Annotated in this window: 52 protein-coding genes and 2 other annotated features (2 of these 54 running past the window's edge); of the genes, 18 read left to right on the top strand and 34 right to left on the bottom strand. The window is 48.4% G+C overall.

Translation table 11 applies throughout. The annotated features are described in order from the left end of the window. Nucleotides 1-3,261: the 3' portion of a GGDEF domain-containing protein gene (locus tag AC58VC_RS22815; protein WP_497371646.1), read on the top strand. 975 nt of this gene lie to the left of the window's left edge; only the last 3,261 of its 4,236 coding nucleotides appear in the window; its start codon lies off the left edge, out of view; the stop codon is at nt 3,259-3,261. Nucleotides 3,262-3,713: 452 nt separating this feature from the next. On the opposite strand, the gene groL is transcribed toward AC58VC_RS22815, so the two are convergent. From groL to AC58VC_RS22770, 9 genes are all read right to left on the bottom strand, one after another. Continuing rightward, nucleotides 3,714-5,342 (bottom strand): chaperonin GroEL, encoded by a 1,629-nt coding sequence (gene groL / locus AC58VC_RS22810; protein ID WP_497371644.1) that lies wholly within the window; start codon nt 5,340-5,342, stop codon nt 3,714-3,716. A 93-nt stretch (nt 5,343-5,435) separates the two neighbouring features. Continuing rightward, nucleotides 5,436-5,717: a co-chaperone GroES gene (gene groES, locus AC58VC_RS22805; protein WP_028553854.1), complete on the bottom strand. Its 282-nt coding sequence runs from the start codon at nt 5,715-5,717 to the stop codon at nt 5,436-5,438. A 231-nt stretch (nt 5,718-5,948) separates the two neighbouring features. Continuing rightward, nucleotides 5,949-6,707, bottom strand: a complete 759-nt coding sequence (gene tatC / locus AC58VC_RS22800; RefSeq protein ID WP_497371642.1) for a twin-arginine translocase subunit TatC — start codon at nt 6,705-6,707, stop codon at nt 5,949-5,951. Nucleotides 6,708-6,779: 72 nt separating this feature from the next. Continuing rightward, nucleotides 6,780-7,274 carry a twin-arginine translocase TatA/TatE family subunit gene (locus AC58VC_RS22795; RefSeq protein WP_497371640.1) on the bottom strand — a complete coding sequence of 165 codons (495 nt, stop codon included), beginning with the start codon at nt 7,272-7,274 and terminating at the stop codon, nt 6,780-6,782. A gap of 85 nt (nt 7,275-7,359) precedes the next feature. After that, entirely contained in the window at nt 7,360-8,364 is a 1,005-nt protein-coding gene (locus AC58VC_RS22790) for a molybdopterin-binding protein (RefSeq protein ID WP_497372130.1), read from the bottom strand. Between the two features lie 49 nt (nt 8,365-8,413). Further along, on the bottom strand, nt 8,414-8,905 hold the full coding sequence (locus tag AC58VC_RS22785; RefSeq protein WP_056608535.1) for a MogA/MoaB family molybdenum cofactor biosynthesis protein: 492 nt from the start codon (nt 8,903-8,905) through the stop codon (nt 8,414-8,416). Nucleotides 8,906-9,009: 104 nt separating this feature from the next. Then, complete coding sequence (moaC, locus tag AC58VC_RS22780; RefSeq protein WP_497371638.1) at nt 9,010-9,498, bottom strand: cyclic pyranopterin monophosphate synthase MoaC; 489 nt, start codon at nt 9,496-9,498, stop codon at nt 9,010-9,012. A 17-nt stretch (nt 9,499-9,515) separates the two neighbouring features. After that, nucleotides 9,516-10,145, bottom strand: coding sequence for a 5-formyltetrahydrofolate cyclo-ligase (locus AC58VC_RS22775; protein WP_497371636.1), 630 nt, complete (start codon nt 10,143-10,145; stop codon nt 9,516-9,518). A 64-nt stretch (nt 10,146-10,209) separates the two neighbouring features. Continuing rightward, nucleotides 10,210-11,043: an endonuclease/exonuclease/phosphatase family protein gene (locus AC58VC_RS22770; RefSeq protein WP_497371634.1), complete on the bottom strand. Its 834-nt coding sequence runs from the start codon at nt 11,041-11,043 to the stop codon at nt 10,210-10,212. A gap of 144 nt (nt 11,044-11,187) precedes the next feature. Between AC58VC_RS22770 and AC58VC_RS22765 the strand changes: the two genes are divergently transcribed. After that, nucleotides 11,188-13,131, top strand: coding sequence for an ABC-F family ATP-binding cassette domain-containing protein (locus AC58VC_RS22765; RefSeq protein ID WP_497371632.1), 1,944 nt, complete (start codon nt 11,188-11,190; stop codon nt 13,129-13,131). 445 nt (nt 13,132-13,576) lie between these two features. On the opposite strand, the gene AC58VC_RS22760 is transcribed toward AC58VC_RS22765, so the two are convergent. The 9 genes from AC58VC_RS22760 to AC58VC_RS22720 all read right to left on the bottom strand — a co-directional run bounded on the left by AC58VC_RS22760 (nt 13,577) and on the right by AC58VC_RS22720 (nt 22,121). Further along, nucleotides 13,577-13,741 (bottom strand): hypothetical protein, encoded by a 165-nt coding sequence (locus tag AC58VC_RS22760; RefSeq protein WP_497371630.1) that lies wholly within the window; start codon nt 13,739-13,741, stop codon nt 13,577-13,579. After that, the gene (locus tag AC58VC_RS22755) at nt 13,734-16,130 is read right to left on the bottom strand and encodes a hypothetical protein (protein WP_497371628.1); all 2,397 of its coding nucleotides are present in this window, start codon (nt 16,128-16,130) and stop codon (nt 13,734-13,736) included. Before AC58VC_RS22755 ends, AC58VC_RS22760 begins: the two co-directional genes overlap by 8 nt. Before the next feature lie 364 nt (nt 16,131-16,494). Further along, nucleotides 16,495-18,060, bottom strand: coding sequence for a 2-isopropylmalate synthase (locus AC58VC_RS22750; protein ID WP_497371626.1), 1,566 nt, complete (start codon nt 18,058-18,060; stop codon nt 16,495-16,497). 89 nt (nt 18,061-18,149) lie between these two features. After that, nucleotides 18,150-18,404: a binding site (T-box leader), on the bottom strand. 37 nt (nt 18,405-18,441) lie between these two features. Continuing rightward, nucleotides 18,442-18,692 (bottom strand) — a binding site (T-box leader). A gap of 74 nt (nt 18,693-18,766) precedes the next feature. After that, a complete protein-coding gene (tsaD, locus tag AC58VC_RS22745) occupies nt 18,767-19,801 on the bottom strand; it encodes a tRNA (adenosine(37)-N6)-threonylcarbamoyltransferase complex transferase subunit TsaD (protein WP_497371624.1) in 1,035 nt (344 codons plus the stop codon). A 21-nt stretch (nt 19,802-19,822) separates the two neighbouring features. Further along, a complete protein-coding gene (rimI, locus tag AC58VC_RS22740; RefSeq protein WP_497371622.1) occupies nt 19,823-20,326 on the bottom strand; it encodes a ribosomal protein S18-alanine N-acetyltransferase in 504 nt (167 codons plus the stop codon). Nucleotides 20,327-20,328: 2 nt separating this feature from the next. Next, complete coding sequence (gene tsaB / locus AC58VC_RS22735; protein ID WP_497371620.1) at nt 20,329-21,153, bottom strand: tRNA (adenosine(37)-N6)-threonylcarbamoyltransferase complex dimerization subunit type 1 TsaB; 825 nt, start codon at nt 21,151-21,153, stop codon at nt 20,329-20,331. After that, nucleotides 21,150-21,641, bottom strand: coding sequence for a tRNA (adenosine(37)-N6)-threonylcarbamoyltransferase complex ATPase subunit type 1 TsaE (gene tsaE, locus AC58VC_RS22730; RefSeq protein ID WP_497371618.1), 492 nt, complete (start codon nt 21,639-21,641; stop codon nt 21,150-21,152). Before tsaE ends, tsaB begins: the two co-directional genes overlap by 4 nt. A gap of 115 nt (nt 21,642-21,756) precedes the next feature. Further along, on the bottom strand, nt 21,757-21,939 hold the full coding sequence (locus AC58VC_RS22725) for an H-type small acid-soluble spore protein (RefSeq protein ID WP_497371616.1): 183 nt from the start codon (nt 21,937-21,939) through the stop codon (nt 21,757-21,759). Further along, nucleotides 21,936-22,121, bottom strand: coding sequence for a hypothetical protein (locus tag AC58VC_RS22720; RefSeq protein WP_477504484.1), 186 nt, complete (start codon nt 22,119-22,121; stop codon nt 21,936-21,938). The genes AC58VC_RS22725 and AC58VC_RS22720 overlap by 4 nt, the downstream gene beginning before the upstream one ends. 174 nt (nt 22,122-22,295) lie before the next feature. On the opposite strand from AC58VC_RS22720, the gene ku reads away from it, so the two are divergent. After that, nucleotides 22,296-23,171: a non-homologous end joining protein Ku gene (gene ku, locus AC58VC_RS22715; protein ID WP_497371614.1), complete on the top strand. Its 876-nt coding sequence runs from the start codon at nt 22,296-22,298 to the stop codon at nt 23,169-23,171. A gap of 71 nt (nt 23,172-23,242) precedes the next feature. Here ku and AC58VC_RS22710 read toward each other — a convergent pair whose 3' ends face one another. After that, a complete protein-coding gene (locus tag AC58VC_RS22710) occupies nt 23,243-24,187 on the bottom strand; it encodes an ATP-dependent DNA ligase (protein WP_497371612.1) in 945 nt (314 codons plus the stop codon). Nucleotides 24,188-24,550: 363 nt separating this feature from the next. Next, nucleotides 24,551-25,732, bottom strand: coding sequence for a YhgE/Pip domain-containing protein (locus tag AC58VC_RS22705; RefSeq protein WP_497371610.1), 1,182 nt, complete (start codon nt 25,730-25,732; stop codon nt 24,551-24,553). Between the two features lie 180 nt (nt 25,733-25,912). Here AC58VC_RS22705 and AC58VC_RS22700 point away from each other — a divergent pair, with 180 nt between their 5' ends. Next, a complete protein-coding gene (locus AC58VC_RS22700; protein ID WP_497371608.1) occupies nt 25,913-26,527 on the top strand; it encodes a TetR/AcrR family transcriptional regulator in 615 nt (204 codons plus the stop codon). A 67-nt stretch (nt 26,528-26,594) separates the two neighbouring features. Here the strand turns inward: AC58VC_RS22700 and modB are convergent, their stop codons facing one another. Together modB and modA are read right to left on the bottom strand one after the other, a co-directional pair. After that, nucleotides 26,595-27,266 carry a molybdate ABC transporter permease subunit gene (modB, locus tag AC58VC_RS22695; protein ID WP_497372128.1) on the bottom strand — a complete coding sequence of 224 codons (672 nt, stop codon included), beginning with the start codon at nt 27,264-27,266 and terminating at the stop codon, nt 26,595-26,597. Continuing rightward, a complete protein-coding gene (gene modA / locus AC58VC_RS22690) occupies nt 27,266-28,129 on the bottom strand; it encodes a molybdate ABC transporter substrate-binding protein (RefSeq protein WP_497371606.1) in 864 nt (287 codons plus the stop codon). The genes modB and modA overlap by 1 nt, the downstream gene beginning before the upstream one ends. 169 nt (nt 28,130-28,298) lie before the next feature. On the opposite strand from modA, the gene AC58VC_RS22685 reads away from it, so the two are divergent. Next, complete coding sequence (locus AC58VC_RS22685; RefSeq protein ID WP_497371604.1) at nt 28,299-29,255, top strand: substrate-binding domain-containing protein; 957 nt, start codon at nt 28,299-28,301, stop codon at nt 29,253-29,255. Here the strand turns inward: AC58VC_RS22685 and AC58VC_RS22680 are convergent. Both AC58VC_RS22680 and AC58VC_RS22675 read right to left on the bottom strand, forming a co-directional pair. Then, on the bottom strand, nt 29,252-33,325 hold the full coding sequence (locus AC58VC_RS22680) for a sulfite reductase subunit alpha (protein ID WP_497371602.1): 4,074 nt from the start codon (nt 33,323-33,325) through the stop codon (nt 29,252-29,254). The two genes, AC58VC_RS22685 and AC58VC_RS22680, sit on opposite strands and share 4 nt — an antisense overlap. A gap of 215 nt (nt 33,326-33,540) precedes the next feature. Beyond that, nucleotides 33,541-33,945 (bottom strand): MarR family winged helix-turn-helix transcriptional regulator, encoded by a 405-nt coding sequence (locus AC58VC_RS22675; RefSeq protein ID WP_497371601.1) that lies wholly within the window; start codon nt 33,943-33,945, stop codon nt 33,541-33,543. A gap of 153 nt (nt 33,946-34,098) precedes the next feature. On the opposite strand from AC58VC_RS22675, the gene AC58VC_RS22670 reads away from it, so the two are divergent. Both AC58VC_RS22670 and AC58VC_RS22665 read left to right on the top strand, forming a co-directional pair. After that, the gene (locus AC58VC_RS22670) at nt 34,099-35,391 is read left to right on the top strand and encodes an arsenic transporter (RefSeq protein WP_497371599.1); all 1,293 of its coding nucleotides are present in this window, start codon (nt 34,099-34,101) and stop codon (nt 35,389-35,391) included. A gap of 86 nt (nt 35,392-35,477) precedes the next feature. Beyond that, nucleotides 35,478-36,089, top strand: a complete 612-nt coding sequence (locus tag AC58VC_RS22665; protein WP_497371597.1) for a DUF2238 domain-containing protein — start codon at nt 35,478-35,480, stop codon at nt 36,087-36,089. 18 nt (nt 36,090-36,107) lie between these two features. Here AC58VC_RS22665 and AC58VC_RS22660 read toward each other — a convergent pair whose 3' ends face one another. From AC58VC_RS22660 to AC58VC_RS22640, 5 genes are all read right to left on the bottom strand, one after another. Beyond that, nucleotides 36,108-36,434: a YnfA family protein gene (locus AC58VC_RS22660; RefSeq protein ID WP_497371595.1), complete on the bottom strand. Its 327-nt coding sequence runs from the start codon at nt 36,432-36,434 to the stop codon at nt 36,108-36,110. Between the two features lie 421 nt (nt 36,435-36,855). Further along, a complete protein-coding gene (locus AC58VC_RS22655) occupies nt 36,856-37,581 on the bottom strand; it encodes an anti-sigma factor domain-containing protein (RefSeq protein ID WP_497371593.1) in 726 nt (241 codons plus the stop codon). Between the two features lie 4 nt (nt 37,582-37,585). Next, nucleotides 37,586-38,152, bottom strand: coding sequence for a sigma-70 family RNA polymerase sigma factor (locus AC58VC_RS22650; RefSeq protein ID WP_497371591.1), 567 nt, complete (start codon nt 38,150-38,152; stop codon nt 37,586-37,588). A 150-nt stretch (nt 38,153-38,302) separates the two neighbouring features. Beyond that, the gene (locus AC58VC_RS22645) at nt 38,303-39,985 is read right to left on the bottom strand and encodes a hypothetical protein (protein ID WP_497371589.1); all 1,683 of its coding nucleotides are present in this window, start codon (nt 39,983-39,985) and stop codon (nt 38,303-38,305) included. Nucleotides 39,986-40,122: 137 nt separating this feature from the next. Next, nucleotides 40,123-40,740, bottom strand: a complete 618-nt coding sequence (locus AC58VC_RS22640) for a nitroreductase family protein (protein ID WP_497371587.1) — start codon at nt 40,738-40,740, stop codon at nt 40,123-40,125. 233 nt (nt 40,741-40,973) lie between these two features. Between AC58VC_RS22640 and ligD the strand changes: the two genes are divergently transcribed. Then, on the top strand, nt 40,974-41,858 hold the full coding sequence (ligD, locus tag AC58VC_RS22635) for a non-homologous end-joining DNA ligase (protein ID WP_497371585.1): 885 nt from the start codon (nt 40,974-40,976) through the stop codon (nt 41,856-41,858). A 21-nt stretch (nt 41,859-41,879) separates the two neighbouring features. On the opposite strand, the gene cls is transcribed toward ligD, so the two are convergent. Next, nucleotides 41,880-43,310, bottom strand: coding sequence for a cardiolipin synthase (cls, locus tag AC58VC_RS22630; RefSeq protein ID WP_497371583.1), 1,431 nt, complete (start codon nt 43,308-43,310; stop codon nt 41,880-41,882). A gap of 204 nt (nt 43,311-43,514) precedes the next feature. On the opposite strand from cls, the gene AC58VC_RS22625 reads away from it, so the two are divergent. Genes AC58VC_RS22625 through AC58VC_RS22610 form a run of 4 tightly spaced genes read left to right on the top strand, consistent with a single transcriptional unit; the run spans nt 43,515 to nt 48,005 of the window. Then, on the top strand, nt 43,515-45,194 hold the full coding sequence (locus tag AC58VC_RS22625; RefSeq protein WP_497371581.1) for a spore germination protein: 1,680 nt from the start codon (nt 43,515-43,517) through the stop codon (nt 45,192-45,194). After that, nucleotides 45,181-46,356 (top strand): Ger(x)C family spore germination protein, encoded by a 1,176-nt coding sequence (locus AC58VC_RS22620; RefSeq protein WP_497371579.1) that lies wholly within the window; start codon nt 45,181-45,183, stop codon nt 46,354-46,356. Before AC58VC_RS22625 ends, AC58VC_RS22620 begins: the two co-directional genes overlap by 14 nt. Nucleotides 46,357-46,359: 3 nt before the next feature. Then, complete coding sequence (locus AC58VC_RS22615; protein ID WP_497371577.1) at nt 46,360-46,590, top strand: hypothetical protein; 231 nt, start codon at nt 46,360-46,362, stop codon at nt 46,588-46,590. Between the two features lie 35 nt (nt 46,591-46,625). Next, entirely contained in the window at nt 46,626-48,005 is a 1,380-nt protein-coding gene (locus tag AC58VC_RS22610) for a GerAB/ArcD/ProY family transporter (RefSeq protein ID WP_497371575.1), read from the top strand. A gap of 45 nt (nt 48,006-48,050) precedes the next feature. Here AC58VC_RS22610 and AC58VC_RS22605 read toward each other — a convergent pair whose 3' ends face one another. After that, on the bottom strand, nt 48,051-49,142 hold the full coding sequence (locus AC58VC_RS22605) for a ParM/StbA family protein (RefSeq protein ID WP_497371573.1): 1,092 nt from the start codon (nt 49,140-49,142) through the stop codon (nt 48,051-48,053). Nucleotides 49,143-49,343: 201 nt separating this feature from the next. On the opposite strand from AC58VC_RS22605, the gene AC58VC_RS22600 reads away from it, so the two are divergent. The 3 genes from AC58VC_RS22600 (at nt 49,344) to AC58VC_RS22590 (ending at nt 51,659) form a co-directional block, all read left to right on the top strand. Continuing rightward, entirely contained in the window at nt 49,344-50,372 is a 1,029-nt protein-coding gene (locus AC58VC_RS22600) for a M23 family metallopeptidase (RefSeq protein WP_497371571.1), read from the top strand. A gap of 5 nt (nt 50,373-50,377) precedes the next feature. Then, nucleotides 50,378-50,830, top strand: coding sequence for a bactofilin family protein (locus tag AC58VC_RS22595; RefSeq protein ID WP_497371569.1), 453 nt, complete (start codon nt 50,378-50,380; stop codon nt 50,828-50,830). 94 nt (nt 50,831-50,924) lie between these two features. Beyond that, a complete protein-coding gene (locus AC58VC_RS22590) occupies nt 50,925-51,659 on the top strand; it encodes an HAD family hydrolase (protein WP_497371567.1) in 735 nt (244 codons plus the stop codon). Nucleotides 51,660-51,732: 73 nt separating this feature from the next. On the opposite strand, the gene AC58VC_RS22585 is transcribed toward AC58VC_RS22590, so the two are convergent. Beyond that, nucleotides 51,733-52,644 carry an ABC transporter permease gene (locus tag AC58VC_RS22585; protein ID WP_497371565.1) on the bottom strand — a complete coding sequence of 304 codons (912 nt, stop codon included), beginning with the start codon at nt 52,642-52,644 and terminating at the stop codon, nt 51,733-51,735. A 19-nt stretch (nt 52,645-52,663) separates the two neighbouring features. Continuing rightward, nucleotides 52,664-53,599 carry an ABC transporter ATP-binding protein gene (locus AC58VC_RS22580; protein WP_497371563.1) on the bottom strand — a complete coding sequence of 312 codons (936 nt, stop codon included), beginning with the start codon at nt 53,597-53,599 and terminating at the stop codon, nt 52,664-52,666. Between the two features lie 137 nt (nt 53,600-53,736). On the opposite strand from AC58VC_RS22580, the gene AC58VC_RS22575 reads away from it, so the two are divergent. Both AC58VC_RS22575 and AC58VC_RS22570 read left to right on the top strand, forming a co-directional pair. Next, nucleotides 53,737-54,945, top strand: coding sequence for a sensor histidine kinase (locus AC58VC_RS22575; protein WP_497371561.1), 1,209 nt, complete (start codon nt 53,737-53,739; stop codon nt 54,943-54,945). Between the two features lie 82 nt (nt 54,946-55,027). Then, nucleotides 55,028-55,720 carry a response regulator gene (locus tag AC58VC_RS22570; RefSeq protein ID WP_497371559.1) on the top strand — a complete coding sequence of 231 codons (693 nt, stop codon included), beginning with the start codon at nt 55,028-55,030 and terminating at the stop codon, nt 55,718-55,720. Nucleotides 55,721-56,113: 393 nt separating this feature from the next. Here the strand turns inward: AC58VC_RS22570 and AC58VC_RS22565 are convergent, their stop codons facing one another. Next, nucleotides 56,114-56,584: a hypothetical protein gene (locus tag AC58VC_RS22565; RefSeq protein WP_497371557.1), complete on the bottom strand. Its 471-nt coding sequence runs from the start codon at nt 56,582-56,584 to the stop codon at nt 56,114-56,116. Nucleotides 56,585-56,764: 180 nt separating this feature from the next. Here AC58VC_RS22565 and AC58VC_RS22560 point away from each other — a divergent pair, with 180 nt between their 5' ends. Beyond that, a protein-coding gene (locus AC58VC_RS22560; RefSeq protein ID WP_497371555.1) for an MFS transporter crosses the window boundary here: on the top strand, nt 56,765-57,671 show its 5' portion. It continues 371 nt past the right edge of the window; only the first 907 of its 1,278 coding nucleotides appear in the window; it begins with the start codon at nt 56,765-56,767; its stop codon lies beyond the right edge, outside the window.

Genomic DNA, 57,671 nt, shown 5'->3' with positions numbered 1-57,671 from the left:
GAATCCATTACCATGCTGCGAAATCTGGCCCGAAAATTTGACCAACTGCTTAAAAAACACTACGAAGGCGACGACATCCTTTACCTGCTGACAGAGTGGCTGCATCAATTTCTCATGTCGGTTATTCCGCTGTTTCCCGTTCAAAACTTTGTGTTCACGTTTGAAAACTGCGAGCACTTTGATGAAGATTCCCAGCTCATTCTTCTGAACTTCTGGAGAGAACATGGACATGAGATGAAGTGCCTTCATTTCATTTTCAGCGGAAGCCGTGTCCCCACTCAATTTGCTGAGGTACCTTTCCAAGTACTTAACATTCATCACTCGGACCCTGCCATTTATGAGCAGTTACTGGCTTCGCAATTTGGACGAGCAGACGAAACTTTAATCAACCAGTTAAAAAGCTGGCTATACGAACATCAAATTAACGCAAGCCATTGTCGCATCATTTTGGAGGAACTCACCCAGTCCCACTGTATGGAGGTCACCCCTAGCGGTTGGAAACAAACAGCCGGATTTCGACTAGATTACGAGAATTTAAACCCCCTTCGCTTGATTGCGAAGCGTATCGCTCTTCTGAATAAGAAGGACCTAGAGCTTATGAGGTTGCTGTGCTGTCTGCCTATGCCAGTCCATGCAACATCTCTATTTACCGCAAATCGACTGGATGCAGGCAATATTCTGCTTTCGGTGACTAGGCTTGCAGAGCTTGGCCTTATGCATGTTAGCCGCAATGACAGTCTCTTTATTTCGAATGAGATTAGCGGGCTTGTCCTGCAGCAGCTATCTGAGGACAAGCTTGCGTCCTATTACCAAACAGCACTGAAATATCTGTATAAATACCGTCCATTTGCATTGCCTCAGCTGATCACACTGTCATGTCAAGCAGGGGAATACAAGGTCGAATACTATTTGCTTTTAAAATACTACAGACAGATTCGCACGCTGCTCTCCTACAGCCAAAAGGCCGAAATATTAGAGCGCATCAAATATTTATATGAAAAACTAGGAAGGCCTTACCTCGTTTTCCTGGATAGGCTGCTTAGCCGCATGTACCATCTGCTCAACCAGTTCGCGCTATCTGAACAATTGGCTTTAACCGTCTACGAACGAACAGGAACCATTTCAGATCGCTTTGGTTGGTTATCTATTCGGATCATTCAAAATAATGTAGACGTTTATCAGCTGCGCGAGGAGCTCTTCCCTTTTATTTTTGATGAGAATCAGCCGCTTACGGATCGGGTTCGAGCAGCATTTCTACTCAATACGAGCAATCTTTGTTTTCCACTGCAGGATGAAGAAATGCATACCTTGCATCATTTCTATACCGAAGTTGTTTATCCAAATCGCCATAGGCTTGCACTGCGCCATTTTGCTGAAATCACGAATTACTATACGATTAATATGTTGATCCATTTTCCAGAAGCAGAAGAATGGGCCATGTCGATTGCAGCAAAGCTTGAACCGTTACTTGATTCCTCACCGCATACCGATCTGATGCTGCGCCTTTATGATGTTTATTCCTATCAAAGCAACAATAAGATTATCAATACGTATGTCTATCGTGGAATTGAAGGCGCCAAGCGTTCCGGATACACAATTAAGGAACAAGTTGGCCATCTGAATGCGATGGAACTCTCCTTGAATCAAGGCGATATCGCCAGTTATTTGTACCATAAGGAACGCGTTCTGCAGATCGACAAGCTGCGTCGCAAGGATTTAGCTGAAAACTATTTGACCAATCAGCTCTTATTCGCCTTGGAGTGGGAGGAATGGGCGTTATTCCAGCAAATAGAGACCAGCCTAGTTGAGCAGCAAATTACGGATTGGGGCCAGTCCTTGCTGTCCGTTTATCAAGGCTATGCTGCCTTTCGACAGCATCAACCGGTTCATGTTCCGGGCACGCTTGAGAATGAAAATCACGCTGTTTTCCTTGAGGCGCTGCGCCAAGCGAGTTTAGGCAACATCTTATGTGCTTGCCAGTTCTTTGAGCAGTTTATTACAAAAAACAACTCTGGCCTTTACGCTGGATGGGCTTATCGGGAAATGCTTACTCTCCTGCTCAAGCTGCATTCAGAGAGAGTAGACCAATGGTTTGACCAATTTGAAGCTTACTTGAAACGATACGCTTATGATGTCTTTTGGCCAGATTATTACAGGCTTTCAGCGGAGAGGTCTATGGCCGAGGGAGATATTCAGCATACCATGCTGTATTTGCGGCGAGCCTTAAACGGCTATCATATGATTCAAAAGAAAACGTGGCGCCCCTATCTGACCGCCTGCATGGAAGAGGCGATTGCACCTGCGTATGCGCCAGCGACTCCGGCCATTTTGCAGGATGATTATGTTCAGAAAATGATGGCCGACCGCGAACAATGGCTCCTTCTTTCCTTGGACTTACAAATTATTATCGAGCTGAGCGAGCAAGTGACTGAAACGCTGGATCTGTCCACGACCATGCAAAGGCTGACCAAGGCCCTGTTCGACTACTTCCCGGTCATTCAACTTTCAATCACCTATAAGCTTCTGCATTATAAGCAAAAGGTTTTCGTTACCGCCTCGGGATTGCGTGATCATGATGAATTGATTGCCTACCAAACGCGAAGCGAAGATCACAGCGTGCTCGTCTTCACCTTGTTTCAGCGTGGTGATCAGGCGATCACCTTGCAGGTTCATGTCGATGGCATGACCAAAACCAAGCAGCAGCATATGGAACATTTCCTGTCCTTCATCAAACCGCATATCATCAACGTACTTCTGCATCGGGAAATGGTTATTGATAATCTGACCGGCTTCTACCTGCGGGGTTATTTCATGGAGAAGCTGAGAGAAGAGTTCGAGCTTGCCAGCCGCTATCATCTGGACCTCTCCGTCATCATGATCGATGTCGATAATTTCCGGAGAGTCAACGAATTCGGACATCCCGAAGGAGACAGAGTACTGCGGGAAATCGCTGATATTTTCCGCTTTAATTTAAGGAAGAGTGACATTGCCGGCCGATATGGCGGCGAGGAGCTTATTCTTATTTTACCGAAGACGGACGGCAAAGAGGCCCTTAAGATTGCCCATCAGCTGCGGGGCGAGATTGAGAAAGAGTTCGCCTATGGGCGCCCGTATACGATTACCGTCAGTGTGGGGGTATCCTCTTTGGAGCTATGCCAACCTAGCTCCATTGAGCAGCTTATTGAGCAGGCGGATACTGCCGAGATTACGGCGAAGCGGACGGGGAAGAACAAGGTGATTGCGGCTTGGGAGTTGGTGTGAGCGGGTGGTGAGTAACGGTGCGGAGCAGTTACTAAGATGCGATTCTGCGTCTGCGTGCGATGCGATTCCAGCGCTGCGGTGAGCCTAACAGACTGAGACGCCGCTATTCGCCACTTTTGGCATCACTTTAGAATTTAACGGACTCAGATGCCGCTATTGGACTTGAAATGCCCAATTCCGCCCCAATAATTGACGAATAACGGCTTCCATGTCCGTTAACTTCTGAAATGCCACCGAAATGCCAAAATTGCGGCCTGTGTGTCCGTTAAAAGGCATGTGGGGTTTGACCGCCGACATGCGCCGACTATAACGCGCGCCCAGGATTCGCACGCGTTTGGATACGCAGCGCTAATCAGTGTCGCTCATAAAAAAAAGAACGCAAAAAGAGGCCCCTCAGATCCATCTGAGGAGCCTCTTCGAGCTAGCTATGAAGCAATTGGCTTTTCAGCCAATTACATCATGCCGCCCATTCCACCCATGCCGCCCATATCAGGCATGCCTGGTTTGTCTTTTTCTGGTTTATCAGCGATAACCGCTTCAGTTGTCAAGAACATAGCTGCTACGGAAGCTGCGTTTTGAAGAGCGGAACGCGTTACTTTCGCAGGGTCAACGATACCAGCTTCGAACATGTTTACCCATTGTCCAGTTGCTGCGTTGTAGCCGATGCCTACTTTTTCGTTTTTCAAGCGCTCAACGATAACGGAGCCTTCTTGACCAGCGTTAGCTGCGATTGTGCGAACTGGCTCTTCTAGGGAGCGCAGGATGATGTTAACACCAGTTTGCTCGTCACCAGTTGCTACTACTTTAGCTACTGCGTTGTATACGTTCACGAGAGCTGTACCACCACCGGAAACGATACCTTCTTCAACAGCTGCACGAGTCGCGTTCAAAGCATCTTCGATGCGAAGTTTACGCTCTTTCAGTTCTGTTTCAGTCGCTGCGCCAACTTTGATAACAGCTACGCCGCCAGAAAGTTTAGCCAAACGCTCTTGCAGTTTTTCTTTATCGAAATCGGAAGTTGTTTCTTCCAATTGTGAGCGAATTTGAGTTACACGTGCAGCGATGTCTTTGCTGTCGCCAGCACCGTCAACGATGATTGTGTTCTCTTTGGTTACACGGATTTGACGCGCGCTACCCAATTGCTCAGGACGCGTGGATTTCAGATCCAAACCAAGTTCTTCTGTAATCACTTGTCCACCAGTCAAAGCAGCGATATCGCCAAGCATAGCTTTACGACGGTCACCGAAACCAGGAGCTTTAACAGCTACGCAAGTAAATGTTCCACGAAGTCTGTTCACAACAAGCGTTGCTTGTGCTTCACCTTCAACATCTTCAGCGATGATTAGAAGTTGTTTACCGGATTGAACAACTTTTTCAAGAACTGGCAAGATTTCTTGGATGTTCGAGATTTTTTTGTCAGTGATCAGGATGTATGGGTTGTCAAGGACAGCTTCCATTTTATCCGTGTCAGTGATCATGTAAGGGGATGTGTAGCCACGGTCGAATTGCATACCTTCTACAACTTCAAGCTCAGTCAAGAAACCTTTGGATTCTTCAACTGTGATAACGCCGTCTTTACCTACTTTTTCCATTGCTTCAGCGATTAGTTCGCCTACTTCTTCGTCAGCAGCAGAGATAGCCGCAACTTGTGCGATGGATTGTTTGCCTTCGATAGGCTTAGCGATGTTTTGAAGCTCTTCCACAGCTGCTCTAACAGCTTTCTCGATACCTTTGCGGATAACCATTGGGTTAGCGCCTGCAGTAACGTTTTTCAGACCTTCACGGATCATAGCTTGTGCAAGAACGGTTGCTGTTGTTGTTCCGTCACCGGCAACATCATTAGTTTTGGTAGCAACTTCTTTAACAAGTTGAGCTCCCATGTTTTCGAAAGCATCTTCAAGCTCGATTTCTTTCGCGATCGTTACACCGTCATTTGTGATCAACGGGCTACCGAATTTTTTCTCAAGTACAACGTTACGGCCTTTTGGACCTAGAGTTACTTTTACAGCGTTAGCCAAAGCATCTACCCCACGAAGCATCGCGCGGCGTGCGTCTTCACTGAACTTAATATCTTTTGCCATGAATAGGAAACCTCCTCTTATTTAAACGATACATAGTAAGTAATAAAACGGAAAACCTAAGTAAAACGTAGTGCCGATCTATATCCTGCTAAATTAGGCTAATACAGCGAGAATGTCGCTTTCGCGCAAGATCAACAGTTCGCGGCCTTCGTATTTCACTTCAGTTCCTGCGTATTTGGAGAAAATGATACGGTCGCCTTCGCTTACTTCAAGCGGAACACGAACGCCATCTTTCAACGCGCCTGCGCCTACGGCTACAACTTTACCTTCTTGTGGTTTTTCTTTCGCTGTATCTGGCAGCACGATACCACTTGCTGTAGTCTCCTCTTTCGCAACGGCTTCAATGATTACTCGATCACCTAACGGTCTGATCATGGAAAAATAGCCTCCTTTAGAAAATTGGTAATAGTGTTTTTCAAGGTTATTAGCACTCGAATGTGTTTAGTGCTAACAACAACTCTTATGATACTCATTCTGGGAGTAATTTGCAAGTCCTTTTACACATTTTTCGTACTTTCGAACACCCCCCTCATTCTACCCAAATGAAAAACAAATATTCCCACTCTCAAAGAAAAACAGCCTGCACAAAAGTGACAGACTGTTTTCTTATTTGGCACCGAATTCCCGTTCCCATTCTGCATCCCTCAGGAGCTGTTTACGGTAAATAAAGCCCGACATAAATACGCTAAATTCATATAAGACAATAAGCGGCAAAGCCACAAGGATAGCCGAAATGGCATCCGGAGGCGTAATCACAGTTGCTAAAATAACGAGCAGCATGTACGCATACCTTCTGAACTTATGCAGCCGTTTCGGGTTAAGAAGCCTAATTTTCGTCAAAAACATGACAACAATCGGCATCTCAAACACAAGCGCTAATGGCAGAATGATATTGAACATGAATGTAAAATATTCCGCCGCACCATACATCTCGGTGATATCGAGACTTTTGCTAATGGAAGAAGTAAAGTAGAAAGCCATCGGAAAAACAACCCAATAACCGAACGAAAGACCTGCAAGAAAAAGCACAAACGCATAAGGAATATAAATAATCGAAGCTTTCTGCTCCGTCTCGCGCAGTCCTGGCTTAACAAAAGCCCATATATGATAAAGCGTAACCGGCAAGGTAATAAGGATCCCCACGGCTAAGCCAAAATTCATATACAGTCGCAATGCGTCCCACGGGGAAAAAACATTCCAGCTAATCGAATCTGCCGGCGGAATATTTTTGAGGTATCGGATGATTGGCTTTGCGGAAATTAAACCAGCCACCATGCCAATGACCAAAACAAGCAATATCCACATGATCCGTTTACGCAGCTCACCAAGGTGCTCCACGAGTGACATTTCTTCGTTCGTTGACATATTTCACCAACCTGATCTAGTGAATCTAGCCTAAAAGACTGAACCACTTGTTATGCTAATAAGAAAAATGGACTAGTCCGGTAGACGCCGCGGATGACTTGGTTGAACAGCCGCCGGTGCTGGTTTAGAGATCGCAGGCTGTACGTCGGAATCCGCCGCCAAGTCGGGCCCAGGCGCGCTTGATACAAACGCCACAGCCGACTTCTCAGTAGGCTGCACGACTGCTGGCTCCTCTGAAGACGCAAGCGGTGCGTCAGCCTTGTCCAATGCTGGACCGCTCGCTGCGAACGCGACAGCTGGCGCTTGTTCCTCAACCGCAGGACTAGCCTCCGGAGCTTGCGGAACTGCCACAGGCGCAGGCGCAGGTGCCGCTTTCGGCTCATCGTTCATGAGCTCATAGGCGCCCTTCTTGAAATCCCTGAGCGTGCGCCCCAGCACACGGCCAATCTCGGGCAGCTTGTTAGGCCCGAATAATACTAACGCAACGACCGCGATCAATAATAGCTCGGTAAAACCGATGTTTTGAAACATGTCTTTCATCTCCATCATGTATTGCTTTACGAACATTTAACATGAAAATGTCCCGCTAATTTATTCTCAGACACCCGAATGACGCCATTAACAGGAATTTCTCCCGTTAATTTCAGGCGTACTAACACTGATAAAACCCGCCATACCCCATCTCCGTAATGTCGCTGCGCACAATCGTCTCGCCTGCGCAAATACGCGGCAGCAGCACATCAAAGGACGTGTACGGGTCATGCATGACGCAACCCGGCAAGCCCATGATCGGCACATCGCCTAGATAGGCGATCATCAGCATCGAGCCCGGCAGCATCGGCGTGCCGTAGCTGACCACGCGGGCGCCGGCTTGCTTGATCGCGCCTGGCGTGCGGTCGTCCGGGTCCACGGACATGCCGCCCGTGACCAATACCAGATCCACGTTCTGCGCAAGCAGCGCGTGGATCTCACCCACAATCGCTTCGCTATCGTCGAGCGCGAAGCGTTGGTCCACCACCTCGGAGCCGAGCTGCGCGATCTTCTCCTTCACCACCGGGCCGAATTTATCCTTGATTCGGCCCTTGTACACCTCGCTGCCCGTCGTCACGACGCCAACGCGCAGCTTACGAAACGGCTTCACCTCAAGCAAGGTGAAGCCCTCCGCACGGCGAGCTGCGGCTATACGCTCGACCTCTACGACCTTCGCTTCGTCAACAATCAGCGGGATCACCCGCGTGCCAACAAGCGAAGCGCCTGCCTCCACGACCACGCCGCTGCGAATGGTCGACATCACGACCTCATCGATCGCGTTCACGCTATCGACGAAGGTTTTATCGATTCGGACTAAGCCGCGAATCGGCGATTTCACGTTCACTTTGCCCTCATGCGGCTCTGTGAGTATGAGCTCACCGCCCTCGTCGCATGCTATCGCTCTCGCCATCCGCTGCGCGGCTTCATCCTCATGGAGATAGCCTGGCTGCAGCTCCATCACGTAAATATGCTCTTTGCCAATGCTGAGCAGTGCAGGAATATCAGCCTCTGTCACCTGGTGGCCTTTGCGAAATAAGCGGCCTTTGAACTCGCCTGGCAAAATCTGCGTAAGATCATGAGGCAGAATCATCCCAATGGCGTCCTCAACCTTCACTTCACGCAGCATGGCATCATTTTTACTCACGCCCCATCACCTTCTTGCTTGACCCGAATATTCACCCGTGGTCACCTTCTTTGCCTGTCAGAATGCCCAGCGCATGCGGAAGCTGATCGATGATCGCCATCAGATTCTCCTGCACGCCCTTGGGACTGCCTGGCAAATTAATAATCAATGTACGGCCGCGAATACCCGATACGGCTCTTGAGAGCATCGCTTTCTTCGTTTTTTGCATGGAAATCATCCGCATCGCTTCAGCAAAGCCCGGGGCAACCCGGTCAATGACATTCAGCGTTGCTTCCGGCGTCACATCTCGCGGAGCCAGACCTGTCCCGCCTGTCGTTAGAATCAGATCAGCCTGATAATAGTCCGTCATTTCTATTAATGAAGCCATAATTTCGTCCATCTCGTCCGGAACAACACGGTACTCGATGATCTCACCTTGAATTTCCTCTTCAATGAGCTCGCGGATTACCTGAGCGCTGGTGTCTTCTCGTTCTCCTCGGTAACCGCGGTCACTGGCTGTCAAAATCGCAACTTTCCAGTGCATCCTTCGTCACCTCTCCCTTGTTAACTGAATGAGATAACCCCTACTACTGAATGATCGTCGACTTCATCTATGCGCAAACCCCAGTGGTCTAAGTCGCGTCTCAATCAACTATCTTGTCTGTGAAAATCCCCATTTTTACCGCCTGTTTTCGTGACTAGCATCGTGGAGCTAATGATCATATCCTTCTCTGCGGCTTTGCACATGTCATAGACGGTTAACGCGGCGGCAGATACGGCCGTTAAAGCCTCCATCTCCACGCCTGTTGGTCCCGTCGTCCGGACAGTTGCTTCTATGTAGAGTTCGTTGTTGCCATTATCAGCAAATTGAATGTCTATGCCCGATAAAGCGATCGGGTGGCACATAGGAATCCAATCTGACGTTTTTTTTGCGGCCATGATGCCAGCCACCTGCGCGACAGCGAGGACGTCGCCTTTTTTCATTTTACCCTGTTTAATTAAGGCAAGTGTCTCACTTTTCATAAGTAAAGTCGAACGGGCTGTTGCTGTTCGCTTCGTTTCCGGTTTGTCCGAAATATCAACCATGCGAGCTCGTCCCTGTTCGTTGAAATGGGTTAGTGGAGAGGAATCAGGCAAGTCACTCGCCTCCCTTATTATGTTTCTGATCTAAAAACCATTTTGCTTTCGGTGACAATACCATCAACCCGGAAATCATGCCAGGAGGAGGGAACCGCAGGAATCAATTGCTTATCAAAAGCAGCAGCAACCGCAAAAGGTCTCTTCAAACCTCGAGCAGCAAATAGCTGCATGAACCTATCATAAAAACCGCCGCCATACCCAAGTCTTCCGAAATCCATGTCGAAGGCAAGCCCTGGCACCAAGATCATCGAAATTGTGGATAAATCGTGCTCGACTGGCACGTTGCTATGAGGCTCTCTAATGCCCCATGCCCCACTCTCCAAATCGTCGTAGGCATGTATGATATGCAAATTCATTGTTTTCGTATCTGCTACAACCTTCGGCACAAGCACACGAATTCCCTGCTGCCAACACCATTCCATCAGAGGAGCAACGTCCAGCTCAGACCGAAATGGCATATAAGTCATTATCGTAGGGGAAACGGTCGCTTCCTGCTGCTCCGTGCCAAGAAGTCTATCTGAACAGAGCTTCGTCATTCGCTCATGAATGCGCTGCTGCTTATCTTCCCGTTCTTCTGCTGTAATAGACGAGCGTAGTTCTTCCATTTCCTTACGTAGTTCAATTTTCCGTTCACGAATGTTCATACTGGCTCAGCCCTTCCCTAACAAGGAGTGGTTTCCCCCATTTTAACATAAACAAGGAAAAAAACTATACTCGTGCTGCAGACCCTATCCTAAACCGCACTATGACTGGAAAATGGTCCGAGAATATCGTCGGAACCGTCCAGGCTGAACCGGTGTTTTGCACATTGGCGAAAACATAATCGATCCTTTGACCTCCCGCAAAAGTGCCCTGCGAGTCTTTGCTTAACGGTACTTCCATGAGAGACATCTTGTCCATTTTGACTGGGAATGCATCCTCTTCCATATTAAAATCGCCGAGGGCGACGAGCGGTCCTCTCTTATCTGCCAAAAGCTCCGAGACACGCGTGAGCTGAAGCCGCCGATCCTCCACTGAAAGCCCCAAATGTGTCGTAGCAATATGGACTGGTTCAGAACCAATCAACACTGTCGTCATTAGAAGGCTCCTAGTTTCCAGATTTCCCGGAAGAAGCGCCCAGCTGCTGTCTGTGATCGGATAACGACTCAAAACGGCCATGCCATATTGACCTACCTTATAGGTTAGACTAGGACTATAAACCATATGCATGCCGAGCATCTCAGAAAGTTCTCGGGCTTGATCCACGAATCCGCTGCGCAGGCGATAACGGTCCACTTCTTGAAGGGCAATAATGTCGGCTTTCTCCTGCTGCAGGAGCTCAGCAATCCTAAGGATATCGACTTTACCATCCATCCCTTCCCCGTGGTGCATATTAAAAGTCATGACTGTGAAGGAAGCAGGCGCTTCGAAATTAGCGGCAGGCATAACGGGAACATTGGCTAATAAGCCTTTATCCCAGCTCTGGATTGGCAGCACAAGCACAATAAAAAGCAGCGCAAATATACCTAAATACCTGGCAAGCCGCAAAGGCAAATTCGCCATCCCCCTATCCCCCTTCAGCTCCATGCAAAATTAAGCATACGACGTACTCACGCATGGTGTATACTAGTGAATTGATGGGATTATAGGTCGTTCGGATAAGGACTTCCACAAGTTCTTTCATTAATAAGCAGGAGGCAGCAGAAGATGTTATTACAGGTTTCTAACATTTCCAAAAGCTACGGGGTACGTTCTGTACTCTCCAATATAACGCTTCAAATCGAAGACAAGGAACGTATTGGTCTAGTCGGCGTGAACGGTGCCGGGAAGTCAACATTGCTCCAAATTATTGCCGGCGAAATGTCTTATGACAGCGGCGATCTCTTCAAAGCGAAAGAAACGAAAATCGGTTATTTAAAACAAAATAGCGGTCTGCAAACGGACAAGTCCATATGGAACGAGCTGCTTAGTGTATTTAGCTCCTTGCTGGAAACAGAGAGAGAGCTGCGTGAGCTAGAAGCACTGATGGCTGACCCTTCACTTATCGAGGATGAAAAGAAATACGAATCTACAATGAATCGTTACGCGGGGCGCTCCGAATATTTCCGTGAGCAAGGCGGGTACGAAATTGAGGCCAAAATTCGCGGGATTCTTCACGGAATGGGCTTCGGCCAATTTCCCCCTGACACTCTCGTTCACACGCTAAGCGGTGGTCAGAAAACAAGATTGGCTTTGGCGAAAATGCTGCTCGAAGAGCCTGATCTGCTCATGCTTGATGAGCCTACGAACCATTTGGACATCCAGACGCTGACTTGGCTGGAAGGATACTTGAGGGGTTATCCGGGTGCTATTCTGGTCGTATCCCATGACCGCTTTTTCCTAGATGCCTTAGCCACGTCCATTTACGAAATTGAACGCCATGCTTCCAAGCGGTACACGGGCAACTACTCCCGATTTATCGAAATCAAGGAAGCCAACTATGAGATTGAAATGAAGCAGTTCGAGAAGCAGCAGGGAGAAATCGCGAAGCTTGAGGATTTTGTACAGCGCAACATCGTGCGTGCTTCTACGACCAAAAGAGCGCAGAGCCGCCGCAAGCAGCTCGAGAAAATGGATCGTCTGGATAAGCCGATGGGTGATTTGAAGCGTGCTTCGTTTTCATTTGAGATTGAGCAATCTTCTGGTAAAGAAGTCCTTCAGGTTGATCATTTGTCGCTTTCCTATGATGGGAAAAACCGTCTGCTCGACGGTGTCTCCTTCCAGCTGCGCCGCTCGGAAACGGCTGCTCTTATCGGCCCCAACGGGGTCGGTAAATCGACGCTTCTGAAAACATTAATTGGTCAGCACAAACAAGACGCCGGCACCTTTAAATGGGGAACAGGCGTCACAATTGGCTATTACGATCAAGAACAGACAGGCCTAACCCCATCCAACAGCGTTCTGGAGGAAGTGTGGAACACGTATCCGCATCTGGAAGAAGCCCGAATTCGCACCGTGCTCGGGAACTTCTTGTTCAGCGGCGAAGAAGTGTTCAAGAAAGTCTCTGCCTTGAGCGGCGGCGAAAAAGCACGCGTGGCCTTGGCCAAACTTATGCTGCAAAAAGCGAATGTGCTCATCCTGGATGAGCCTACCAACCATTTGGATCTGTACAGTAAAGAAGTGCTGGAATCAGCGTTGATGGATTACGAGGGTACTCTCCTCTTCATTTCCCATGACCGTTACTTCCTGAATAAAATGGCCGAAAGCATGCTCGATCTGCAAAAAGACGGGCTCACGAGCTACCTTGGCAACTACGACGATTACCTGGAGAAAAAAGCGGAGCTTGCCGAAATGGAAGCAAAGCGTCTAGCCAAAGAAGCGGAGAAAAAATCCGCTAACAGCGTTGGTAAAAATGAACCCGTCATCAGCGGTGGCGGGTATGAAGCGGACAAGCTGGCTAAACGCGAAGAACGCAGCCGCCAGCGCAAGCTGGAGCAGCTTGAGCTCGACATTGCGCGCTTGGAGGACGAAGTCTCTGCCTTGGAGGCGGAACTCGCCGATCCTGATGTGTACAACAACTACGTCCTCGTTCAAGAGAAGACGGCTGAGGTTGATAAGCGGAAGAGTTCGCTTGCGGCTTGTTATGAAGAGTGGGAGATTTTGCTCGCTTGATGAGTTGAATGATGACTCTCTAGCGGATTGATAGACGAGGATAAGTTTCATAGCTCTGATCTGAGAAAGTCATTAAGGCCTTCTCGCGATCCGCTTCCGTTTGGAAGCTGCGTGAGAGGGCCTTTTGGGACTGCTCAGCTAGATATTTTGGTGAAAGCTTGGTTTTCTCACTCTGAGAATGCCTTAAAGGCCTTCTCGCGATCCGCTTCCGCTTGGAAGCTGCGTGAGAGGGCCTTTTGGGACTGCTCAGCTAGATATTTTGGTGAAAGCTTGGTTTTCTCACTCTGAGAATGCCTTAAAGGCCTTCTCGCGATCCGCTTCCGCTTGGAAGCTGCGTGAGAGGGCCTTTTGGGACTGCTCAGGAGCAGCTACCTCTTAACGTTATTTAACAACGTTAACATAGCTGAACCCTAAGATCAGCGCGACTTAACGATGAAAAACATCGCTAACTGCGCTCAATCAAACCATGTTCATGCTCGATTGTCACTGTAACAATGTTTAACATCGTTAAAGCATCACAGATATCAAGAATACACCCTTTAGCGATGTTTAACATCGTTAAAGGGTGCAAGAAACTGCCGCTGAACAAGCTGCGCTGCAAGTTAAGCATCCTGCTCGACTGCCAGCTCCCGCAGGCGCAGCAGCAGCAAAGGAACCGCGACGAAAACGATCATCGTCGCAGCCGCAACAATGCCGGAGTCATTCAGCAGCAGCGCTGCTATGGCTCCGATCATATTAGCCGAAAACCCGTACATCCAGTACGGGTTTTTGTGCTGCCACACGCGCAAACGGCCGCGAGGGCGCAGGACTAACACAGCCATCACGAAGAGGCTTGTGATGAGCACTTTGCTCCAGACGGATGCACGGAGCAAGTGCACGTTCATCTGTAGCTTCCGCACGATCAGATGTCCGATCTGATCGAACTGCCCGGCGCGCAGCGCGTGAAACGCGCGCCCGACATGGCTCTCCCGCGCGAATGCCGCGGGAGAATCGGCGCTGTTGAGCAGCCACAGCGCCCCAAACCCCAGCGCGAGCAGCGCCGCCAGCAGGGCAGAGCCCCTGCCTAGGCGCAGCTCGCGCCAGCGTTCGCCGGCGAAGCACTGCGCGCCGGCTACGCCGAAGGCGACCGCGGCGCTCAGGGCGCCGCCCGCGTTCGCGCCAAGTGACGGTGCCGTCAGGCACACCGTCACGAGCAAGAACGCAGCGCAGGCGGCGAACGCAGCGCAGGCGGCGAACGCCGCCGTGCGCGAGGCCCGCGTGCCGCGAGCGGCATAACGGCGCTGCAGAGCCGCCGTTACGCCGAGGACGAGGGCGCCGATGAGGACGCCCATGTACTCGTTGCCGATGCCGTAGTAGCGTGCGCCGATCATCGGATCATAGCCGAGCACGGAATATTTCATCGCGTGCGCCCCTGTACAGGCGTCCAGCACAATGATTGCCGTTGTTCCCACACCTAACCATATCATCGCCGTTGTTTCGCTGTATGCTGCCAGAATCAAGGCTAGGATCAAACTGCCTGCGACGAAGCTAAGAACAAGAACGATGATCGCTCCATTGATCCCAAATAGATTTGTTACTGGCCCAGCGATCCCCCCCAATATCAACATATCGGCGGGTGCAGTCAAAAGTGACAGCAACAAGATCCGCAGAACACCATGAACCGGAACTACCTCTTTTCTCCCCCTCCTTTTTACCCACAACGTATAAATCAAACTAATGAGGAGGACAATCATCTCAAAAGTGGCAAAGGGGTACAACAGCGAGGGTCTGCTGCGATAAATCATCTGTATGCTGCTCTGATCCTTTACAAGCTCATCTAGTGCATGACTCACCCCAGAAGAAGCTAGAGGGATTCCTATCAACCCAATAGGAATTGGGATCTTGAACTCATTTAGCAGCGTACTTGTGAAATCTTGTGAAGTGACAATCCCTTGCCTACGGGTAGATTCCGAAACAAGGATCCCTGCGCTACCATCTGCTGTGTAATGAAGGATTGGGGATAAGTACAATTTGCTTTTGGCTGCTTCTGCGTTGACCTCTGGCGAGAACATCCACAAGCTGTCTTTGCCAGGCTGCATCCCCTCCATGAATTGCCCCAACCATTGATCCATGTCACGCAGCACTAATCCTTTGAGCTCATTAAATCGATCCTGATCGTAATGCATTTTCTCACTGTATAATCTGTACAAATCACCTAATTCGATTAGTGTGATACTCGGCTGCTGCCTATTTTGCCACAACGAAGTCAGACGTGCATAATCGGTACTCATACCACCTGGTCTATTCACAACAGCTATAGCCGCATCGTCTCCTAGTGTGCCTTTATCCACAAATCCATTGGAATCCATAAGCATTAGCGGAGCATAGCGACGTAGTTGCTTTTGTTCCAGGTGCATGCCTCTTCCCAAATCACTGCTTCCTAGCACGGAACGATGAACACCGTAAGTTTTCAGCAAGTCACCCAATGCACCGACGCCATAGGCTTGCTCCTTGTTAAGGCGCTTGAGCATGGCCAGCTCAGGAACAATTAGCGAGTTTTCCTCTAGAAGACTAGTCTGGCCTCCCCCCAATAGACCCGTATATCGGTTCATAAGCTCTGAAACGCGAACACCATGCCTGGACTCTTTTGCCTCAAAAGCCAACGCCTCCACGATCCCAACAGCGGGCTCGCCTGCTCCCAAAGAAGCATATACATCCCGCATCGAGCGGTTTGCTGTACGAATATTCATAGCGCCAACTGCACCTAATTCTGTCATTTGCTTAAAATGAGGCAGTACCGCGAGTTGGTCGGGTCGAATCTCCAGAAAAGAAAGACCGGGTATCGAAACCACGGTAACTTGTTTTGTTCTTTCCACACTTTGGGTCCTGTCTTTTCGGTCAACACCCTCCAAATTGTGGATGGTTGTGTCCTCATGAGCCCCTACCGTCCCCCAAATTGTGGACAACTGCAAAATAAAACCTAAGATACCCACAATCCGCACCATTTTTCTAAACTTCATGGGCATTCTCCTGCTGTTTTTGCTTTTAGCATTTTCATCCATAGGCGAAAGTATCCACTGCTTGATTGTTCCGAAAATTTAAAATGAGACTCCAATCACCTATTTTTCATGTACATCGTGTTATCCACAAAAAAAAGAAGGGCGAAATCCGCCCTCCTAAAGCTTTTCTACTGTTTTCCACAATCTTATCCACATTATCCACAAAAACTTGTGAAAAAGTTATTCGACAAATTCCGCCTTTACAATCATTGATCTATGGGGAAATTTTATAGTTATGCACATTATCCACAGGGCATGTGTATAACTTTGTTCACAAGTCGTGTATATAACTAAGTTTTCTTACAATTCGGGTGAGTCCAATCCATTAAGAAGCTGTCGTCACTTCGGTTGAATCTGCTGGCTGACCTTGCATGCGAATAGCTTGGTTACACGCTGAGATAAATGCCTTTGCAACAGCAACAAGCACATCTTGGTCAATACCTGTATTCTTAAAGGTTTGACCCTCAACCGAGATCGTGACCTCCGCTTCACCGGTTGCTTTTTCACCTGTGGACAGGGAATGCAGCTCCAGATCGGAGAAATCCACATCCATCGGGATTGCTTGACGCAGGCATTGAACGATTGCCTCGATTGGACCCTCACCTGTGCCTGAGTAAACATTCTCAATACCTGTCTGGTTGTTTCGAACCGAGACAGAAGCAACACGGTTGCGATCACTGCTGGATACTACCTGCATATGCGTCAGCGTGAATGGCTCCATTTGCCCATCGACTGTTGAACCAACAAGCTCCAGAAGTTGATCGTCGGTCACCATTTTCTGCTCATCAGCTTTCTCCTTGAACTTGATGTACAGGGTATCCAGCTCTTCTCCCGTAAGCTCGATACCAAATTGGCCTACGCGATGCTTCAGCGCATGTCTTCCGGAATGCTTACCCAGAATGATCATGGAGCGTGGAATGCCCAGCTTTTCCGGGTCCATAATTTCGTAGGTATTGCGGTTTTTCAGCAAGCCGTCCTGATGAATGCCTGCTTCATGCTGGAACGCATTTCTTCCAACAATCGGTTTGTTGTAAGCAATCGGGAAGCCCATGATCCGGCTGACCATTTTGGAGGTGTTGAAAATTTCGCTGGACACAATTCCTGTTTCCACACCCATTGTTTGCTTACGCGTCTCTATCGCCATCACGAGTTCTTCAAGGGAACAGTTTCCTGCACGCTCTCCTACCCCGTTCACCGTTACCTCTACGTGTGTGACACCAGCCGCAATAGCTGCAAGGCTATTCGCTACAGCAAGCCCCAGATCATTGTGGCAATGCGCACTGTATTCTACCGTGTCGCCGCCTCTTACACTTTGGCGTACTCTGCGGAACATCGCTCCATATTCTTCTGGCAGTGCATAGCCGACTGTGTCCGGAATGTTCAGAATTGTAGCGCCCTCAGCGATGACCGCCTCCAACACTTCGAACAGGAATTCGTCCCCGGTCCGAGTGGCATCCATCGGTGAGAATTCAATGTTGTGCACGAACTGTTTCGCATACGCGACCATGGATCGAGCCATCTCGACGACCTGCTGACGCGATTTGCGAAGCTGGAAATCCAGATGGATGTCCGATGAGGACAAGAACATGTGAATGCGGCGCGATGCGGCGTCTTGCGTAGCTTTGATAGCTGAATCAATATCAGCCTTCATGGCGCGGGCAAATCCGCAAATTTCTACCCCTTGAAGCTCACGCGAGATTTGCTGCACCGCATGAAAGTCCCCAGGGCTCGAGATTGGAAAGCCAGGTTCAATCGTGTCTACGCCCATTTTGGCCAGCTGTCTCGCGATGCGAATCTTTTCTTCCGGATACAGAGAAGCTCCTGGTGCTTGTTCTCCATCTCTAAGTGTTGTATCAAAAATGCGAATGCGGCGGTTTGTATTGTTTTCCATGGTTCAATTCCTCCTTGAATGTGAGCCAATCTTTGTTGGCTGTGGTTTATTGGTTGCTGCTGAACGACAAAAAGACCCGTCATCTCCACATAAGAGACGACGGGTCTTCACCCAGCGCGGTACCACTCTTGTTGGCTTCGCCTAACGAAGCCCACCTCAGACATAGCGGTTGCTATGTCACCTGATCACGGAGGTCATCCGTTCATCCCTAACAGCAGGTGAAACTGCCGCTCAGGATGACCGCTTCCAAGCGAGTTCGGGGCGTTCACGGTCTGCGTCGCATCAACCCGCAGCTTTCTGTACCGTAGAAGTGAGCCCTTACTACTCTTGTTCATTGCGTTTATTCTATATTTGAAAACCAAAAAGACCTGCCATCTCTATATAAGAGACGACAGGTCTGAACCTTCCGCGGTACCACTCTAATTGATCCGAGCTGTTACGCTCGAAACCACTCATGTACCTGATCACGGGGGTCAACCGTCAAGACCTACTTGGGTGCTGGATCCTTGGCATCCTTATCAGCCTTACCGCTCCCGGGCGAGTTCTGGTCACGTTTCGTCTGTGCTTTCACCAAGCGCACAGCTCTCTGAGCGAAACTGAGGTTCCGTACTAATCCCGTTCGTTGCGTTTTAAAGTATTGATTGTGATTATAATATGCGCGTTTCACAAAGTCAATACAGTTATCTGAACATTTATTTTTTTCAGACTACCATTCTTCAAGCTTGAGCTGCGGCTCCGCTTTGAGCTCCATGGAGTCGAACTCCTGTTTGTCCCACTTGAGGAAAGCGGCTGCGCCTATCATCGCAGCGTTGTCCGTACACAGGGCGTGCGGAGGCACCAACAGCGGCACGTTAAGCTCCCCGCAGCGCTCAGCAAGCGCGCTGCGCAGCCCTTTGTTCGCCGCGACACCGCCTGCGAGCAAGAGCTGTTTGGCGCCGTATTGGCGGACGGCGCGGGCCGCTTTTTCGACAAGCACATCGATGACAGATGCTTGGAAGCCTTTGGCGATTTGCGCGATTTGGACGGCTTCGCCGCGCATTTTGCTTTGGTTGACGACGTTCAGCACAGCGGATTTCAAACCGCTGAAGCTGAAGTCGTAAGAGTCTGCCTCGAGCCAAGAGCGCGGCAGCTTGATCTCGGATTCGGCTTCCTGTGCAAGCCGATCCACGTGGGGTCCGCCAGGGTAGGGCAGCCCCATGGCTCTGGCGATTTTGTCGTAGGCTTCGCCAGCGGCGTCATCGCGTGTTCGCCCGATGATGCGGAACTTGCCTGGCTCCTCGAGCAGCACTAGCTCTGTATGCCCGCCGGACACGACAAGCGAAATAAGCGGATATTCCAGCTCGTGCACGAGCTGATTCGCATAAATATGTCCTGCAATATGGTGGACACCGATGAGAGGCAGATCCAGTGCGCAGGCAAGCGCTTTGCCTGCAACAACGCCAACTAGCAAGGCCCCGATCAGACCGGGACCCTCTGTGACAGCAATGGCTGACAGCTCCTGAAGAGATACACCTGCTTCTTCAACGGCTTCCTCCAGCATCCACGTAATCGACTCCACGTGCTTTCGGGAAGCCACCTCAGGGACAACGCCGCCATAACGCTGATGCGTCTCAATCTGGCTCGAGATCACATTCGAGCGAATGATTTTACCATTTTCGACAATCGCTACAGAGGTTTCATCACAGCTTGTTTCAATCGCCAAAATATAGACGGGTTTACTATGTTGATCACATTTACTCACATTCTTCACCTGCCGAAAGCCTCAATCCCCGAGACTATCCTTTCTTCTCTTAGGCAAATCCGCCCACATAATGACCGCATCTTCCCGATTATCGGTATAGTAGCCTCTGCGTACACCAACGGAGCGGAAGCCGACTTTTTCATACAAATTTTGCGCTACGTAGTTCGAAGCCCGCACTTCAAGCGTCATACGAATCGCCCCAAGAAAAGCGGCTGTTTTCATCAACTCACGCATAAGACGCTCGCCGAGCTTGCGGCCTCTGAAGGAGTCACGGACGGCAATATTCGTTACATGCGCCTCTTCCATAATGAGCCACATGCCGCCATATCCAGCGACCTTGCCATCCATATCCATAATCATATAATGAGCGAACTGATTGTTCGTTAATTCATTTTCAAAAGCGCCTTTGGTCCATGGTGTCGTAAAGGCCTCCTGCTCAATTTCACAAATAAAGGGAATGTCTTCCATCTGCATGGAACGAAAAACCAACGTTTCTTCCGTTGTCTGCGGCTGATGTTGTTCCACGATCAATTCCCTCCCTTCTTCACCTGGATGCCGGCCAGCAAATTAGCTTCAGCTTCCGGCAGTCTTGTGTAGTTTGGTACAAACGTATGCACATCCGCTCTCTCGCCCTGAGCTAATCGTGGGTAAGCAAGCTGACCAATATACTGGGCTTCGATCCCGTAGGAAAGCTGTTCCAAGCTCCCCTTCCAATCTTGCGCAAATTGCACGAGCTCTTCGCTGAAGCCCTCTGTTTCGCCTACAAAAAGAATCTTATCTGGCGTTTGTTCAGGCTCTGCACTTGCAGCCTCTGCGAGCAATTGCGCCAGCCATGGGCCTATGACACGAATGCCATCCGGCAACACTTCATGCCAATCGGCAGCTAGTGCTTCTTGATCTGACATCGGTGAAACACCAGAATAAGCGTAAACAGCAGTGAATGCCTGTTTGCGCCTTCCATCCAATAGCGGCACGACCCATGTAAGCCCCTTATCGCTCTTGTCCTCCTGCTTCATCGCTCCGCCAAGCGCCATTGCTTCCAAGCTAGAAACGCCGATAAGATCAAGGCTGAGTGACCAGGCAAATGTCTTGGCTACGGAAACAGCAATACGCACCCCCGTATACGAGCCGGGTCCTTGGCCCACAGCAACAGATTGCAGGTCTTTCGGTTTCAGCTGCAACGAAGCCAGCAACTCTTGAATGTGTGGAAGCAGTCCGATGGAGTGATTCCGTTCCGCGTATGAACTCACCTCGCCCAGCATCTTTCCGTTCTCTAGAATCGCAACAGTCATGGCTGAAGATGAGGTATCGATGGCTAAGCATCGTCCTGTGTGATTAGTCCGGTCTGTCATTGTAAGTGTCCGTTCTCCTTCATCTGCACACACCAACTCACATACGGATCTCCGTGTGGAGTCAGGTGAAACACTCTGGTTTGATCCCCCTGAAGGGATATCGTAATGGCAAGTCGCTCCGGCGGCAGAAGATCTTCGATTAGGCTTGACCACTCAATCAAAGTCACGCCAGTTCCATAGAAGTATTCCTCCAGCCCCAGCTCGTCCGCCTCCTCTTGGGAAATGCGGTACATATCCATATGGTAGAAAGGAAGCATAGCTCCCTTATATTCTTTAATAATTGTGAATGTTGGGGAATTGACGTTTTCTTGAATGCCTATCGCCCTTGCAAAGCCTTGCGAAAATCTCGTTTTCCCTGCTCCCAAATCACCGTCCAGTGTAAGAACGGAGCCGGGGATTAAATAGTCGGCTAGCATTTTCCCTAGCGTATCTGTATCTTCCTCATGCTGGGAGTAGTACGTAAATGTGGATTGAGTCAGTGATCTCATCCCTTTCTTCCGATTGCGCTTGCTGCTCCTATTATAGACTTCGCTAGTAGGCAACATCAACCTGAAATGAAAAAAAGCCCGCTCCGAATTGCATCGGGCAGGCTTGCCATTTCCCTCAGTGAACCTCTTCTAACTCTTGAACGGTCACTAATCGGGAATCGGCTGGGTTTTCTTCGGCATGCACCTTAGCAAGCGCTTTGCCTGAGTCGACACTGTCGATCCAGACGGGAACGCCGTTAAGTTCAACCGTAATCTTTTCATCAGCGGCTAAAATTTCTTGAGCGCGATGAAGGTTCATGGCTCATCCAATACGGATTCTGGATGATCCATCGTATCCGTTGACGTAGATTCGATTAATCCGTTATGCATGGTGACGTTGCCGCCTCCCAAGCCCTCATTAATCATACGGTCAATATCCATAAAATGATCTTCTTGACCCTGATTGTTCGTATCTTGGGATGCATTTGAATCTTGTGCCATCCTTGAATCCCTCCTTAGCATTAGCTTTGCCTATGACAAGCTATTTAGCATTAAACTTGCATCATTAACGTACCCACTCCGCAAACAAACCATTCTCTTAAATTGCTTCCGTATAAAGGAAGGAAATCAAGAGAATACTAGTACAATGAAGCTCATTTGGGGAGGAATCAAGCGATGCATACGGTTTGGAAAGGCGCTATCTCTTTCGGACTTGTACATGTGCCTGTGAAAATGTTTTCGGCTACGGAAGATAAGGATATCTCCATGCGATATATACATAAAACTTGCATTACCCCGCTAGCTTATGTACGCAAATGCCAGACTTGCGACAAGGAAGTAGAGTGGGAAGAGATTACGAAAGGCTATGAATATGAACCTGGCCGTTTCGTCCTTTTTGAAAAGGAAGAGTTGGAAACGATCTCAGGTGAAGCAAATAAAGAGATCAAGATTCTGGACTTCGTCAACTTGACAGATATCGATCCTGTTTATTTTCAAAAAACGTACTATTTGGGGCCCGGGGATACGGGTGCTGGCGCTTATAATTTGCTGCTCGATTCGATGCGTCAAACCGGCAAAATCGGTATCGCCAAAGTTTCAATCCGCTCCAAAAGCTCCCTGGCTGCTATTCGCGTCATCGAGAACTGCTTGGCGCTCGAAACCATTTTCTATCCCGACGAAATTCGTCCGATCTCGCAAGTTCCTAACTTGCCTGAGAAGGTGACCGTGAACGAGCGTGAGTTGGACATGGCAAAAATGCTGATTAGCCAGTTATCTTCCCCTTTTGAACCTGAGAAGTATAAAGACGAGTATCGCGGACGATTGTTAGAAGCTATCGAGCACAAAATCGCAGGAGAAGAAGTGCAAGCAGCGCCTGCCCTGCAAAAAACGAGCGTTATCGACCTTATGGCTGCTCTGCAAGCGAGCCTGGATGCCACCAAGTCATCCTCTGATGACAGCAAAGTGACGCTGGAGTCTGATGCGACCGTTACGGAGGAAAAGAAGCCAAAAGCCAAGCCTCGTGCCAAGAAAGCGAAGGAGCCTATTACGTAGACAGCTTAAAAGCCTGCCCGGTTCATGTTAAACCGAACAGGCTTTTTTGCGGATTCCACCTACACAACAAACTAGATTTGTTTAAAGTTACATTCCTCAGGAGATACCGAAACGATGGATTGAATGCTAGGCTGGCGTAAATTTCTATCGCGCGTCCAGGCCATATAATTGATTTTGACCGTGATGAGGGGCTGGATCCAAATGGCTTCTTTGGACCTTTCGGGCGTATTTACGAACGGTCTTTTCTCCAAAACCATTTTATCCGTGACTTCGGTCAACGATCTCCAGTCGCTCTGTGTCAGCTTCCCGGTTCCTGCATGGCCTATGTACCAAAGCTCCCCGGCATCGTCATAAAGCCCCAGCATAATAGCATTAACTAACTTCCCTCTCTTCGTTACCCCGCCTACGACTGCAACAAGATCATGAATAATTTTCTTTTTCATCCATCGCTTATCTTTGCCGTTAAGTTGGTATTTGCTGTTCAAATCTTTGATCACAATACCTTCCATGTCATGCTGCTCCATTACCGCATATAGCGAGGCAGGATCAGTATGATTGGGGACAAGCTGAATCAATTCACTCGTTGAAACTACGCTAGATAGAAGCTGCTGCCTCTGTTGCAGAGGTTGATCCACGACCCATTGTCCATCATGAAAAAGGATGTCAAAAATCATATAGACGACAGGAACTGTTTTTAGGAGCTGTGGAATGTTCTTGGAGTTTCTCACACCATCCCTTCGCATGATTTCATGAAAGGATGGCTTTCCGTCTTTGAGTGCAATAATTTCCCCGTCTAAAATGACTGATTTGGCTTTACAGTAGGAAGAAATATTGGCTATCTCAGGGTATTGCATCGTACGATCGTTTAATTTCCGGTTAATGAGACGGACTTCGTTGCCATCGAAATAGGTAAGCATTCTAACGCCGTCCCATTTAATTTGCGCCACCCAATCGCCAGACTCGGGCAGTGCTTCTGTGCTAATCGGCTCAAAAGGAATTACAGGCGATAGTTCCATACATTCCTCCATTTGTTTACTCGATATTCTTCATTATTTCCATCCCTGGAAAAGAAAAACCCATCAGCCTACGGCTGGTGGGTGGATTTGTTGAATTTCGATTGGGCAACTGCGTGAGTGCTGAATTACTTTTCACTAACGCCGATTTCTCCTGCTATTTTCTGCAATTGTTCCACTTTTATCCAAGTAACTGGAGTTTCTACCGCTAATTTCGCCAAATCTAGTAGATTTCGGGTAACTAGCGACGATATAGCTGGAGTTTCTACCGCTATTTCATTCCCTGCGACCGAGCGGCGCGGATTAACGGTACATTTTCCAGTTGTTTCAGCTGAAACGGGCTGGGGGCGGGGCCTGAGCCTGTAACTACAGCTGCGATGCCGGCTGCCGCGCTGGTTGAATCGCCTTGCGAGGCTTAAACACGGATAGCGCAGCCAAGATCAAGCCAGCAGCAGCCATGCCCACAAGCACATAAAGGCTTTGGCTCAGCGCTCCTTCACCATCGAAATACATGATACTGCGCAGACCCGCTGCGGCATAGCGGAAAGGCGTCCACGAGTACAGCCAGTCAGCTGTCACTTGCGGTAACAATTCCTGCGGCATGCCGATAACCGGCATCGAGAAGAAGAAGATGAGCACGAGCAGGATCATCGACGGCATTCCGATCCAGTTGAGCAGCGCCGTCTGCACAAGGAAAAATGCCGCCGCCATGAGCCAGAGGTATAACCATGTTGACCCCAACTGCGCAATCGCCATGCCATACCAAGCATGCGCCATCCACAGCATGAACGCCGAAGCGATTGTAACGAGCACCACCCCAGCTGCCAGCTGAGAAGTGACAGTTCCGGTGAGGCTGCGTCTATTTATGCCGTGCTGCTGAGCGGTAAGGAACATGAACGCGGATGTCACCATACAGGCCAGCCACAAAATCTGTACAAGCAGGTTCGGCGCGCCGCCATTCGCATTATTCGAGCCAGCAGGATGCACAGCTTGCTCCGTTACTTGAAATGGATGCAAGAGCGCACTTGCCGCGGACACTGGCATCTGCTGCGTATGCTGTCCGATTTGACCAAGCAATTGTCCCGCCAGCTGCGAGCTTAGTGTGTTCGATGCTTGCTGCAGAATCATTCGGACAGCTGATACGGCCTGCGTATTGGTCCCTTCGTTCAACACGATACGGACTGTCGCAGGCTTCGGAGACGGCGATTGCAACGAAGCGATACCCGAGCTTAAGTCTGCTGGAAGCACCAATGCGCCGTACACTTTCTGCTCGTCAAGCTGGGTCGCAAGCTCCGCTTCCGAGCTGACCTCCACCCATTTTACCGGCAGTTCAGCGATGCCCTTCAACTTCTCTTTCACCATCTCGCCGACCGCTAATGTGCTGCCATCAGGCCATTTAGCTGGCTGATCGAGGACGACGAGTGCCACAGGCAAATTTTGCGGTTTAGCACTTAGCACAGAACCCATTAAAGCAAGCCCAAATACCATAATGACGACGAAAACGACTGCGAAACCTATGCGTGCAGTCTTCATTTTGAAAAAAGACATGAGAATTACCCCCTAATTAATAATCAACAGCTTGTTGAATAATGACCACAATGCTGATTATAATCAGGATGAAGAAACGTTCAATGCCCAATAGTTCAATGATATGTCGAGTAATGAACAGCATCGGAAAACACTGTCGATTATCGTGAAAATAATTTGTTTCGAGGGGGAGATTTGGGCATGCCAGAGAAGTTAGACAGAAGAAAAGCGAAAACCAAACAAGCTCTTCGCGAAGCCCTTGTGGATCTTATTAAAGAAAAGGGACTCGAAACCATCACCGTCAGCGATCTAACACGCAAAGCAAATATTAACCGTGGTACGTTTTATTTGCACTATAGAGACGTGCTAGATTTGCGTGAGCACTTCAAAGCTGAAGTCCAGGAAGGGCTGCTGCGTATCGTCGCACATTTGGAGCCACGGGATATGTTTAACCAAGCTTTAGAGGGGAAAGTATACGACGGCCTTATTCGTCTATACGAATACTTTGATTCGCAGGCTGATTTCTTCGAGGTTATGCTCGGCCAGAATGGGGATTTGTCCTTCTCCATTTTGATGAAGGAAACCATTCATTCCCACATGTACCGCAAGCTGATTGAGTCTCAGCCCCAAAACGTTCTCCTTGTGCCGGCCGACATCTTGATCGGCTACGTGTCTTCCGCCCACTTCGGCTTCATCCTGGAATGGATCCGAAATGGCCGACAACAAACCCCGGCTGAGCTAGCCAAATATATGTGTAATATCATGTACCATGGCCCGTTGCGAGCGCTAGGCTTCCAGCCGTCTAAGACGACATAAAGCCAAAAATAAAGAAACTACAGAGCACTATTTCGGCAAAATTGACGAGATAGCGCTCTATAGTTTCTTAATTGACACTTTTGCGATTAACGAACAAAACTAGACCAAATGAGATAACAATAATCGCCCCTGCCCAGCACCATGCAAGGGTCTGATTCCCCGATTCCACCGCAATATAGATGGCGGTAGGCAGTGTCTGCGTCTTATGCGGGATGTTCCCCGCAATCATAAGGGTTGCGCCGAATTCGCCCAATCCCCGGGCAAAACCTAATATATAAGCGGCGGTTATCGAGCGCCACGCAAGTGGCAGCGTAATGTAACGCAGCACCTGCCACTCCTTCGCACCCGATGACCTTCCTGCATCCTCAATGTCTCTGCTAACGGAGGCAAAGCCTGTTTTCATCGTTTGATACACGAGGGGGAAAGCTACCACAATCGAAGCGATGACGGCAGCACCCCATGTAAAAATTATGGACTGATTGAAGAGCATCTCCATCCCTGCACCGATCCAGCTCTTTTTGCCGAGAATCACCAGCAAGATGAAGCCAACAACGGTCGGCGGCAGCACCAATGGCAGCAGAATTGCCGTTTCTACGAAGGACTTCCCGCGGAAGCTTCGACGCGACATTCCCCAAGCCGCCAAGCCGCCAAGAATAAGGACGAATACACTGGAAACCGCCGCTACTTTCAGAGAAAGCAGGATCGGATCAAGGAATTCTCGCCAAGTGATTTGTTCGATCATTTCGGAATCGTGAAACCGTATTTTACAAAGATATCCTGCGCTTCTTTCGTCTGAAGGTAGGCATAGAAATCCGCAGCCTCTTTGCTGTGCTTGGTTGCTTTGACAATACCTGCCGGATATTCAATAGGCGTGTAGCTTTTGGAATCGACACTTAAAGCTACTTTCACTTTTTGGGAGGTCAGCGCATCCGTTTTGTAGACGAAACCAGCTTCTGCATTTCCTGATTCTACATAGGTCAGCACTTGACGAACGTCTTTCCCCTGTACGATTTTGGCTTGCAGTCCATCCCAAAGCTTGGTTTGAGTCAGCGCTTCTTTGGCGTAGCTTCCTGCCGGAACGGTTTGCGGTTCGCCAATCGCAACGTGTTTAATTCCTTCAGCTGTTAAATCTTCTACCTTCTGAACAGCCACTTTGCCATCTGCTGGTACAACAAGTACCAATTCATTGATTAGCAGGTTCTTTTGCTGTGCGGCATCAATCAACTGTTTGTCGACGAGTGCTTTCATATTCTTGGTCGCCGCTGACAGGAATACATCAGCTGGAGCTCCTTGCTCAATTTGCTGCTGAAGCGCTCCAGAAGCGCCAAAGTTAAAGTTCAGCTTTATTTGTTTGTTTTTACCTTCGTAGCTCGTTTGAATCTCTTTTAAGGCATCAGTTAAGCTAGCTGCAGCAGAAATGGTCAATTCCACTTTCTCCGTCGGTGTTGATGCTGGTGTTGGCGACGGTGCAGCTTGCGTTGTTTGCGCAGTCGCTGCTGGTGTTGCTGTCGATGATTCTTTGGTGCTGGCACACCCTGTGAACACGATTGAAGCAATAATTAGTAATAATAGAACATAACCAAACAGTCCTTTTTTGAACAAAATAACCCCTCCGTTATTAATAATGTATCTATTTAAATATAAATAGCATGGTTTAGTTATATTCTATTATATAATCATTCTTTTTTCTAGAAGGGATTGCGATTGTCTTACATCATAGATCCGCTTATGATAGAGGATAACGAATAACCAGAGAGCACGGAGGGTGACCATGACAGCCGACATATCCTATACCACGGAAGAGATCGCCAAGCTTTTAAAAATTTCCAAACTAACGGTCTATGATCTCATTAAAAAAGGGGATTTACCCGCCTATCGGGTAGGTAAACAAATGCGTGTAGACGCCTCAGACTTAGAGGCTTACAAAAAACGCGCCAAAGGCGATATGGTCGCTATCCCCAAAGCGGACATAGCGGAATTTACGCCGTTACCTACATCTTCAGGCACTTCTTCGGCCTTCAAAAATACGCTTGTCATCACAGGACAGGACGTCAGCTTGGACATTTTGGCCAAACATCTCGAGAAAAAAATCCCTGACAAACGGCCTCTGCGATCTTATGTAGGCAGTTTGGACAGCTTAATCGCCATGTACAGAGGGGAAACCGACATCGTGAGCACACACCTCTTGGATGGCGACACGGGAGAATACAACATTCCATATGTACGTAAAATACTGATCGGCTCCTCTTATGTTGTCATCAATCTCGTCTCAAGATCCGCAGGTCTCTATGTGAAGCAAGGAAACCCCAAAAAGATTCACGACTGGGCTGACCTCAACCAGAAGGGTCTTCGGCTGATCAACCGCGAAAAGGGATCTGGTGCCCGAGTTTTACTAGATGAACAACTCCGTCTGCACGGCTTTTCCTATCGGGATCTAATCGGCTATGAGCACGAGGAATCGAATCATATGGGCGTCGCAGGCAAAGTGGCTCTTGGGGAAGGGGATTTCGGTGTGGGCATCGAAAAAGCGGCTTCTATGGTTGGTGGTGTCGATTTCATTCCGCTCATTCAGGAGCGCGTTGATCTTATTATGCTGAAGAAGCCAGAGAATTTAGCATGGATTGAGCGTGTAAAAGAAGTGCTGCAATCCGAGGTTTTCCATAACGAACTACGCCCCATCCAAGGATATAATCTATCCCAGACAGGGCGCATCTTATTTGAAACTTAATAGACATCTTTCGCATATCGCTTTGTAGCCGACATTTCTTTCACATAGCTCTCAGTTTCATTCGCACTCATGCCGCTATGCTGCTGAATAATTTGTTTCAGCGTAGCATCGACCTCTTTGGCCATTGAGCTGGCATCCCCGCATATATAGAAGTGAGCGCCATCTTGCAGCCATGCCCACAACTCTGCCCCATGTTCCAGCATACGATGCTGGACGTAAATTTTCTCCTCTTGGTCACGGGAAAAAGCAGTATCCAGCCGGTGCAGCGTTCCCTCTTGCAGCATGGTCTCCAGCTCCTCTTTGAAGTAGAAATCACACGCTGCACGCTGTTCTCCGAAAATGAGCCAGTTCTTCCCTTTGGCCCCAGTCGCCTGGCGCTCTTGAAGAAAAGCCCGGAAAGGCCCAATCCCAGTGCCCGGTCCGATCATGATCATCCCAGCGTCCGGATTGGCCGGCGGTCTGAAGTGAAGGGACTTTTGGATAAAGAGTCCAACCTCCCCTTCACCTTGGACTCGATCTGCCAAGAAACCGGAACAAACGCCGGTCCGCGGTTTGCCTTCCAGTTCATAGCGAACAGTTGATACCGTAATGTGAACTTCATCAGGTTCCGCTTTAGGACTAGAGGAGATGGAATACAAGCGGGGCTGCAGTGGTTTTAACACTTGTAGAAGCTCCTCCGCAGAGACGGCCCCACTCATCGGATAAGCTTGTAACACGTCAAGCAATTGGCGGCCCCAAAGCCATTTCTTCAATTCCGCTTTATTTTTCAACAAGTTACCTAGCGTTTCGCTATTAGCTCGCTCCTGAATGAACGCCAGGATGGCCGGAGTAACCCTGGCTATTTCAAAGTGGCGGCGAAGCGCCTCGGTTGCTGTCATCTGACCTTTGTCTTTTACAGTTACCTGTGTTGATGGATCTAACTTAACTGTTTCCAAAATATCAGCAACTATCTTAGGATCATTGGTTGGCCATACGCCCAGAGCATCTCCTGCCTCGTAGGGCATCCCACTGCCCGTGAGATCAAATACATAGTGGCGAGTTTCTTTCTCGGAACCTTCACCGTTCAAAAGCCGACTTTTAACAACTCGTGTTGTTAATGGATGATTGCGGTCATAAGTGATTTGAGCTTCCGTGGTAACCGCAATCGGCTCATTTATCTTTGTCACAACAGTTTTCATCCACGCTGCAGCCTGTTCTTCGTAATCCGTATCACAATCAACCCGCCCGCTGAGGCGCTTAGCGCCCAACTGCTCCAAGCGCGCATCCAAATTGCGTCCAAAGCCGCAAAACAGATCATAGTTGGAATCCCCGAAGGCCAGGACGGAGTAATGCAGCTCAGGCAAACGTGCCATCGCATCTCCTTTTAGCGCGTTCCAGAAGCTTTCGCCGTTATCTGGCGGATCTCCGGCACCGAACGTGCTGACCAGGAAGAATACATAACGTTCCGAGTTCAAATCGGCCATCGAGTAGGCATTCATATTCATGAGACGCACGTTGTAACCAGCTTCTTGCAATTTCTGAGCACATTGGATAGCAGCACCTTCTGCATTTCCTGTTTGTGAAGCCCAGAGTATCGTCACTGGCACTTTATCAGACTGCGTTGTTTCAGCTTCCTTCACTTCTTGCTGTGTTTCCGGTGTTAACACAGGCAACTCCACTGTTTCAGGAAGATACGTGCGGGAGAACATCCCAGCCAGCATGCCATCCAGCCAATATCGCTTGGATGCCTCCAAAGGCGCTGTAGGAGGCAGAACAGGAATACCAGGCACCGGACGCGAATCTCCTGCTCTGAGACTTGTCAAGAATCCGGAAAGATACATCTTCTCATGACTATCTAGCGTCATTGACGGGGATGATTGAATGCCGAGCATCGTTGCAAGCGCATCTATAGGTGCCATTGTAGCCATCTTCATTTCCTCCTTCTGTTTAACTAGTGAAACAGCGCAGTACTTTAGTTCCGGTTGATAAGAGATGCCATCAACCGCATCGCTTGTCACCTCGTTAATGGCGAGCTTCTCTCCGAACACATCATTCCAATGAAAAGGAGCGAAGCAATTCCCCGGTCTCACCCGATCGGTTATGACCGCAGGCAGAATTGCAAGTCCGCGACGAGAGCGAATTTCAATTTTGTCATGTTCTTTGACGCCAAGCGACTCGGCATCCTCCGGGTGGATTTCGATGAATGGGCCGGGGTTCAGCTTATTCAGCGTCGGAATTTTCCCCGTTTTCGTCATGGTATGCCATTGATGCTGCAAGCGGCCCGTATTCAGTACGAAGCTGAAATCGGAATCCGGCATTTCTGCTGGCGGCAAATAGGGACGAGCTAGAAAAATCCCTTTGCCGCTCTCCGTTGCAAAAACGATGCGCGGACGCTTTCCGCCCTCAAGTTCCTTCAAATGCTGGCTGACTCCGTCATTCAAGTAACGAATTGGATTGCGATCATTCTGACTGTCAGGTGCAGTCGGCCATTGTATCGGTGTTTGGCGCAGCCGTTCATAAGAGGCTCCCCGAATGTCGTAGCCGGTCTTCGGATTCCAGGCTCGCTGAATCTCTTGATACACTTCGGCTGAGGACGCGTATGTGAACGCAGCGGAATACCCCATCTCGCACGCAACCTTGGCGATGATTTGCCAATCCGGCATAGCTTCACCGGGCGGCTCAACCGCCTTCTCCATCAGCGTCAAATTCCGCTCGGAGTTGATCATAACGCCCTCTGTCTCCGCCCATAAGGCGCCGGGAAGCAGGATGTCCGCATACGGATTCGTCTCTGTCTCATAGAAGGCATCCTGCGAGATGACGAGCTCGGCGGCTTCAAGACCTGCAATCACATTCTTGCGATTAGGTACCGTGGCCACCGGATTCGTACAAATAATCCAACAAGCTTTGATTTCTCCAGCTTTCATGCTTTCGAACATCGACACAGTGCCTGTGCCTACTTCGGTCTTCAAGGTACCCCGTGGTACCTCCCACATGTCCTCGATGAAGTCCCTGTCGGCCGGGGCCAGCACGGATCGCTGCCCTGGCAAGCCAGGTCCCATGTACCCCATCTCCCGGCCTCCCATGGCATTGGGTTGACCCGTAAGGGAGAAGGGCCCGCTGCCTGGACGGCATATTGCGCCTGTAGCCAGGTGCAGGTTGCAGATCGCATTGGTATGCCAAGTTCCGTGAGTACTCTGGTTCAGCCCCATCGTCCAGCACGTCATCCATTCCGGCGACTCGCCAATCCATAAAGCGGCTTTACGAATATCCGCTTCGGGGATGCCAGTAAGTTCAGCTACTTTATTCGGCGTGTAGTCTTCAAGGAATGCCGGCATGCTTTCCCAGCCGGACGTGAATTCCGCTATAAAAGCCGAATCCGTATGGCCGTTCTTAACGAGCAAGTGCAGAAGACCGTTCAAAAGCGCAAGATCTGTCCCGGGCTTAATCTGCATGTAAAGGCCTGCTTTGTCTGCTGTCGCATTACGGCGGGGGTCCACTACAATCAGCTTAGCTCCCGCTTTCACCCGATCCATCATCCGAAGAAAGAGAATGGGATGGCAATCAGCCATATTGGCCCCAATAACGAAAAACAAATCCGCCCGATCCATATCCTGATACGATCCAGGCGGGCCATCTGCTCCAAGCGACAGCTTGTAGCCGCTGCCTGCGCTAGCCATGCATAAGCGGGAGTTGGATTCAATGTTATTCGTACGGATGTAGCCTTTTGCCAGCTTGTTAACCAAGTATTGAGCTTCCAGCGACATTTGACCTGACACATAGAAAGACATGGCATCCGGGCCGTACTTATCCACAATAGACCGCAACCGCATCGCTGTTTCCTTGATGATATCTGCCATCCCAGTTTTGACAGGCTCTTTCTTGCGCCCCAGACGTTTATATGCGTACTCCATCCGCCCAGATTCTGCGATTGCTTGCGCGCAGGTGTTGCCTTTTGTGCACAGACGCCCAAAATTGGTTGGATGCTCTTTATCACCCGTCACTTTGAGCACGCGGTTGCCAGACACCTCAAGCACAATTCCGCAGCCAACACCGCAATAGGGACAGACGCTTTTCACTTTATTTGTTGTCATGTTGGTTCACCAGCGCTAACGTGCAGGTTGCACGAGTTAATTTTGTATAAATGTAAGAAAAGTGACATGATCGCAACCGAGTTATACGTACTTATACCAAAATATATATCGTACTGCGATAAAAATCAAGTGAATATGTTAATTTATATAACATTTAAATACCTAATTTTCAGATTTAAAATTAACACAAGAACAATGTGTTATATTTTATGACATCACTCATCATCTTCGGGGAATTCCAAAAGCCCAATATTTTTCAATTCATTCATATGAATCTCCGAAAGATCTTCCAATATACGCATGCCGGACTCCGACAATCGAATAAATATGCTTCGGCCGTCATCCGGATTAGGCACCCGATACACCAGTTGAAGCTGTTCACAGCGGTTAATCAATTCCACACAGGCGTGCGGGGTAACTTGCAAGCGTTCGGCAAGCTCCTTCGGCGTTGCGTAATCCCGTCCCGGGAACCCCATGATCGCCAGCATCAGCTGATGATTTTGCGGTGTGAGCCCATGCGATCTTGCCGCTGACTCACTGAAATGTATAAACTTTCGGATCTGATATCGAAATAAAGCTAATTGCTCGTAGACAGCCTTAGGTAATCGTTCTTTGGACATTATCTGCACCTCGAAAATAAGATACATCATTTTAACACACTACTTCGATAGAAAGGTACGGTTTGTCAGCCTTTATCCAATCTTTGATTTAAGCATTGACAAATAGTAGAGGAACTATGAAAATGTTGAAGAAATCCGATTCGGGAGGAACACATGATTTATTTGGCCGTCCTTATTTTTTTACTTACAATTACATTCGTCATCTGGCAGCCGCGGGGACTAAATATTGGATACTCCGCTTCAGCAGGCGCTATATTGGCGCTGCTTTTTCAGGTTGTTTCCCTGCAGGATGTTGCCACTGTAACAGGGATTGTTTGGAATGCAACATTAGCTTTTGTGGGCATTATTTTGATCTCCCTAATCCTAGATAACATAGGGTTCTTTGAATGGGCTGCCCTGCATATGGCGCGTATGGCCAAGGGCAACGGTAAACGCATGTTCATCTACGTCATCCTGCTGGGAGCCGCTGTTTCGGCTTTCTTCGCCAATGACGGTGCTGCGCTCATCTTGACACCTATTGTTTTGGCGATGGTTCGGGCTTTGAAATTTCCGGATAAAATGATTCTCCCCTTCATTATGGCAAGCGGATTTATCGCGGATACAACTTCCATTCCATTCGTTGTCAGCAACTTGGTGAATATTGTTTCGGCAGACTTTTTCAATATTGACTTTACCACCTATGCGAGCCGCATGTTCGTCACTAGCCTTTTCTCATTAGGAGCAAGCCTTCTGGTGTTGTATCTGTATTTCAGAAAAGATATTCCTGCGGATTATGACGGGACTCATCTCAAGCATCCATCAGCCGCCATTAAAGATCTTCGGCTTTTCCGACTGTCCTGGGTCATTCTAGGCGTCCTGCTAGCGGCATATTTGGCCAGTGGATTCGTTAAAATTCCCGTTTCCTTCATTGTAGGAATCGCTGCGCTTGTTTTCATTCTGCTCGCTCGCAGCAGTGAAGCCATCCAAACGAAGCAGATCGTTAAAGACGCTCCATGGGCTATCGTTATTTTTTCAATTGGCATGTATGTCGTTGTATATGGCTTAAAAAACGCCGGATTAACCGATGCGTTGGGAGAATTAATTGAAGTTATTTCGGGGCATGGTCTGTTGGCCGCCTCTGTAGGCATGGGGTTCCTGTCTGCTATCCTCTCTTCGATTATGAATAATTTGCCGACCGTATTGATTGGCGCACTGGCCATTCATGGCACGGAGACAGACGGTGTGATTCGAGAAGCCCTCATTTATGCCAATGTGATTGGCTCTGATTTGGGACCAAAAATGACACCGATCGGGTCGCTGGCAACACTGCTCTGGCTCCATGTTCTTTCCAAAAAAGGAGTAACTATCACTTGGGGCACTTATTTTAGAATCGGCATCGTTCTTACGGTCCCTACTCTGCTTATTACTTTACTTGGCTTATATCTGTGGTTGAAAATTATTGCCTAGTGACCGCATGACGTTTGCATTTATGTCCACACTATAAGAATGAGCCAATCTGCTATTTGAGTAGTATAAAGGAGAACGTGGACTTTATGGGTAAAAAGCAATGGCCTTTGTACGTGATGATCGCCGTATTTGCCGTGTACTGGGTGTTTATGGCGGTCACACCAACGGATCGCATGCAGTGGCTGATGGAAAATGTCCTGCTCGTTTCTGTCGTACTTGTCCTTTTGTTCACCTATAAAAAATTTCGTTTCTCTCAGCTGTCCTATTTGTTCATCTTTATCTTCTTGTGCTTTCATACTTACGGGGCTCATTATACCTATCAAGGCACCCCATTCGACGTTTGGCTGAAGACTGCTTTCCATACCCATCGAAGCTACTATGATCGGGTTGTGCATCTCCTGTTCGGGCTGCTCTGGGCATATCCTGCCCGTGAATGGCTGACCTGCGCAGGCAGGATGCGAGGCTTGTGGTCCTATGCGATGCCGGTGGCATTCGTTTTCGCTTTCAGTGCCTTCTTCGAAATCATAGAAATGGGTGCTGCCTATGTGGCTGGTCAAGTTGGCGAGGAGTATGTCGGACAGCAGGGAGATGCCTATGACTCTCAAAAAGATATGGGGCTCGGATTAGCAGGAGCCCTTATTGCAATGGTGCTGCTCGGTTGGAAGCGCAAGCATGGAGAAACAAAGCACGCCCATTGATGTAGGCCAAAGCCTACCCTAACCGCGAGGTGCCCATAGCATGATAGAAACACCTATGACACAAACGATGGCTCCGGTCCAGTCGTAAAGGTCAGGTGTTTTTTTGTCGATGACCCATCCCCATAACACGGCAAGGATGATGAATACTCCACCATAAGCTGCGTACACCCGCCCGAACGAGGGGAAACTCTGCAAGGTTGGAATGATCCCGTATACGATGAGGATGATACTTCCCACGATGCCGTACCACATTGGCTTGGATTCTCGCAGCCATAACCAAAGCAGATATCCTCCGCCTATTTCAGCAAGCCCTGCAGCAACAAATATCAATATGGATAACAACACAGTCTCATTCTCCTTACCTGAAAAGATTCGGACGAGGTTCACCTTGGCATTTTAAGCCATCATCTGAAATTTGCCTCGTCTTGTCAAGGAACTCCCGAGTTCGCTGAGGGAAGATAAGCTTTGACCGCCGCCAGGCATTAGATTAAGACAAATCCGCATTATTAGGAACTACAGGTCGCTATTTTGGTAAACAGCGGGAACTCCGCATCTGAAGGGGAACTACAAGCTCTTATTTCAGTGAAATGAGCCCGAATCCCGCCTAAATGGTGAAATAAGAGACCACAGTTCCTCTTAGCTGGCTCAAAGGGCTACTTTCCGTGAAATAGCGCCCTGTAGTTCCCTTCGCTTCACCCCGCGCACATCAAATAACAAACACGCTGCCCTGTGATCCAGTTCACAGGGCAACGTGTTCGTTATTTTATCAAGAAGTGCCCAAGACCTTCTTCCCACGTGGCTGCAGCCCATTGGGATCGGGTTCAAGGGTAACGCCAAAGGAGTCGATTTGGAAATCCTTGCCCTTCACCGGAATACTGTAAGTCAGCACGCCCGTGCCTTTCTCATCAACGCGAAGCGTTCCGCAGTTATATCGCTTTCCGTTCCGATTGAACCAGACCTGGTACGCGGTGTCCCCTTTTGTCTCCTGAAGACCTTGCAGATTAATGACCACGTTGTGGACATCGCCGTTCTGAAGCACCCATGCCGTCCCTGAGGCTGTTGGCATTGTACTCTCAACGGATTTTAAATGGAACGTATGCATGATTTCCGCAGGCTCACTTAAACCCGGATTCGCTGAAAGCGCTGAATTCTTCGGTTGATTATTCCACCAAATTCCCACGGCCAGCCCTAAGATAATAGCGGCCGACAACCCATATATCCACTTGAACGAACGTTTCTTCTTGTTTTTTATCGTCTTAAGCTTAGGCGGCAGGATGGCATGCATGACTTGCTGCTTCAAATCTGGCGGCAATTCCACTTCTTCCATTTCAAAAGGCAACGCCTGCCAAACATCCTGCAGGTCCCTTAATTCTTCACGGCAGCTGGCACAAGTTCGTAGATGCCGTTCGAAAGCCGCGCGTTCTAGCTCTGTACAATCGCCAGTCAAATAATTGACCAAGTAACTACAATCGACAGTTTCATGTTCTTTCATGACGTCATCCCTCCCTCAGTGATGTCAGATGCTTACGAAGTATTTTTAAACATTGATGCAAGCGGCTTTTGATCGTACCAACCGGTTCGTTTGTTTGAGTGGCAATCTCGCTTAAGGAATAACCTTGCCAGTACATCATATCGATTAATTGAATCTGGCTCTCGGACAAATGCACATAAGCCTCGTGTATTTGCTCTCCAATCCATTTGCGTGAGATAACGGATTCCGGATCTGGCGCGTCAGATACAAGGGAATGTTCCCATTCTCTAGGCTCAAACTGGATGACCTGCTCAAGTCTTCGCTTCTTCCTTAAATAGTCAATCGTTATATTCCGTGTAACCGTAATGATCCAATTTACATATCCGCCTTTGCTTGCGTCATAACCTTTCTCCGTCGTCCAGAGACGCGTAAAAACAAGCTGAACAATTTCTCTAGCCGCCTGTTCTTCCTTCAGAGATTTCAACGCAAAGGAATACACAAGCTTCGCATAACGATCGTAAAGTTCTTCGAGCGCAGGATGGTGCTTACCCAAGACCAACTTCATGAGTTCGGCATCCGTTCGATTTCGCATATTCGGCACACTCCGAGTCGAAATAAAGTTAATACTACTACCTTATCTCCGTCATGTTGTCTTGGCAATAGATTTATAGAAAAAGAAAACCCCGGCTGTGCTGAGCTTGCCAGCATGCCGGGGCGGGTATCTTGAATGAAAACTGTCTTGTTATCTTGCTTCTGTTTTGGCCGGATCGAGAACGAACCAGACCTTGCCTACATTTTGTCCTGTCGTTTCACCAGGAAGATGATCTTTCACCCAGTAGTAAAGCGGCCAGTCTTTGTAGGTGCTTTGCTTCTTACCGTCAGCTCGCGTAAGAACACCGAAATCACTTGCCGCAAGATCCGCGGAAACCGTCAGGTTCTCGTCGTAGAAGATTGGCCAGTTCACCAAACAAGGACCTACGCAGGAATTAGGGTCAGCCTTATCTTTGGTAAACAGGTACAGCGCCATGCCGTTCTGATCGACTAAGTAGGTACCTAGCGTATCGGATTTGCTTGTTTTTACAGAAGCATTCACAGCTGTTGTCCCACTGAATTTCGCAGGATCAATCACATACCAGACATGACCAACGTCCTGTCCTGTTGTGTCACCCATTTTCTTGTCATCCACCCAGTAGTACAGCGGGAATCCTTTGTAAGTCGTTTGCAGACTGCCATCCGCGCGAACCAAGGTACCGAAATCAGCCGAGTTCACACCCGTAGGTGCAGAAATTGCATTCGAGTAGAAAAGCGGCCATTTCTCCAAGCATTTGCCTGAACAATTGCTTACACCTTTCGAATCCTTATCATAGTAATACAAAGCCATCCCGTTAGCATCGGTCAAATAATTGCCAAGATCGGGCTTCGTGCCAATCGCGATTCCGCCATTTGAAGGTTTAATAACGAACCAGACCTTGCCCACATTATCGCCAACCGTGTCTCCCGGTTTCTGATCCTTCGCGAAGTAATAAAGCGGCCACCCTTTGTAAGTCAGTTGATCCTTGCCGTCAGCACGTGTGAAAACCCCGAAGTCTGCCGCGCTGAATTCAGCTGGAACCGTAAAATTGTTGGCATTGAAGATCGGCCAATTAGCTAGACAGGAATCAACGCAAGAATTAACATCTGCTACATCCTTGGTAAAGTAGTATAAGGTCATCCCTTTGGTATCTGTTAAAAAGCTACCTAAAGCATCGCTCATCTTCAGGCTAAGTGCCGGAGTTTCGAGCACACTAAGCTTGCTCGCACTAATCTTGCCTTTGTCGCTTAGGTCTACCGCCAGCGTTTTGGTTGACCCTTTGATTGGCGCTTTTAACGCCTCGAGAGTAGCGGTCGCAATATGTAGGTTCTTGAATGATTTCACGCCAGCAATCTTGGACAAGCCATTTTTGGCTGCAAAAGTAATGACATCATCGTACTGGAAATCCGTGCCTTGCCCGTATCCAAGGGATTCCAGCAAAACTTTGTAATACTGCTGCGCTGTGATACTAGCCATAGGTTCGAACGTATCGACACCTGTTCCCTGCCAGCCCAAAGCTGGATTCGCTTTCAAATAGCCAAGAATTGCTTGATTCTCCTTGGAAACACCGCTAGCATCCTTAAAGTTCGCAGTCCCACTAAATGCAAGCGCCTCGGATTCCAAGCCTTTTAACCTTAGAGACATAACCGCCGCTTGCAGTCTAGTCGTCGATTTATTCAAATATTCCGCGGTCAAGCCGCTGCCGTCTCCTTGCAGAATGCCCAAATCTCCCGCAATATCCGTTTCGGATTTGACGTTCAGTGGTTCCGCCGCCGCGGCCGATAAAGCCGTAACGCCTGCTGCTAAGCCTAATAATACAAGGGATGATACGATTACTTTTTTCACATTAACCATGCGCGATGACTCCTCCTTATTTTTGCTACTTAAGGTAACGAAGCATAGACAAGGGCGGTTTGATGATTTTAGAAAGAAATTTAAAAACCCCCTTCACTGTCTTCTGACAATGAAAGGGGCTATCTCACAAGTAGCGATTAGATAAATTTTACACGATCTTCAAGTGGTTGAAACTCTTTGTCACCAGGAACAAAGGTTGGTTTACCGAATGGCATTTGAGCAATCAGCTTCCACTCGCTTGGAAGATTCCATGTTTGAGCAACTTCATCGTTAATCAGTGGGTTGTAGTGCTGCAAGGATGCTCCAAGACCTTCTTGCTCAAGCGCCGTCCAGATGACGAGTTGCAGCATACCTGAAGATTGGTTGGACCAAATTGGGAAGTTGTCTGCGTAAGCAGCGAACTGAGCTTGAAGACCTTCCACAACCGTTTGATCTTCAAAGAAAAGAACAGTGCCGGAACCATTGCTGAAACCGTTGATTCTTTCTTCTGTTGGCGCAAAGCTGCCTGCAGGTACGATTTTTCTCAAAGTTTCTTTCGTGATGCTCCACAATTTATCGGATTGATCACCGAACAAGACAACAACTCTAGCACTTTGTGAGTTAAAAGCCGAAGGTGTATATTTCACAGCCTCGTTCACAATCTCTTGAATACGCTCATTGGAAATGACAGCATCTTTACTTAGTCCATAGTACGTACGTCTGTCTTTTACAGCCTTCAGGAAAGCACTACTTTTTTCTACCGCGTTGTTACTCATATAAATTCTCCTCCAATGTATGTGGTTTGTATAATTGCAAAAAAACAATATAATAACAAAATAGTACTATCTTCCACTTCATATGTTACTTACTATTTGTTACTTACTTTTATTATTATGATTTATTCATTGCGTTTTGTCAACCACTTTGGGCACGAAATCGCCTTAAAAGTTTGAGAACCCGTCCTAGAGGGAATAATCAGAACTAAACAAAGTACAGGAGGGATATTCCCATGGCGGTCACTACCAAAGGGACACTACTCGTGGAAGGGCATGAGCTGACAATCACCAATCCCAATAAGCTTCTATGGCCTGAAGCAGGCATAACAAAAGGAGACTATCTCTCCAAATTATCCGAGCTGGCTCCTTATCTGCTGCGTTACTGCCGCAACCGGCATTTAACGACCATCCGATTCCCTAACGGGTATGATCAGAAGTCCTTTTACCAAAAAAACGCCCCCGATCCAGTACCTAGCTTCGTGAAGCTGGCTCCGCTCGATGGCATTCAGTACGTTAATTTGGACTCCCTATCTACGCTCCTTTGGCTGGGCAATCTGGCTTGCTTGGAGTTTCATCCCTCTTTTCACCATATTGGGGATACCCTGCCGGCAGAATGGTTGATTGATATCGACCCCACTTTGGAGGAAGAGCCGCGCATTATGGAAGCCGCGCATATCATCGGCGAAGTGCTGGACTCCCTGCATATTCAGTCCATTGCCAAAACCTCTGGCGCCACAGGTATTCAAATTTATATTCCAATTCAACCTGGTTACACGTTCGAGCAGCTGCGGAAAATCGGTTATTTTATCGCCTCATATGTCGTCAAAATCTACCCGAATCTGTTTACGATCGAACGCTTTAAGAAAAACCGCGGGGATAAAATCTATATTGACTACCTTCAGCATTGGTACGGGAAAACACTATCTGCTCCCTATACCCCACGCGCCAAAAAAGATGCATCCGTCTCCACTCCCCTGTTATGGAAAGAGGTTGAACTGCGTCCTAGTCCTCGTGAATTCAATTTACATACGGTCCTCGACCGGTTAAGGAAATACGGCGACTTGATTGAAGGAGTTCCTCTCCAGAATTTAGACGCAATTTTAGCTCGGCTAAGTTAGTAGTACAGAATAGAGCTACTATTAGAATAAGGGAGACAACAGCCGAGCAATCACTTCTTTCCCCTTCTCCAAACGTGATCTTTGTTCAAATTCGGCTAATTTCAGTTCATCGCTTTCTTTTAAATCTGCCCAAAAGTCTGCTTCTAGGCGATCAATCACATCCTGATTAAACATAACAGCATTCAGTTCAAAATTGCTGAAGAAGCTGCGCATATCTACATTTGCTGTTCCTACGGTAGCCATCATATGATCAACGATCATAACCTTGGCATGCATGAATCCCTTACGATAGAGGTAGAACTGAACCCCCGCCTGCATAAGCTCCAGCAAGTAGGAGCGGGAAGCATATTGAACAATGCGGGAATCTGCTTTGTAAGGAAGAATGATGCGGACATCCACACCGCTGAGAACGGCCGTTTTGAGCGCCATCGTAATGCTCGCATCCGGAATGAAGTAGGGGGTCGTCATATACACCCGCTTCTTGGCCGCGACAATCCCCGCAAAAAACATCTCCTGAATCGCATCCCAGTAAGCATCCGGACCACTTGAAATGACCTGAACCAAAGACGTCTTCGACTCATGATGCTCAGGAAACATGGAATCATCAGCCAATCGCTCTCCGCTCACGAACAGCCAATCGGTCATGAAAGTCGTCTGCAAATAATACACCGAGTCGCCATGCAACATAAGATGCGTATCCCGCCAGAAGCCAAGCTTGGGGTCACCCCCTAGATATTCATCCCCAATGTTAATACCTCCAACAAATCCAACCAGCCCATCGATAACGATGATCTTGCGGTGATTACGGTAATTCATTCGTTTATCGAAAAACGCAATCAATGGTCTCAGGAAGGGATAGATCTCTATTCCCGCCTGTTTAAATCTATTTATGTAAGCTGCCGAAAGCGCATAAGAACCGATACCGTCATAAATGACTCGAACCTTCACCCCCTGCATCGCTTTGCGAATGAGCGCCTCTTGAAATCTATTGCCTATTGCATCATGCCGAATTGTATAAAATTCAAAATGAATATGCTTCTCCGCCTTCTCGATTGCCTTCAGCATCGCCTCATAGGTGATATCCGCATTTCGCAGCACTTCCACCCGATTGTTCGGTGAAATAGCCGAACCCGGAATGTTGTGAAGTAAACCGCACAAACGTGAGTCCTCGAAGAGTTCGTAGTGGGGCTCCTCAATTCTCTCCCGGTTATGGCTTCCCATGCCTAACCATTGGTGTCTGGTTTCAGAACTTCTACGACGCCCTTTGCGTCGAACTGTTTTGCGCTGGGTGTATTCCTTGGCTAAGAAATAATACATGAGGAAGCCGATGATCGGGAAAATAAATAGAACGAACAGCCAAGCCACCGTCTTCGCGGGTCGTTTGTACTCACCAATCAATATGGTAGCTGTCTGAAAAATGAAAAGAAGCAGTACACAAACAACCCAAATCACGAGCTTCACCTCCTCTCCCTGGCGCGAAAAACTTCCTTCCATATCCTTCTCACGTTAGCTTTTGCCAAGGGCTTCCCCACTATACTGATATGCCTTCAAGTCATGAACACAATAAAATTTTCCAACTTTCGTAATAAAATCCTTCATTTCGCAGAGAATAATAAACGCATTCTTATGATCATTCTGGCAGGAGGTGCCATTCGCATGGTCAAAACATCCAATCCATTGATGAAAAGCATCCTGCGCAAGCGCACATCGAACAAGCAGGAGGATTCCAGTGGCGAACAAAAAGGACTAGATGATTCGCTTGACTATCAATTCATCGAAGAGCTGAAGAAAACACCGCTCTCTCTGCTGTTGGATGATAATCATGCCTTCATCAAAGAAATTTTCCAGGACTGCTCCGATGTCGTCGTTCGCCAATTCGAAATTGAGCCGAGGATTCCAGCACTTCTGTTATTCGTTGATGGCCTCACGAACACCCAACTGCTGAATGACACGATGAAATCGCTCATGCTGATTGGCGGCGGCGAAACGTCCATTAAGCGCATCGCAGATGTCATTCTCCCCGTCTCCCAAACACAGATCTCGGATAATTACGGAGATCTGCTCGTTTCCGTGTTGGGCGGGGATGCCGCCCTGCTCGTTGAAGGAAACGACAAGGCCATCCTGCTCGGCATCCGCGGAACAGAAAAGCGCTCCGTCGCAGAGCCGGAGACGGAGACGGTCGTGCGCGGACCGAAGGAGGGGTTCGTGGAGAGCATTCGCACGAACACCTCGATGATCCGCCGCAAGCTGAAGACGCCCAGACTGAAGATGAAATCCATGTGCGTCGGCAAAGAGAGCAACACCAATCTCGTCATCTGTTACATGGATGACTTGGCGATGCCCTCCCTTGTCGAGGAGGTCGTCAAACGACTCGAGCTCATCAAGATTGACGCTATTCTGGAGTCCGGCATGATTGAAGAGCTAATACAAGACAATGCGTACTCCCCCTTTCCGCAAATGCAGTATACGGAGCGGCCGGATGTTGTGGCCGGGGCATTGCTGCAGGGACGGGTGGCCATCCTCACGGACGGCACGCCGTTTGCGCTCATCGTTCCTTTTGTTTTCATCCAATCGATGCAAACGGCTGAGGACTACTATGAGCGCTTCCAAATCGGCTCCCTCCTGAGAATGCTTCGTTACGTTTTCGTTTTTTTATCGCTGACGACACCCGCATTATACGTCGCGATAACGACATTCCATCAAGAGCTACTACCAACGACATTAATGCTAAGCGTTGCTGCATCCAGAGAAGCCATTCCGTTTCCCGCTGCCGTTGAAGCTTTCATCATGGAGATCACGTTCGAAGCACTGCGCGAAGCCGGTATCCGACTGCCCAAAGCAGTGGGCTCTGCGGTTTCTATCTTAGGGGCACTAGTCGTCGGACAGGCAGCCGTGCAAGCCGGGATCGTTTCTGCACCAATGGTTATTGTTGTATCCATTACCGGGATTGCGTCCTTCACGATCCCACGTTTTAACGGCGCTATCGCGATTCGCATGCTGCGTTTCCCCATCCTTTTGGCGGGAGCGCTGTTCGGCTTCTATGGCATCTTCTTCTCGCTCATGATTCTAATTGGCCATATGGCGAATTTACGCTCCTTTGGTGTGCCCTACTTATCACCCATTGGACCTTTATCCTCCGGCGATATCAAGGATGTATTCATACGCGCCCCTTGGTGGCAGATGGAGAAACGTCCGGAATTCTTGCCCGTTCAAGATGCTCAGCGCATGGACGACAAGCTCAGTCAACAGATCATGCAGGACGGAGGCCTAGACGGAAGCTCTATCCAGCATAAGCATCACTCCAGTGAGGAGGGCAATCAGAATGGTTCATCCTAGACGGCTATGCCAGCTCTTACCGCTCCCCCTCATCCTTGTCTGCCTGACAGGCTGCTGGGATCGAACTGAAACCAACGATATCGCATTTGTTCTCACGTCTGCCGTCGATTTGGAGGATGACGGCAAATACCGTGTATCCTACATGCTCCCTCTTCCCGGTTCCATGGGCGGAGCAAGCGGCGGAGGCGGAGGCACCTCGGGCGGCAAGAGCTACTACATCGACTCCGATGTAGGCGCTACGTTTCATGAAGCCAACACAAGGCTGCAAATGCGCATGTCGCGTCGCTTGTTTCTCTCCCATCGGAGGACAATCGTTATTGGAGAGAAACTGGCCAAGAAAGGCATTGGTGTGATCTTTGATACAGTGCCACGCTCACCAGAAAGCCGGATGACGTCCTTTCTTGTCGTTACCAAAGGCAAGGGTTATGACCTGCTGAACACCGAGCCGAGATTCGAACGGTTCCCGGCTGAAGTCATTCGGGAACTGACGAAGTCCAGGCAGTCCTTGGGTACTTCCACCAAGGATGTTGGCATTACTTTGAGCTTCAACAGTGATCCGATCCTGACTTTTTTGGAACCAAAAGAATCGCAAGGCTCCAAGGACCCTTCCCATGAAATTCAAATGATTGGGTATGGACAGTTTAAAGGCGACCGCTTGGTTGGCATCTACAAGAAACACGAGGCAGAAGGGCTCATGTGGCTCAGGAATCATGTCAAAGAATATCTCGTTTCCTTCCCACCAGAGGAAGGAAACGAAAGCGAAATTTCCATAACAGTGACGAAAGGACAAACACAAATCAAACCTAAGCTTCAACAAGACAAAGTCATCTTTGATATCCTCATCGACGCAAATGGCTCAGTGAAAGAAGATCTATCGAATCTTGATCTGAACAAGGCCGAAGTGATGCGGAAAGTTGAAAAGAAATTTGCGGAACAAGTCAGCAAATCCATCCAAGCGGCGATTAAGCAAATGCAAAAAGAAGGAACGGACTCTGCTCATCTTGGTTTGATCGTTTGGCGAAGCCATCCGAATGCGTGGAGCAAGGGCATAGAAGCGAACTGGGAAGCTTATTTCAAAGAAGCAGAGTTCCGCATTCACGTCAATGCTTCCATTCAAGAAACCGGCCTGATCAACAAAAATGTTATCAACGAGGGGATGTAACCTATGGATCGCATATTCATGATATGTTTTCTGGTTACTATGGCAGGCTCGCTGCTCATCGATCGCAGGATGCTGAGGCAAGAGAAAGGCTCAATCAAGATCACCTATGGTCTTTTCACTTTTCTCACCTTAGGCCTCTTCTTTAGCAAGTACTTGCATTGGACAATCCCCATGCCTTCGCGTTTCTTTATTCATACAGTTTCCCCTTGGTTTGCGCGAATGCTAGGTATTTAAGGGCTAAGGATTAAAGGGAAAAGGCGGAATTCACCATGGATAGAAAACAAGTGATCAATCAGCGGCAACTCTCCTGGTTAGCTTCTTCTGTCATCACAAGCGGAGGGATTCTCACCTTACAAAATGTACTGATTCGCGTCTCACAGATGGATGCCTGGTACAGTTACTTACCATCTGTTTTCTATGTTTTTGGGGTGGCGAGCTTTTTCGGCTACATCACCAAACTCTATCCACAAAAGAATATTTTCGAAATTGCACAAGAGGTGCTGGGCCGTTTTGGCGGTACCGTCATTAATCTGATTATGCTGTTTCATTTCTGGCAAATTGTGATGCGCGATATCTCATCCGTCTCACGGTTTAGTACAACGCTCTTGCTTCACAATACACCGCTTGAAATATTAACTTTGCTGCCTTGCCTACTGCTGATTTATTTTGGCAAAAGCAGCGTGGAAGTGATTGCCCGGGTGAATGATTTGTTCTACCCGCTCTTTGTCATTACGGTACTGAGCATGCCGCTCTTGCTGTCTAACGAGTTTTATTTCCGGCTTGTTACGCCCGCAATGACGATGCCCCTGGATCGTGTCGCTGCAAGCTCTTTGCTTACCATCGGCAGTGCAGGAGACATCTTCATTCTCGGGGCCTTTCTTCACATGATGAGCAACCCCAATCAAGTTAGGTCTTCCATCCGGCATGGATCACTGCTCGGAATTTTCCTGCTCACCATAGCGATTTTCTTAGTCTTGGTCGTTCTTGGACCCAAGATGCCGGGAAATTTCTTGTATCCCGTGTACAATTTGGTCCAAACCATTCATGTCACCGACTTTCTCGATCGTGTGGATCTCATCATCTTGATGATCTGGTATCCTACCGTTGCTTGTAAAATGATTGCGATCTATATGGCGCTTCTTCTGGGTATCTCCGCCATCCTAGATAAGCGCAACTATCCAACGATTAATAAGCCGGTCGCACTGTTCATGGTGATGACAACGCTGTTGTCATTCAAAACTACAACAGATCTATTAGCGTTCTCTAACTATAGCGCTCCCGTTTTCGCTCTTGGTTACCAGCCTTTGGTGATGGCCATTCTCCTGATAGCCGCCGCTCGGAAGAAACGCAAGCTGAGTAATCAAGCCGATACGAATAATAACTCGCCTGGCGGTCAGCCTTCTGGCGTGCAAGCGTCTCAGAAAATTGGAAAGCTCAGTCAACGGCTATCGTACAAGCACTGGCTTTGGGGAGGTAATGCGTTAATAGTCCTTGCGGCCCTTTGCTTGATGATAGGACTTATGTTCAGTAAATACCATTCCAGCATCGGGACAGTCTGCGCCTTCATTTTCGCCATTTGCATGTTTTTGACTGCTTTTACGACTTATATGGAGGTGAGTCAACTGAAACAATTGGAAGCCGGCAAATGATTCCGGGCGCAAAAAAAGCACCTGATTCACAGGTGCTTGCTCAGTTTAGACAGGAACTCCCTGGTTTAACCGACTTTTGGCCACCTTCAGGTAGCCATACATATTGAGAAATTCGCTTTCATTCGCGAAACGTAATTTCAGTGAACCTGCCGCCTCTTGGATGTAGGGTCTTAGGGCAGATGCGCCGCCACCAATGACATAAAAACATTGAATGTCGGGATATTTGCGCCAGCGTTTCTTGATCATTTCGATCATGCGCAAAGCTGCACGCCGGAAGTGCTGATCAACGATCGGCCTGATGTCAACTTGCCCTTCACCAAGCAATTGAATCGTGAAATCACGTTGCTTAATACGCTGTACGAGCTTGGCACGACTTGGAAACACATAGCTGTAAGCATCTTCCACATCGCGAATGACCGCATCAAGATACGTAGCGATGCCAATTTGCTCGCCATGGCTGAAATGATTGTCTATCGCCATCCGTTTGATAACAGGGAAATCAGTGGTCAGCGCGCCAATTTCACAAACGCCGATACAACCGTTGTAAATTTCTTCGTCCTTCACCTGCAAACTATCGTGGGTGGCTAGATGGAAAATAGCAGCAGCGCCTTCAATCGAAACAGCAACCTTACGAATGGTCACTTTAATTTTGCGGTTATGAAATTGCGGTGTGGATAGGAACGTCACTTCATGCTCGCCAAGCAATCTTTGCTCGAACTGTTGATTGTACTTCGCAAATGACCGAACCGGCAAACCCGTTCCCAGCGTATATTCGACTTCATCCACAGAGCCATAACCGCTGTTGATGGCTTGAGTGGCAAGACCTTGATAGGCCAGCGCAGTAAGCGCGACGATGAGGGATTGATCCGAAACCGCCTTATTATCGGTGTCTTCAAGCTCCAGGTTGTCTTCGTGCTCCAGCGCAAGCTGTCCGACGAAATAACGCTGATTTCTTTGGGAAAGAGAGGGACTGTAAATCATGACATCGAGCGCTTTCCAAGGGGAATCCTCTTCCTGTAAAATATGCCTTTCGTAACCCGGCGCAATAATGTTCGGGATGACCAAAGGTTCCCTGGAACCATCGAGAACCAGCTTAATGCTGTCGTTACCAATATCAATACCTGCTAACTTAATCATGCGTGCCTCCACTCCAAATCTGCTGTCTAACCTGTAATTACTATGAAGATTCGATTATATACGACACTATTCCTTCCTACTTTCGACTCATTTTGACTAGGACCACTAGGTATAAGGAAGGTTTTTATCGGATCATGACGAATCTTGTTGTTAGATAAAGTTTACCAAATTCAACCACGATAAGGAGACAAATTAGCCTTTATGAAGCTCAAATGGAAACCCAAAAAACTGACGCTGGTGATCATACCAGATGCCAATCAATCGGTCGTCAGGTTTCGAGTACCCCATTTATTCGCTTATATCGCAGGGGCCAGCTTTTCACTGCTGCTCCTAATAACCCTCATTACGTATGCCCTGCACGCGCAAACCACGAAGAAGGCCAATGCGCTGCAAGCTAAACTTAGTGGAGCGAACCAGCAATGGAACGCCACTTTAACCTCGAAAGACAAAGCAATTGAACAACTGCAAAATGAAGTCATTCAACTGTCTCAGCAAGCGGAGCAGATGAAGTCGCAAGTCGAAGAAATGAAAAAATTCGAGAACGATCTCAAATCCATTGCTGGGCTCGATGCCAACGAAACCGGCAAAGCGGTTGCCAGCACGACAGCAAATAGCGTAAACAAACCTGCGGAGGAACAGTCTCCTCCTGTCGCGATCAGTGGAATAGGCGGGAGTCCTTATCCAGCTTCTCAGGAAGCCATTATGCAGCTTGGCGAGCAGGCATCTGCCTCTTTTACAGCTCTAAACAGCGAAGTGAAAGAACTGCAAACCAGTCTAACCGAAACGAAACAAAAGGTTGCTGATAAACAGCACCTGCTCGCCATAACGCCAACGCTGTACCCGACGAATGTCAAGATCGTCACGTCAACGTTTGGTTATAGAACCGACCCCTTTACGCGTCGCCCGAGCTTTCACTCCGGCATTGACTTCGGGGCCAGGGAGAATGATGCCGTCTACGCCACCGCTGATGGAAAGGTCGTCAGTACCGGAAAGGATATTTATCACGGCAATAACATCGTCATCGAGCATTCCAAGGGCCTACGCACTTGGTACATGCATTTAAATAAAATACTTGTCAATAATGGAGACAACGTAGTCAAGGGTAGTACTATAGGCCTAGTTGGCTCCACAGGACGCAGCACTGGTCCCCACCTTCATTATGAAGTGCTCAAAAATGGGGAAAGCATTGATCCTAAACCATATCTCAAAGCGAATCGAAAGGATGACTAGACAGCATGTTTAAATCCAAGAAAAATCTTATGAATCCAAATACGACAGATACGTTGATTGGAGAAGGGACCACCTTTGAAGGACGCATTAAATCCGAAGCTAGTATTCGCATTGAAGGCGGCATCACAGGAGATATCGAATGTGCCGGGGATGTTATCATCGGGGAGCGCGGCGTAGTGAAGTCCAATGTTTCAGCCAGAGATGTGATTCTTGCAGGGAATGTCCATGGCAATATCATCACCAAAGGTAAACTGACCATAACGTCAACGGGCTCGCTGCAAGGTAATATTAGCGCGGCTTCCTTCATTATTGAAGAAGGCGGGCAATTCCAAGGAAACAGCAAAATGGAGACTGCAACTGCCACAGCATCACCTCAGCCAAGAAACGAACTGGATAGCAATAATCCGCAAGCACCCGCTGCAAATGGCGCTTACAAAGGAAATACCATTGCTATGTAAGGAAAAGCATCATCAAAGCTCCCCTAGGAGATGGGATAAGAGCATGGTATAATGGTTGGAAATTCATTTCTAACTGATGCAGGAGACATGGCCTATGAAAGAACAATCGATACTTTTTGATCTTGATGATACATTAGTGCATTGCAATAAATATTTTGATGTGGTTATTGACCAGTTCGTTGATCTCATGCTCACATGGTTTTCCGGACACGGGCTTGTTGCGCATGATATTAAACAAAAACAGCTCCAAATTGATCTCGCCGGCATCCATATCCATGGCTTTATGCCCGAACGTTTCCCCAAATCATTTGTTGAAACGTATCAATGGTTTAGCGGGCATTTCAACCGGAAAATGAGCGCCAAAGAAGAATCATGGCTGATGCAATTAGGCCATACCGTTTACGAATACACGGTCGAACCTTATCCGCTCATGAACGAAACGCTCGATCAGCTGCAGCAAGATGGCCATCGGCTCTTTCTGTACACTGGCGGCGATGCTTCGATCCAAATGAAAAAGGTCAAGGACCTGAGCTTAGACACCTACTTTCATGACCGAATCTTTGTCACCGTGCACAAGACCAAGGAATTCATGGAAACGATCATGCATGAGCAAGGCTTTGATCGCAAACATACGTGGATGATTGGAAACTCCGTCAAAACGGATGTGTTGCCTGCCCTCCATGCCGGCATCCACTCCATTCACATTCCAGTCGCGCAGGACTGGGTGTACAACACAGGAACGATCGATATCGCACCTCAAGGGGCCTTCTACCAACTTGGTTCCTTACAGGAAGTTCCCACCACTATTCAGTCGTATATCATGAAATAAATAACACGCAAAAAGACGATCCCACGGGTTGAAAGTAACCTTAGGAATCGTCTTTTTCTGTATGTGCGGAAGCTTACGCCGCCACATCGCGTCTGCGGAATATTTCCCAGGAAAGCAAGTTGAATACCAGGAAGTAGACGATCAGGACAACAATGGAAAATCCAAGTGTCATTCCTTCCGCAAGCGGCTGTCCCTCTAAGTACGGCGTAAGATCCGTATTGGCAAATAGGAAGTATTTGCCCCAGCTGTATCTCAGGAGCAGCATGGTAATGACCTGCCCGGCAAACATGATGAAGATACTGAGACCGATGGCCAAAGAGGAACTGCGGAATACGGTTGAGATCATAAACGCCAACGTCACAATCATCACGAGCTCAATCAACTTCAGCCCATAAGTCGCTAGCGTGTATACCAGCATACTCCCTTTATGCACTTGCCCCTCTGCGTCTACTGTCAGGTGAGGAAGTCCAAGGTTTTGGAAGCCATACAGGAACCCATTCACGATGAGTGCCGTGATAAACATGACAATCAACAGGGTCACAGCAAACAGAAGTGTTGTTATATATTTGGAGAGAAGAATTTTGGCCCGGCTCGCTGGACGAATAAGCAGCAGCTTAATCGTTCCCCAAGTGAACTCGCCGGCCACCATATCCCCGGCAATAATGACTGTAAACAGTGTCACTACGATGATTATGACAGAGGCCCTAATGGCTCCACCCCAGAGCGTGTTCTCCGTTGGCGGGATATTATGGTCTAACCTGTATTGTTGAAGCGCATTTTCTTCCTTCATCTCTTGTTTGGATTTTTCCGAAAGATTGTTGTTTTCCAACTCTTTCTTATTATACTCAATGGTCTCTGTCGCTCTAACCTTCCATTGATCGCTTGCGTCATCAGCACCCGGATGCGAAACCAGACCGGCCAAGACGACAATAACGATTAGCAGCAGGCCCAGTATCCACGTGCGCAGCCTGCGATAAATTTTCATCTGTTCATTTTGGATTAAATTAAGCAATTGGATCACTCCCCGTCATTTCTAAGAATTGATCCTCCAGCGACTTCGTTGCCGTACGGATTCCGTAGACAGCAAGTCCTGCCTCTACAAATCGTTTGTTCCACAGGGCGGTTTCTTCCTTATCGAGCATCAAGATCAGATCATCACCCTCTACCTCAGCCTTGACAGAATGTGCAGCAGCCAAAGCTAATGCCTTATCCGGCGACGACACTTCAAAAGCAACATGGAGCTTGCCGTCCGACCGGGCATACTCTTTGATCAGCCTGACATCCACCAGTTTTCCGTTCTGAATAATGGCAACCCGGTCGCACATAAGCTCCATCTCCGCCAGTAGATGGCTGGACACAATGACCGATATGCCATCCTCGCGCGTCAACTTGCGCAAATGATCGCGCAGCTCGCGAATACCAGCTGGATCTAGGCCGTTCGTAGGCTCATCCAGGATAAGCACATCCGGCTTATGCAATAGCGCCTGTGCAATTCCGAGTCTTTGGCGCATTCCCAAAGAGTAAGTTTTCACCTTATCATGAATCCGGTTTTCCATGCCTACAAGCTCAATGACCTCTTGAATGCGTTCCTCTCCTATTCCCGGGAACATCCTGGCGTAATGGACCAAATTGTGATAACCGCTCAGAAACTTATACATTTCTGGATTTTCAACAATTGCGCCAACATGCCGAATCGCTTGTTCAAAATGGGTCCGAATGGAATACCCGCCAATCCGGATATCCCCTTCCGTAATCGACATGAGTCCGACCATCATTCGGATCGTTGTTGTTTTACCAGCCCCATTCGGGCCTAGAAATCCAAAAACTTCCCCACGCGGGACGTCGAAGGTTAATTGATCAATAATCGTCTTAGCGCCGATTCGTTTGGTAATTCGCTCGATTTGTACAATCGGCGATTGGTCTTTGGCTGCTGCTGCCATCTTTTATCGCTCCCTACCGCTATAAGTCATAAGAGTCATACAGAATTGCTGCCTACAATATGACTGCGCTCACTATGGATTTTCCCAACAATTAGGTACAATGATCTTATACGATTTTACCTAGAAGGAGTTCCTCTATGATTCAAAGAAGACCTTGGCATGGCGTGGAGTGGTCCTTATTTATCGTTTTGACCGGCTCTGTACTGCTTGGCCTGCTTTACGCGCTGCTCCATATGAATGAAAATGAGCACGGTAATATCTTTTTAACCATATTAGCCCTGCTTCTATCGTACGGTGTTCCTTTTTTATTTTGGAGACCTACCTACATTAACACAACGATGTACCCGATTTCCGTATTACTCACAGGTATTCCTCTACAAATCTATCTATCATGGATGCAAGAAGATGCCTACCTTACTATTAATTGCCCATTAATGGTCATTGGATTCCTCACGGATCGAAAAAATGCTTGGTGGGCCGCTCCAATCTCACTGGTCGCCATGCCTGTTGCCTATTTCTTGATTATTCATCGAGGTATGGGGATGGGTGTTAGCGAGTTATTTAGCATCATTCTGAATGCGGTGCTATTTTTCGCCATTGGCCTTAGCTTGCAGAGAGTTGTAACCTCTAATGAGAAAACGGAAAAGCTTTTAGCGGAAAATCAACGTCAATACTATTTAATCCATGAGCAAAATAATGCCTTAGAGCAGTACGCCAACCAAATCGAGCAGTTGACCCTGCTGGAGGAACGCAATCGGATGGCTCGCGAGCTGCACGATACCGTCGGGCATACATTTACTTCCGTCATCATGGGCATGGACGCTGTTTCCTATTTAATTGAAGCCGCGCCTGACAAAGCCAAAGAAAAGCTCGACGTCCTGCGAACGGTCACTCGCAACGGCTTGGAAGAAGTGCGGCGCAGCATTCATCAAATGGTGCCCAAAGAAGGCGATATGCTGCTATCGCAACAATTAACAAGGCTGGCAAACGAATTTGCCCTCCATACTGGCACTCAGATCCGTTTTACGACTGTTGGGGAGGAATTTGATATTCCTAAACAAACCAAGCTCTCCCTCATTCGCTGTTTGCAGGAGTCCTTAACGAATGCCAAACGGCATGGCCGCGCTACCACTGTGGAAATCAAGCTCAATTATGTGGACGATGGTGTCGGCATTCGCATTGAAGATGATGGCGTCGGCACAGAGCAACTCAAGGTCGGCTTTGGAATTAATGCCATGCAGGAGCGGATCTTTGCGCTGCAAGGGACACTACAGGTAAGCTCAGCCGTAGGTCAAGGGACAATTGTCGAGTGCTTCATTCCTGCTAAGCGTTTACCTTCTTTTTAAAACCTTTCTTTCAAGCTGTAAGCATTGGATGGTACAATATGGCTAACAACACACAAGCACGTTACGCTAGGAGGAATCCCGTATGAACAATGTCCCACTGAAATTGCTCCTGGTCGACGACCAGGATTTAATACGTGAAAGCCTCCACATTGTGCTGGGCATGGACCCAGACATTGAAGTCGTGGGTTTAGCCGAGAACGGCCGTGTCGCCATCCAGCAGTGCGAAGAACATCTCCCTGATGTCGTCCTGATGGACATTCACATGCCTGTTATGGATGGCGTCGAAGCCACCCGGAAGATCAAGGAGACATGGCCGCAAATCCGTGTCATTATCCTGACTACCTTCCAGGAGATCACCTATGTCGTTGACGCCTTGGGAGCGGGAGCTGAAGGCTATCTGCTTAAGGCCATTCATCCTAAGGATTTGGCCGCCGGCATCAAATGGGTGCATCAAGGCGGCACCCTCATCCCACAGGACATCGCGAGAATGCTCGTGCAGCAAGCCAGAGGCGCTGCTGAGTCAACCGTTCGCGATAACGGTGTGTCTAGGCCGTCGGGCGAGGAGCCTGCCCGCACCGATACTTACGGACTGAGCGAGCGCGAAGTGCAGGTGCTGCACTGCATCGCTGATGGGCTGAACAATCGGGAAATCGCCGAGAAGCTTTTCCTTTCCGAAGGCACAGTGAAAAATTACATTTCCAGCATTTACTCCAAAATGGACGTTCGCGACCGTGTACAGGCTTCTAAGAAGGCGCATGAGGAAGGTATGCTTTAGTGTGAAGCAGCCGTGTGCGAAGCGGTAAAAGGTGAGGCTCTCCCTCGGTCATTTGATGACTTTTGGGAAAGCTTCTTTTTCTATGAAGTTTAGGTTCGTACATCTCCGCCGGACGCTACTCACTGGCCAAGCCTTGGCGGAAAGATCTGCGATGACCGCACGGATAAACTACAACCGTTCATGCAAGTGGCGCTTGCCACGCTAAATTTAACGCGAAATCCTCCAATATTTGATAATTCCCGTTAATCTGATGAGGCTGTCCTATAAGTTCAAAAAAAGAGGCCTCCCTCGGTCATTTGATGACTTTTGGGAAACCCTCTGTTTGTTGCGATATGGCTATCTCCCGACAAATAGCGGACCGCTGTTCCTCCTATGCAAGCCCCGTAGCTCTAACTACTCAAAAAGCTTTTCTAGAAAGCCCTTTTTTCTCTTGCGGATTTTCCGGTAACTTTTCACTCTGGAATAAGTAGGCTGCTCCTCCACCCGTGCTTGACTTTCCGAATACAGAGTCAATGCTGTTGAAGGCGCTTCATCGATGGCCTGCAGCTCGATCCGTTCCTCTTCCACCGGAGAGTCGAGTCTTCCGGCAACCCGGTTAATAATCTGCTCATAGAGCTTATGCTCCATCTGATGATGCATTTGCCGAAGCAGCTGTTCCTGCTGCTTGTTATGGAGTTCATGGTGCTCATGAAGCTGAGATTGAAGATCGGCTACCTGCCGCGAAAGAAGTAGGACCACTTTTTGCAGTAATAACAGATGTTGTGTCCCCATGGGTTCATCCGCGTCAAATTCTGGAGCGTCCTCGCCATTCTCGGCCAACAGCGCATACAGCTCCGCAGCCGTCATGAGATTCTCTTTCTTCATGGGCTTCCTCCATTACCGTTTCATGTCGCAGCAACAGTTCCACTGCTTATCCATCTTATTGTACATGAAGTTGCGGAAATGTTCACCTTTTTGATTTCCCATTGACTTCCAATCGCCCTTCTACTATTCTTGGCCTATCATCTACTCAAACTATGAAATGTACTGAAGGGGCACATTCCTATGCAAATCGATGCACCACTCAAAAAGAAGACACGCATGTTGGACCAGTTCCTGCTTCCTTTTATCCAATCGCGCGCTTTCCCTTATTTATGGCTAAGTCAACTCATTTCGATGCTTGGGGGCTCTGTCACAACCGTTATTTTACCAATGGTCGTTTACTCGCTTACAGGGTCAACAACGATGATGGGCTTGGTTATGACTGCCTATATGCTGCCTTACGTCCTCATGCTCCCCCTCTCGGGATGGATTGTCGACCGCTATGATCGTGTGAGAATTATGATGCTTTCCGATATCGTCCGCTTCATCGTCATGTTAGCCATTGCGGTGCTTATTTTCTCAGACGCCTTGTCCGTTCGTTTGCTTTTTGGTTTGGTAAGCCTTTATGGCCTTATGGAAGGACTTTTTCACCCGGCTTATTCCGCAGTGCGAGCCACCGTGTTCACACCGGACATTCGCAATGCCGCCAATGCGCTGACACAAGTGAGTAATCAAGGGGTCAGGATCATTGGCCCCATCCTAGGCGGGCTCATTATTTCCTCCATGTCTGCCAGTTATGGATTCGGCTTGGATGCACTAACCTATCTAATCTCCTACGTGTGTCTGTTGTTGTTAGTAAAAAAATCACTAGTTTCGCATCAAAATAAGTCAGAAACCTCAACAAGCAAGCCCTCCTTCGCATGGAAGCGTGAATTCCTTGAAGGAATCACGATCCTCAAAGGTCATCCCTGGCTTTGGATCACGATCCTTGCCTTTTGTTTCATTAATATTTGCTACACGGGCATTATTGTCATTCTCGTCCCTTGGCTGTTCAAGGTTCATCTGGGGCTCGATCCACTCGTTTACGGGGTAGGCATCACTTGCTCCGGTGCTGGAGCTATTACGGCAGCACTTCTCTTTGGGTCCAAAA

The organism is Paenibacillus sp. J22R67, assembly GCF_059692175.1.
This window is presented reverse-complemented; position numbering and strand designations above follow the sequence as displayed.

Bases quoted from the DNA above. Each gene is read 5' to 3' on its own strand.
- AC58VC_RS22570 (WP_497371559.1), top strand. From the start codon at position 55,028: ATGAACAATGTCCCACTGAAATTGCTCCTGGTCGACGACCAGGATTTA.
- tsaE (WP_497371618.1), bottom strand. From the start codon at position 21,641: ATGAGATCACTGACTCAATCCACATTTACGTACTACTCCCAGCATGAG.
- AC58VC_RS22640 (WP_497371587.1), bottom strand. From the start codon at position 40,740: ATGAGTAACAACGCGGTAGAAAAAAGTAGTGCTTTCCTGAAGGCTGTA.
- AC58VC_RS22720 (WP_477504484.1), bottom strand. From the start codon at position 22,121: ATGGCACAAGATTCAAATGCATCCCAAGATACGAACAATCAGGGTCAA.
- AC58VC_RS22750 (WP_497371626.1), bottom strand. From the start codon at position 18,060: ATGGAAAACAATACAAACCGCCGCATTCGCATTTTTGATACAACACTT.
- AC58VC_RS22615 (WP_497371577.1), top strand. From the start codon at position 46,360: ATGGATCGCATATTCATGATATGTTTTCTGGTTACTATGGCAGGCTCG.
- AC58VC_RS22575 (WP_497371561.1), top strand. From the start codon at position 53,737: ATGATTCAAAGAAGACCTTGGCATGGCGTGGAGTGGTCCTTATTTATC.
- tatC (WP_497371642.1), bottom strand. From the start codon at position 6,707: ATGTCAACGAACGAAGAAATGTCACTCGTGGAGCACCTTGGTGAGCTG.
- AC58VC_RS22565 (WP_497371557.1), bottom strand. From the start codon at position 56,584: ATGAAGAAAGAGAATCTCATGACGGCTGCGGAGCTGTATGCGCTGTTG.
- AC58VC_RS22765 (WP_497371632.1), top strand. From the start codon at position 11,188: ATGTTATTACAGGTTTCTAACATTTCCAAAAGCTACGGGGTACGTTCT.
- AC58VC_RS22680 (WP_497371602.1), bottom strand. From the start codon at position 33,325: ATGACAACAAATAAAGTGAAAAGCGTCTGTCCCTATTGCGGTGTTGGC.
- AC58VC_RS22595 (WP_497371569.1), top strand. From the start codon at position 50,378: ATGTTTAAATCCAAGAAAAATCTTATGAATCCAAATACGACAGATACG.
- AC58VC_RS22620 (WP_497371579.1), top strand. From the start codon at position 45,181: ATGGTTCATCCTAGACGGCTATGCCAGCTCTTACCGCTCCCCCTCATC.
- groL (WP_497371644.1), bottom strand. From the start codon at position 5,342: ATGGCAAAAGATATTAAGTTCAGTGAAGACGCACGCCGCGCGATGCTT.
- AC58VC_RS22605 (WP_497371573.1), bottom strand. From the start codon at position 49,142: ATGATTAAGTTAGCAGGTATTGATATTGGTAACGACAGCATTAAGCTG.
- AC58VC_RS22655 (WP_497371593.1), bottom strand. From the start codon at position 37,581: ATGAAAGAACATGAAACTGTCGATTGTAGTTACTTGGTCAATTATTTG.
- AC58VC_RS22710 (WP_497371612.1), bottom strand. From the start codon at position 24,187: ATGGAACTATCGCCTGTAATTCCTTTTGAGCCGATTAGCACAGAAGCA.
- AC58VC_RS22785 (WP_056608535.1), bottom strand. From the start codon at position 8,905: ATGCACTGGAAAGTTGCGATTTTGACAGCCAGTGACCGCGGTTACCGA.
- AC58VC_RS22795 (WP_497371640.1), bottom strand. From the start codon at position 7,274: ATGTTCGTAAAGCAATACATGATGGAGATGAAAGACATGTTTCAAAAC.
- AC58VC_RS22580 (WP_497371563.1), bottom strand. From the start codon at position 53,599: ATGGCAGCAGCAGCCAAAGACCAATCGCCGATTGTACAAATCGAGCGA.
- AC58VC_RS22725 (WP_497371616.1), bottom strand. From the start codon at position 21,939: ATGAACCTTCATCGCGCTCAAGAAATTTTAGCCGCTGATGAAAAGATT.
- AC58VC_RS22705 (WP_497371610.1), bottom strand. From the start codon at position 25,732: ATGTCTTTTTTCAAAATGAAGACTGCACGCATAGGTTTCGCAGTCGTT.
- AC58VC_RS22625 (WP_497371581.1), top strand. From the start codon at position 43,515: ATGGTCAAAACATCCAATCCATTGATGAAAAGCATCCTGCGCAAGCGC.
- AC58VC_RS22590 (WP_497371567.1), top strand. From the start codon at position 50,925: ATGAAAGAACAATCGATACTTTTTGATCTTGATGATACATTAGTGCAT.
- AC58VC_RS22770 (WP_497371634.1), bottom strand. From the start codon at position 11,043: ATGGCGAATTTGCCTTTGCGGCTTGCCAGGTATTTAGGTATATTTGCG.
- AC58VC_RS22700 (WP_497371608.1), top strand. From the start codon at position 25,913: ATGCCAGAGAAGTTAGACAGAAGAAAAGCGAAAACCAAACAAGCTCTT.
- AC58VC_RS22600 (WP_497371571.1), top strand. From the start codon at position 49,344: ATGAAGCTCAAATGGAAACCCAAAAAACTGACGCTGGTGATCATACCA.
- AC58VC_RS22790 (WP_497372130.1), bottom strand. From the start codon at position 8,364: ATGCTGCGTGAAGTGAAGGTTGAGGACGCCATTGGGATGATTCTGCCT.
- AC58VC_RS22610 (WP_497371575.1), top strand. From the start codon at position 46,626: ATGGATAGAAAACAAGTGATCAATCAGCGGCAACTCTCCTGGTTAGCT.
- AC58VC_RS22585 (WP_497371565.1), bottom strand. From the start codon at position 52,644: ATGAAAATTTATCGCAGGCTGCGCACGTGGATACTGGGCCTGCTGCTA.
- AC58VC_RS22665 (WP_497371597.1), top strand. From the start codon at position 35,478: ATGGGTAAAAAGCAATGGCCTTTGTACGTGATGATCGCCGTATTTGCC.
- AC58VC_RS22760 (WP_497371630.1), bottom strand. From the start codon at position 13,741: ATGCTTAACTTGCAGCGCAGCTTGTTCAGCGGCAGTTTCTTGCACCCT.
- ligD (WP_497371585.1), top strand. From the start codon at position 40,974: ATGGCGGTCACTACCAAAGGGACACTACTCGTGGAAGGGCATGAGCTG.
- AC58VC_RS22670 (WP_497371599.1), top strand. From the start codon at position 34,099: ATGATTTATTTGGCCGTCCTTATTTTTTTACTTACAATTACATTCGTC.
- AC58VC_RS22675 (WP_497371601.1), bottom strand. From the start codon at position 33,945: ATGTCCAAAGAACGATTACCTAAGGCTGTCTACGAGCAATTAGCTTTA.
- AC58VC_RS22685 (WP_497371604.1), top strand. From the start codon at position 28,299: ATGACAGCCGACATATCCTATACCACGGAAGAGATCGCCAAGCTTTTA.
- AC58VC_RS22650 (WP_497371591.1), bottom strand. From the start codon at position 38,152: ATGCGAAATCGAACGGATGCCGAACTCATGAAGTTGGTCTTGGGTAAG.
- tsaB (WP_497371620.1), bottom strand. From the start codon at position 21,153: ATGACAGACCGGACTAATCACACAGGACGATGCTTAGCCATCGATACC.
- AC58VC_RS22645 (WP_497371589.1), bottom strand. From the start codon at position 39,985: ATGGTTAATGTGAAAAAAGTAATCGTATCATCCCTTGTATTATTAGGC.
- ku (WP_497371614.1), top strand. From the start codon at position 22,296: ATGCATACGGTTTGGAAAGGCGCTATCTCTTTCGGACTTGTACATGTG.
- groES (WP_028553854.1), bottom strand. From the start codon at position 5,717: ATGATCAGACCGTTAGGTGATCGAGTAATCATTGAAGCCGTTGCGAAA.
- AC58VC_RS22775 (WP_497371636.1), bottom strand. From the start codon at position 10,145: ATGAACATTCGTGAACGGAAAATTGAACTACGTAAGGAAATGGAAGAA.
- AC58VC_RS22755 (WP_497371628.1), bottom strand. From the start codon at position 16,130: ATGAAGTTTAGAAAAATGGTGCGGATTGTGGGTATCTTAGGTTTTATT.